The organism is Actinacidiphila cocklensis (assembly GCF_907177275.1).
Classification (GTDB): domain Bacteria; phylum Actinomycetota; class Actinomycetes; order Streptomycetales; family Streptomycetaceae; genus Actinacidiphila; species Actinacidiphila cocklensis.
Genome location: NZ_CAJSLV010000048.1, coordinates 1 through 57,671, shown reverse-complemented (window position 1 = coordinate 57,671; position 57,671 = coordinate 1). Strand labels below are relative to the sequence as shown.

At 72.6% G+C, this 57,671-nt stretch carries 47 protein-coding genes, 3 tRNA genes and 2 pseudogenes; 28 read left to right on the top strand and 24 right to left on the bottom strand.

Features of this window, described 5'->3' with window-relative positions:
• Positions 1–58 precede the first annotated feature (58 nt).
• Positions 59–727: a SanA/YdcF family protein gene (locus tag NFU81_RS11280; RefSeq protein ID WP_251488287.1), complete on the bottom strand. Its 669-nt coding sequence runs from the start codon at positions 725–727 to the stop codon at positions 59–61.
• Positions 728–837: 110 nt separating this feature from the next.
• On the opposite strand from NFU81_RS11280, the gene NFU81_RS11275 reads away from it, so the two are divergent.
• From NFU81_RS11275 to NFU81_RS11235, 9 genes are all read left to right on the top strand, one after another.
• Positions 838–1,284, top strand: coding sequence for a gamma-glutamylcyclotransferase family protein (locus NFU81_RS11275; RefSeq protein ID WP_251488285.1), 447 nt, complete (start codon positions 838–840; stop codon positions 1,282–1,284).
• Between the two features lie 66 nt (positions 1,285–1,350).
• Positions 1,351–2,109, top strand: a complete 759-nt coding sequence (locus tag NFU81_RS11270) for a sirohydrochlorin chelatase (protein ID WP_251488283.1) — start codon at positions 1,351–1,353, stop codon at positions 2,107–2,109.
• A 30-nt stretch (positions 2,110–2,139) separates the two neighbouring features.
• A complete protein-coding gene (locus NFU81_RS11265; RefSeq protein WP_251488281.1) occupies positions 2,140–3,435 on the top strand; it encodes a deoxyguanosinetriphosphate triphosphohydrolase in 1,296 nt (431 codons plus the stop codon).
• A 271-nt stretch (positions 3,436–3,706) separates the two neighbouring features.
• Positions 3,707–4,969 carry an NAD(P)/FAD-dependent oxidoreductase gene (locus NFU81_RS11260; protein ID WP_251488279.1) on the top strand — a complete coding sequence of 421 codons (1,263 nt, stop codon included), beginning with the start codon at positions 3,707–3,709 and terminating at the stop codon, positions 4,967–4,969.
• Positions 4,970–4,988: 19 nt separating this feature from the next.
• Positions 4,989–5,444, top strand: coding sequence for a GNAT family N-acetyltransferase (locus tag NFU81_RS11255; protein WP_251488276.1), 456 nt, complete (start codon positions 4,989–4,991; stop codon positions 5,442–5,444).
• Positions 5,445–5,502: 58 nt separating this feature from the next.
• Positions 5,503–7,428 (top strand): DNA primase, encoded by a 1,926-nt coding sequence (gene dnaG, locus NFU81_RS11250; RefSeq protein WP_251488274.1) that lies wholly within the window; start codon positions 5,503–5,505, stop codon positions 7,426–7,428.
• 523 nt (positions 7,429–7,951) lie between these two features.
• On the top strand, positions 7,952–9,049 hold the full coding sequence (locus NFU81_RS11245; RefSeq protein ID WP_422665175.1) for an RNA polymerase sigma factor: 1,098 nt from the start codon (positions 7,952–7,954) through the stop codon (positions 9,047–9,049).
• Positions 9,050–9,782: 733 nt separating this feature from the next.
• A complete protein-coding gene (locus NFU81_RS11240) occupies positions 9,783–11,669 on the top strand; it encodes a putative Ig domain-containing protein (RefSeq protein WP_251488272.1) in 1,887 nt (628 codons plus the stop codon).
• Positions 11,670–11,762: 93 nt separating this feature from the next.
• Entirely contained in the window at positions 11,763–12,287 is a 525-nt protein-coding gene (locus NFU81_RS11235) for a hypothetical protein (protein WP_251488270.1), read from the top strand.
• 121 nt (positions 12,288–12,408) lie between these two features.
• On the opposite strand, the gene NFU81_RS11230 is transcribed toward NFU81_RS11235, so the two are convergent.
• Positions 12,409–12,828: a GlcG/HbpS family heme-binding protein gene (locus tag NFU81_RS11230; RefSeq protein ID WP_251488269.1), complete on the bottom strand. Its 420-nt coding sequence runs from the start codon at positions 12,826–12,828 to the stop codon at positions 12,409–12,411.
• Between the two features lie 41 nt (positions 12,829–12,869).
• On the bottom strand, positions 12,870–14,069 hold the full coding sequence (locus NFU81_RS11225; protein ID WP_251488267.1) for an MFS transporter: 1,200 nt from the start codon (positions 14,067–14,069) through the stop codon (positions 12,870–12,872).
• 243 nt (positions 14,070–14,312) lie between these two features.
• Between NFU81_RS11225 and NFU81_RS11220 the strand changes: the two genes are divergently transcribed.
• Complete coding sequence (locus NFU81_RS11220; protein ID WP_251488265.1) at positions 14,313–14,780, top strand: MarR family winged helix-turn-helix transcriptional regulator; 468 nt, start codon at positions 14,313–14,315, stop codon at positions 14,778–14,780.
• 92 nt (positions 14,781–14,872) lie between these two features.
• Positions 14,873–15,226 carry a hypothetical protein gene (locus tag NFU81_RS11215; RefSeq protein WP_251488263.1) on the top strand — a complete coding sequence of 118 codons (354 nt, stop codon included), beginning with the start codon at positions 14,873–14,875 and terminating at the stop codon, positions 15,224–15,226.
• On the opposite strand, the gene NFU81_RS11210 is transcribed toward NFU81_RS11215, so the two are convergent.
• The 7 genes and pseudogenes from NFU81_RS11210 to NFU81_RS11180 form a co-directional block, all read right to left on the bottom strand.
• The gene (locus tag NFU81_RS11210; protein WP_251488260.1) at positions 15,223–16,623 is read right to left on the bottom strand and encodes an MFS transporter; all 1,401 of its coding nucleotides are present in this window, start codon (positions 16,621–16,623) and stop codon (positions 15,223–15,225) included. The two genes, NFU81_RS11215 and NFU81_RS11210, sit on opposite strands and share 4 nt — an antisense overlap.
• Positions 16,620–17,180 (bottom strand): cysteine hydrolase family protein, encoded by a 561-nt coding sequence (locus NFU81_RS11205; protein WP_251488257.1) that lies wholly within the window; start codon positions 17,178–17,180, stop codon positions 16,620–16,622. Before NFU81_RS11205 ends, NFU81_RS11210 begins: the two co-directional genes overlap by 4 nt.
• 52 nt (positions 17,181–17,232) lie before the next feature.
• Positions 17,233–17,688 (bottom strand): MarR family winged helix-turn-helix transcriptional regulator, encoded by a 456-nt coding sequence (locus NFU81_RS11200; RefSeq protein WP_251488254.1) that lies wholly within the window; start codon positions 17,686–17,688, stop codon positions 17,233–17,235.
• A 3-nt stretch (positions 17,689–17,691) separates the two neighbouring features.
• Positions 17,692–17,933 (bottom strand): annotated as a pseudogene (locus NFU81_RS11195) (hypothetical protein); the annotation flags it as partial.
• A gap of 60 nt (positions 17,934–17,993) precedes the next feature.
• Positions 17,994–20,183 (bottom strand): protein kinase domain-containing protein, encoded by a 2,190-nt coding sequence (locus NFU81_RS11190; protein ID WP_251488251.1) that lies wholly within the window; start codon positions 20,181–20,183, stop codon positions 17,994–17,996.
• A gap of 58 nt (positions 20,184–20,241) precedes the next feature.
• Positions 20,242–20,460 carry a DUF397 domain-containing protein gene (locus tag NFU81_RS11185; RefSeq protein WP_251488248.1) on the bottom strand — a complete coding sequence of 73 codons (219 nt, stop codon included), beginning with the start codon at positions 20,458–20,460 and terminating at the stop codon, positions 20,242–20,244.
• Complete coding sequence (locus tag NFU81_RS11180; RefSeq protein ID WP_251488246.1) at positions 20,457–21,281, bottom strand: helix-turn-helix domain-containing protein; 825 nt, start codon at positions 21,279–21,281, stop codon at positions 20,457–20,459. Before NFU81_RS11180 ends, NFU81_RS11185 begins: the two co-directional genes overlap by 4 nt.
• Positions 21,282–21,410: 129 nt before the next feature.
• Between NFU81_RS11180 and NFU81_RS11175 the strand changes: the two genes are divergently transcribed.
• The gene (locus NFU81_RS11175; RefSeq protein ID WP_251488244.1) at positions 21,411–21,833 is read left to right on the top strand and encodes an ATP-binding protein; all 423 of its coding nucleotides are present in this window, start codon (positions 21,411–21,413) and stop codon (positions 21,831–21,833) included.
• Positions 21,834–21,844: 11 nt separating this feature from the next.
• On the opposite strand, the gene NFU81_RS11170 is transcribed toward NFU81_RS11175, so the two are convergent.
• Positions 21,845–22,780 carry a DUF3048 domain-containing protein gene (locus tag NFU81_RS11170; protein ID WP_274037248.1) on the bottom strand — a complete coding sequence of 312 codons (936 nt, stop codon included), beginning with the start codon at positions 22,778–22,780 and terminating at the stop codon, positions 21,845–21,847.
• A gap of 181 nt (positions 22,781–22,961) precedes the next feature.
• Here NFU81_RS11170 and NFU81_RS11165 point away from each other — a divergent pair, with 181 nt between their 5' ends.
• Positions 22,962–23,588 carry a 2'-5' RNA ligase family protein gene (locus NFU81_RS11165; RefSeq protein WP_251488240.1) on the top strand — a complete coding sequence of 209 codons (627 nt, stop codon included), beginning with the start codon at positions 22,962–22,964 and terminating at the stop codon, positions 23,586–23,588.
• A 24-nt stretch (positions 23,589–23,612) separates the two neighbouring features.
• Here NFU81_RS11165 and NFU81_RS11160 read toward each other — a convergent pair whose 3' ends face one another.
• The 4 genes from NFU81_RS11160 to NFU81_RS11145 form a co-directional block, all read right to left on the bottom strand.
• Positions 23,613–25,529, bottom strand: a complete 1,917-nt coding sequence (locus tag NFU81_RS11160; protein ID WP_251489026.1) for an ABC transporter ATP-binding protein — start codon at positions 25,527–25,529, stop codon at positions 23,613–23,615.
• A gap of 218 nt (positions 25,530–25,747) precedes the next feature.
• Positions 25,748–27,484 (bottom strand): ABC transporter ATP-binding protein, encoded by a 1,737-nt coding sequence (locus tag NFU81_RS11155; RefSeq protein WP_251488237.1) that lies wholly within the window; start codon positions 27,482–27,484, stop codon positions 25,748–25,750.
• Positions 27,485–27,587: 103 nt separating this feature from the next.
• Positions 27,588–29,102, bottom strand: coding sequence for an FGGY family carbohydrate kinase (locus NFU81_RS11150; protein ID WP_251488236.1), 1,515 nt, complete (start codon positions 29,100–29,102; stop codon positions 27,588–27,590).
• Positions 29,103–29,171: 69 nt separating this feature from the next.
• The gene (locus NFU81_RS11145) at positions 29,172–29,468 is read right to left on the bottom strand and encodes a YtxH domain-containing protein (RefSeq protein ID WP_251488233.1); all 297 of its coding nucleotides are present in this window, start codon (positions 29,466–29,468) and stop codon (positions 29,172–29,174) included.
• A 187-nt stretch (positions 29,469–29,655) separates the two neighbouring features.
• Between NFU81_RS11145 and NFU81_RS11140 the strand changes: the two genes are divergently transcribed.
• From NFU81_RS11140 to NFU81_RS11130, 3 genes are all read left to right on the top strand, one after another.
• Positions 29,656–29,728 (top strand) — tRNA-Asn (locus NFU81_RS11140).
• A 4-nt stretch (positions 29,729–29,732) separates the two neighbouring features.
• Positions 29,733–29,805, top strand: a tRNA-Asn gene (locus NFU81_RS11135).
• Between the two features lie 155 nt (positions 29,806–29,960).
• Positions 29,961–30,037: transfer RNA gene (locus NFU81_RS11130), tRNA-Ile, on the top strand.
• 462 nt (positions 30,038–30,499) lie between these two features.
• Here NFU81_RS11130 and NFU81_RS11125 read toward each other — a convergent pair.
• Positions 30,500–31,045: an NUDIX hydrolase gene (locus tag NFU81_RS11125; RefSeq protein WP_251488229.1), complete on the bottom strand. Its 546-nt coding sequence runs from the start codon at positions 31,043–31,045 to the stop codon at positions 30,500–30,502.
• A gap of 8 nt (positions 31,046–31,053) precedes the next feature.
• Positions 31,054–31,722: pseudogene (locus NFU81_RS11120) on the bottom strand (adenosylhomocysteinase); the annotation flags it as partial.
• A 13-nt stretch (positions 31,723–31,735) separates the two neighbouring features.
• Here NFU81_RS11120 and NFU81_RS11115 point away from each other — a divergent pair.
• From NFU81_RS11115 to NFU81_RS11105, 3 genes are all read left to right on the top strand, one after another.
• On the top strand, positions 31,736–32,215 hold the full coding sequence (locus NFU81_RS11115; protein WP_251488226.1) for a DUF1877 family protein: 480 nt from the start codon (positions 31,736–31,738) through the stop codon (positions 32,213–32,215).
• A 150-nt stretch (positions 32,216–32,365) separates the two neighbouring features.
• Positions 32,366–33,550: a tetratricopeptide repeat protein gene (locus NFU81_RS11110; protein WP_251488224.1), complete on the top strand. Its 1,185-nt coding sequence runs from the start codon at positions 32,366–32,368 to the stop codon at positions 33,548–33,550.
• A gap of 499 nt (positions 33,551–34,049) precedes the next feature.
• Positions 34,050–34,979 carry a ricin-type beta-trefoil lectin domain protein gene (locus tag NFU81_RS11105; RefSeq protein ID WP_251488220.1) on the top strand — a complete coding sequence of 310 codons (930 nt, stop codon included), beginning with the start codon at positions 34,050–34,052 and terminating at the stop codon, positions 34,977–34,979.
• Positions 34,980–35,261: 282 nt separating this feature from the next.
• On the opposite strand, the gene NFU81_RS11100 is transcribed toward NFU81_RS11105, so the two are convergent.
• The 4 genes from NFU81_RS11100 to NFU81_RS11085 all read right to left on the bottom strand — a co-directional run bounded on the left by NFU81_RS11100 (position 35,262) and on the right by NFU81_RS11085 (position 40,867).
• Complete coding sequence (locus tag NFU81_RS11100; RefSeq protein WP_251488218.1) at positions 35,262–37,991, bottom strand: alpha/beta hydrolase family protein; 2,730 nt, start codon at positions 37,989–37,991, stop codon at positions 35,262–35,264.
• Positions 37,992–38,008: 17 nt separating this feature from the next.
• A complete protein-coding gene (locus tag NFU81_RS11095) occupies positions 38,009–38,197 on the bottom strand; it encodes a hypothetical protein (protein WP_251488215.1) in 189 nt (62 codons plus the stop codon).
• Positions 38,194–40,104 carry an amidase gene (locus NFU81_RS11090; protein ID WP_251488212.1) on the bottom strand — a complete coding sequence of 637 codons (1,911 nt, stop codon included), beginning with the start codon at positions 40,102–40,104 and terminating at the stop codon, positions 38,194–38,196. Before NFU81_RS11090 ends, NFU81_RS11095 begins: the two co-directional genes overlap by 4 nt.
• A gap of 475 nt (positions 40,105–40,579) precedes the next feature.
• Positions 40,580–40,867, bottom strand: coding sequence for a trypco2 family protein (locus tag NFU81_RS11085; protein ID WP_251488210.1), 288 nt, complete (start codon positions 40,865–40,867; stop codon positions 40,580–40,582).
• Positions 40,868–40,961: 94 nt separating this feature from the next.
• On the opposite strand from NFU81_RS11085, the gene NFU81_RS11080 reads away from it, so the two are divergent.
• The 4 genes from NFU81_RS11080 (at position 40,962) to NFU81_RS11065 (ending at position 48,935) form a co-directional block, all read left to right on the top strand.
• Positions 40,962–42,782 (top strand): S1 family peptidase, encoded by a 1,821-nt coding sequence (locus NFU81_RS11080; RefSeq protein ID WP_251488207.1) that lies wholly within the window; start codon positions 40,962–40,964, stop codon positions 42,780–42,782.
• Positions 42,779–45,175: a serine/threonine-protein kinase gene (locus NFU81_RS11075; RefSeq protein ID WP_251488204.1), complete on the top strand. Its 2,397-nt coding sequence runs from the start codon at positions 42,779–42,781 to the stop codon at positions 45,173–45,175. Before NFU81_RS11080 ends, NFU81_RS11075 begins: the two co-directional genes overlap by 4 nt.
• A gap of 74 nt (positions 45,176–45,249) precedes the next feature.
• Positions 45,250–46,677, top strand: a complete 1,428-nt coding sequence (locus NFU81_RS11070; protein ID WP_251488200.1) for a VWA domain-containing protein — start codon at positions 45,250–45,252, stop codon at positions 46,675–46,677.
• Positions 46,674–48,935 (top strand): ABC transporter substrate-binding protein, encoded by a 2,262-nt coding sequence (locus NFU81_RS11065; RefSeq protein WP_251488197.1) that lies wholly within the window; start codon positions 46,674–46,676, stop codon positions 48,933–48,935. Before NFU81_RS11070 ends, NFU81_RS11065 begins: the two co-directional genes overlap by 4 nt.
• Before the next feature lie 15 nt (positions 48,936–48,950).
• On the opposite strand, the gene NFU81_RS11060 is transcribed toward NFU81_RS11065, so the two are convergent.
• From NFU81_RS11060 to NFU81_RS11050, 3 genes are all read right to left on the bottom strand, one after another.
• The gene (locus NFU81_RS11060; RefSeq protein WP_251488194.1) at positions 48,951–49,379 is read right to left on the bottom strand and encodes an organic hydroperoxide resistance protein; all 429 of its coding nucleotides are present in this window, start codon (positions 49,377–49,379) and stop codon (positions 48,951–48,953) included.
• A gap of 72 nt (positions 49,380–49,451) precedes the next feature.
• Complete coding sequence (locus NFU81_RS11055; protein ID WP_251488191.1) at positions 49,452–50,489, bottom strand: NADP-dependent oxidoreductase; 1,038 nt, start codon at positions 50,487–50,489, stop codon at positions 49,452–49,454.
• A gap of 90 nt (positions 50,490–50,579) precedes the next feature.
• The gene (locus NFU81_RS11050) at positions 50,580–51,215 is read right to left on the bottom strand and encodes an SCO2400 family protein (RefSeq protein WP_251488188.1); all 636 of its coding nucleotides are present in this window, start codon (positions 51,213–51,215) and stop codon (positions 50,580–50,582) included.
• Between the two features lie 205 nt (positions 51,216–51,420).
• On the opposite strand from NFU81_RS11050, the gene efeU reads away from it, so the two are divergent.
• The 5 genes from efeU to NFU81_RS11025 all read left to right on the top strand — a co-directional run.
• Positions 51,421–52,251: an iron uptake transporter permease EfeU gene (gene efeU, locus NFU81_RS11045; protein ID WP_251488186.1), complete on the top strand. Its 831-nt coding sequence runs from the start codon at positions 51,421–51,423 to the stop codon at positions 52,249–52,251.
• 78 nt (positions 52,252–52,329) lie between these two features.
• Positions 52,330–53,511 (top strand): iron uptake system protein EfeO, encoded by a 1,182-nt coding sequence (gene efeO, locus NFU81_RS11040; protein ID WP_251488181.1) that lies wholly within the window; start codon positions 52,330–52,332, stop codon positions 53,509–53,511.
• A gap of 57 nt (positions 53,512–53,568) precedes the next feature.
• Positions 53,569–54,855: an iron uptake transporter deferrochelatase/peroxidase subunit gene (gene efeB, locus NFU81_RS11035; protein WP_251489024.1), complete on the top strand. Its 1,287-nt coding sequence runs from the start codon at positions 53,569–53,571 to the stop codon at positions 54,853–54,855.
• 167 nt (positions 54,856–55,022) lie between these two features.
• Positions 55,023–55,976: a zinc-binding dehydrogenase gene (locus NFU81_RS11030; protein ID WP_251488178.1), complete on the top strand. Its 954-nt coding sequence runs from the start codon at positions 55,023–55,025 to the stop codon at positions 55,974–55,976.
• Positions 55,977–56,784: 808 nt separating this feature from the next.
• The coding region (locus NFU81_RS11025; protein WP_285833816.1) for a glycoside hydrolase family 3 protein at positions 56,785–57,671 on the top strand (887 nt) is incomplete at its 3' end.

Sequence of the window (57,671 nt, the reverse complement as noted above, 5' to 3'; positions counted from 1 at the left end):
CCGCAAGGGGCACTCACCCCCCCGGGGGTCCCGGGGTATGCGTACCCGGGGAGGGGGCTCAGGGCTGTGCCAGGGCAGCGGGTATGTGGGGGTCCGGGGGTCCCAGGAAGCGGGGCGACGGGTGGACGGCGGCGTCCACCGCCGCCTTCCCGGCGGCAAGGATCTCGCGGGCGCCGCCCGCGAACCACGTCACGTCGTGCGGCTCGTCGACGCCGACGCCGTAAACGTCGAGGCCCGCCGCCTCGCAGAGGGCCACGGCCCGCCGGATGTGAAAGCCCTGGCTGACCAGAACCGCCCGCCGCACCCCGAAAACGCGCTTCGCGCGACTGCACGAGTCCCACGTGTCGAACCCCGCGTCGTCGACGACCACCCGGTCGGACGGCACCCCGTGGGCGACGAGATACGTCCGCATCGCGCCGGGCTCGTCGTACGCCGTGCGGCTGTTGTCCCCGGTGACGAGCAGCACCCGCACCTTCCCGGCCCGGTACAGCTCGGCCGCCGCGTCGAGCCGGTGCGCGAGGTACGGCGACGGGTGGCCGCCGTTGAGGCCCGCGCCGAAGACGACGCCGACGGGCTCGGCCGGTACGTCGGCCAGGTCGCGCACCCGCCCGCCGCCCGCGAGCTGGACCCACACCGCCGGCAGCAGCCCGACCGTGCAGAGCGCCGCGATCACCTGCACGGTGCGCCGCCACCCCGTGCGGGTCCGTGGCAGCCGCAGTCCACGCATGCCGTACCCCCCTCGTCACGGTGTCCGACGCGGCAGGAGCACCCCCGGTTGCGGCCTCGTGCGGCATCCTCTGAGGAACGCGGCCCGCATCGCAGAGCCCGGAGGCCCCCGTGACCGACCGCCGTCTGCCGTTCTTCGTCTACGGCACGCTGCTGCCCGGTGAGCGCAACCACCGGCTGCTGGCCGGGCGTACCCGCTCGTGGACCCCGGCGGTGCTGCCGGGCGCGCTGATCTTCCGCGGCCCGGGGTATCCCTTCGCCGTGGCGGACCCGGCGGGTGCGGGAGTGGTGCACGGCGAGGTAGTGGACATAGCCGAGGCAATGTACGACGCCGTTCTCGCCGACCTGGACCGCCTGGAGGACTACACGCCGGGCGACCCCGCGAACCGCTACGAGCGGGTGAGCCGGGCGGTGCGCGGCGAGCGCGGGCAGACCGAGGCGTGGGTGTACCTGGCAGGCCCCGTCACCACCAGGGACCTGCTGCCGAGCGCCGACCGCATCCCCGGCGGCGACTGGCGCAACCGCGACAAGCTCACCGGCGGCGGCACCGGCCTGTGATGCCCGGGCAAAGATCCGTGACCCTTGCGCAACGGCGACGCAACGCCTTTCGCGCACCATGGACGTATGACATTCATCCGCCCCGCCCTGGTGGCCGTCGCCCACGGCAGCCGTGACCCCCGCGCGCTGCCGGCCGTGCGCGCGCTGCTCGAACGGGTGAGGGCGGCGAGGCCCGGCCTTGACGTAAGGCTCGGCCATGTCGAGCTGAACGAGCCGCTGCTCCCCGACACCCTTGCCGCGCTGCGCGGCGAAGCCGTGCTGGTGCCGCTGCTGCTGGGCCGCGGCCACCACGTCAAGCACGACCTGCCCACGGCCCTGTCCGCGGCGCACTGGCTGCGCGGCACGGTCGCCGCCCCGCTCGGCCCGCACCCGCTGCTCGCGGCGGTCCTGCACGACCGGCTGCTCGCGGCGGGCTGGCCGCCCGGCCCGGGTGCAGCGGCGGGGCGTGCCGTCGTCCTGGCCGCCGCCGGGTCGCGGGACCCGGACTCAGCCGCCGACACCGGGCGCATGGCGGAGATGCTCGCCGCCCGCCTCGGGGTGCCCGTGCTGCCCGCGTACGCCTCCGCCGCCGCACCCACCGTCGGCGACGCGGTCGACGCGCTCGCCGCCCGCGGCATCGATCCGCGGCACATTGCGGTGGCGTCGTACTTCACCGCGCCCGGGCGGTTCGCCACCCAGACGTCCGCGGCGGCGCCCTGGATCGCGGCGGCACCGCTCGGCGCGCACGAGGCGATGGCCCGGCTCGTCCTGCACCGCTACGACGAGGCCGTACGCGCGCTGCGCGCGCCCGCGCGGCTGCCCCTGCTGCTCGCCCGCGCGAGCTGAAACAGCCGCTCGCCCGCTACCGTCGGGCGCATGGACCGCGATGACCTGCGTCTGGGCACTTACGAGCGCTACGGCCCCTACGGGGCGGCCGACACGGACCGTTACGTCCCCGAGCCGGACAAGCGCCCCGGGCGTACCGCCTTCCAGCGCGACCGGGCCAGGGTGCTGCACTCCGCCGCGCTGCGCCGTCTCGCGGGAAAGACGCAGGTCGTCGACCCGGGCGTCAGCGACGCCGCCGTGCCCGACACGAGCCCGCGCACCCGGCTCACGCACTCGCTGGAGTGCGCGCAGGTCGGCCGCGAACTGGGCGCGGCCCTCGGCTGCGACCCCGACCTGGTCGAGACCGCGTGCCTGGCGCACGACCTGGGGCACCCGCCCTTCGGGCACAACGGCGAGATGGTGCTGGCCGAGATCGCCGCGGACTGCGGGGGCTTCGAGGGCAACGCGCAGAGCCTGCGGCTGCTCACCAGGATCGAACCCAAGCGGTTCGCGTCCGCGGACGTGAGCGTGGGGCTGAACCTCACCCGGGCGGCGCTCGACGCCGCCACCAAATACCCGTGGCCGCGGGGCGGCAACCCGGGTGCGCCCGGGAGCCCCAAATTCGGGGTCTACGAGGACGACCTCCCCGTCTTCGGCTGGGTGCGGCAGGACGCGCCGGACGGCAGGCAGTGCTTCGAGGCGCAGGTCATGGACTGGTCCGACGACGTCGCGTACTCCGTGCACGACGTCGAGGACGGCCTGCAGGCCGGGCACATCGACCCCCGCGCACTGACCTCGGGTCCCGAGCGGGGGGAGGTCTTCGCGTGCGCCGCGGCCCGTTACGCGCCCTCCGACGCCTCGCCCGAGGAACTGGCCGCCGCCCTCGACCGGCTGCTCGCCCAGCCGTGGTGGCCGGGCCACTACGACGGCACCGCCCTCGACCAGGCCCGCCTCAAGGACGCGGCCTCGCAGCTCATCGGGCGCTTCTGCCTCGCCGCCGAGGGCGCGACGCGCGAGCGGTACGGCACGGCCCGGCTGACGCGGTACGGGGCCGAGCTCGTCGTGCCGCGCGAGCAGCGGCTGGAGTGCGCCGTCCTGAAGGCCGTGGCCGACTGCTACGTCATGCAGCGGGCCGCGCAGGCGCGCAGGCGTGCCGAGCAGCGCGTCGTCATCGCCGAGCTTGCAGCCGCGCTGCTGGCCCGAGCGCCCATAGGGCTCGACCCGCAGTTCGCGGCGATCTTCGCTGCCGCTCCGGACGACGCGGCTCGGCGGCGTGCCGTCGTCGACCAGATCGCGTCCCTCACGGACGCGGCCGCGACGGCGTTGCACGCACGCCTTACGCGGTGACCGCTGTCCCCCCGCCCAGCCCCTCCCGGCCGTCTCCGGGACCTTCCCCCGGTGGCGGGTTGCGCGCGCAGTTCCTCGCGCCCCTAAGGTCATGCCCCTTGCGGCGGGCTGGCATCTTTCGCGCGGCCAGCCCCCAGCGGGGCGCGGTCCCGGGGGACGGATGAGGGCAGGACGGGGGGTGCCCCGGGAAGACATGGCGTGGCGCTCTTCCCGAGGGGCGCGGCGTGAGGGACGCTCACGGGTAAGGAAAGACAGGCAGGGGAGGCGCACAGTGGTGGACGCACACCAGACCTTCGTGATCGTCGGAGCAGGGCTCGCCGGGGCGAAAGCCGCGGAGACGCTGCGCTCCGAGGGATTCACCGGCCGGGTGATACTGATCGGGGACGAGCGCGACCACCCGTACGAACGGCCACCCCTGTCCAAGGGGTATCTGACGGGCAGCGCGGAGCGCGACTCCGCCTTCGTGCAGCAACCCGGCTGGTACGCGGAACACGACGTCGAACTGCACCTGGGCCAGCCCGTGGTGCATCTGGACAAGAAGACCCGCACCATCACCCTCGGCGACGGTTCGACGCTCATCTACGACAAGCTGCTGCTCGCGACCGGCTCGGAGCCGCGGCGGCTGGACATCCCGGGTACGGACCTGGCCGGCGTGCACCACCTGCGCCGGCTCGCGCACGCGGACCGGCTCAAGCACGTACTGACCAGCCTCGGCCGGGAGAACGGCCACCTGGTGATCGCCGGGGCCGGCTGGATCGGCCTGGAGGTGGCAGCCGCGGCCCGCGGCTACGGCGCCGAGGTGACCGTGGTGGAGCCCGGCCCGACCCCGCTGCACGGGGTGCTCGGCCCGGAGCTGGGAGCGGTCTTCACCGACCTGCACGTCGAGCACGGCGTCCGCTTCCACTTCGGCGCGCGGCTGACCGAGATCACCGGGCAGGACGGCATGGTCCTGGCCGCCCTCACCGACGACGGCCAGGAGCACCCGGCGCACGACGTGCTCGCCGCGATCGGCGCGGCCCCGCGCACCGCGCTGGCGGAGGTCGCGGGCCTGGCGCTGGTCCCGCGGGAGGAGGGCGGCGGCATCGCGGTGGACGCCTCCCTGCGCACCTCGGACCCGGACATCTTCGCGGCGGGCGACGTCGCGAACGCCGAGCACCCGCTGCTGGGAGGCCGGCTGCGGACCGAGCACTGGGCGAACGCCCTGAACGGCGGCCCCGCGGCCGCGAAGGCCATGCTCGGCCGCGAGGTGTCCTACGACCGCGTGCCGTACTTCTTCTCCGACCAGTACGACCTGGGCATGGAGTACTCGGGCCACGCGGTCCCCGGCTCGTACGACCAGGTGGTGTGCCGCGGCGATCTCGGAAAGCGGGAGTTCATCGCCTTCTGGCTGCGCGACCGCCGGGTGCTGGCGGGCATGAACGTCAACGTCTGGGACGTGACCGAGCAGATCCAGCAGCTGATCCGCTCCGGCCGACAGGTGGACCCCGAGGCGCTGTCGGACCCGTCGGTCCCGCTAACCTCGTTCCTGGACTGACCAGGAAGGACGCCCCGCCATGCCCGTTTCGCGCACCGCCGTCGTACCCGTCGAGGAGATATTCGCCCTGCGGTGGGCGGTGCTGCGGACCGGGCTGCCGCGGGAGACCGCGATCTACCCGGAGGACGCGCTGCCCGGCACCTTCCACGTCGCCGCCTACGACGAGGCCGGCGCCGTCCAGGGCTGCGCCACCTTCTTCCCCGACGCCCTTCCGGGCGAGGCGGCCACAGCGTACCGCTTCCGCGGTATGGGCAGCGCGCCCGAGGTGCGCGGCCAGGGCTTCGGCGGCGCCGCGCTCACCGCGGGCCTGCGCGAGAGCGCGGCCCGCGGCGCGGCCGTGGTGTGGTGCAACGGCCGGATCGCGGCCACCGGCTTCTACCACCACCTGGGCTTCACGGCCGTCGGCGAGGAGTTCACGATCGAGCCGAGCGGCCCGCACTACGTCTTCGTGACGAAGGACCTCGACCGGCCGTGACCGCGCGGCCGTGACCGCGGCGGCGGAAGCTGTCCGAGCCGAGCCGTAGACTTCACGCGTGGCGGGCAGGATCAGGGACGACGACGTGAAGGCGGTACGGGACGCCGTCCCGATCGACGCCGTCGTCTCCGAGTACCTCCAGTTGAAGAACGCCGGCGGCGGCAATCTGAAGGGCCTGTGCCCCTTCCACGACGAGAAGTCGCCGTCCTTCCAGGTCAGCCCGTCCAAGGGCCTCTTCCACTGCTTCGGCTGCGGCGAGGGCGGTGACACCCTGGCCTTCGTGATGAAGGTCGACCACCTGTCCTTCACCGAGGCCGTCGAGCGGCTGGCCGGGCAGGCCGGCATCACCCTGCGGTACGAGGAGGGCGGGCACGTGCCCGGCCGCCAGCAGGGCGAGCGCATCAGGCTGGTCGAGGCGCACCGGGCGGCCGCCGCCTTCTACGTCGAGCAACTGGGCGGAGCCGAGGCCGAGATCGGCCGGCAGTTCCTGGCCGCGCGGGGCTTCGACCAGGCCGCGGCCGAGCACTTCGGGGTCGGGTACGCCCCCGCCGGGTGGGACCACCTGGTGCGGTTCCTGCGCGGGAAGGGCTTCTCCGACAAGGAGCTGATCACCGCGGGGCTGGCCCTGGAGAGCCGCCGCGGCGGTGCGATCGACCGTTTCCGCGGCCGGCTGATCTGGCCGATCAGGGACATCACCGGCGAGGTGATCGGCTTCGGCGCGCGCAAGCTGCGCGAGGACGACCAGGGGCCGAAGTACCTGAACACCTCGGAGACCCCGCTCTACCGCAAGTCCCAGGTGCTCTATGGCATCGACCTGGCCAAGAAGGAGATCGCCAGGACCGGGCGGGCGGTCGTGGTGGAGGGCTACACCGACGTGATGGCCTGCCACCTGGCCGGGGTCACCACCGCCATCGCCACCTGCGGTACGTCCTTCGGCGGCGACCACATCAAGATCCTGCGCCGCCTGCTGATGGACAACGCCACCTCGGAGGTCGTCTTCACCTTCGACGGCGACGAGGCCGGGCAGAAGGCGGCGCTGCGGGCGTTCGAGGACGACCAGAAGTTCGCCGCCGAGACGTCCATCGCGGTCACCCCCGGCGGTATGGACCCCTGTGAACTGCGGCTCGCCGAGGGCGACGCGGCGGTGCAGCGGCTGATCGACGGGCGCACCCCGCTGTTCGCGTTCGCGCTGCGCTCGATCGTGTCGCGCTACAACCTGGACACCGACGAGGGCCGGGTCGCGGCGGTCGACGCGGCCGTCCCCGTGGTCGCGGCGATCAAGAACCAGGCGCTGCGCGACCGTTACGCGATCCGGCTGGTCGGCATGGCGGGCATCGGCACGCAGGCCGAGGAGGTCTCGATGATCCGCCGGGTGCGGGCGATGTCCCGCGCCCGCGCGGCCGGCGGCGGCGCCACGACGGGCCGCCCGGAGTACGCCCGCCGACCCGAGCGCGGGCCGGCCGCCACCGCACCGTCCCCGCAGAACGTGCCGCGCGGGCCGCGCCTGGACCTGCGCAGCCCCGCGCACCGGGTGGAGCGCGAGCTGCTGAAGCTGGCCCTGCAGTATCCGGCGCTGGTCTCCCCGGCTTTCGACGCCTACGGCGAGGACGAGTTCACCGGCCCGCCCTACGTCCAGGTGCGCCGGGTGATCGCCGAGGTCGGCGGGGTGGAGCAGGCGGACGCGGAATTCCTGATCCGGGTGCGCGAGGCCGCGCCCGACGACACCGTACGGATGATGGTGACCGAGCTGGCGGTGGAGCCGGTCATGCACAAGTCCCCGGAGTTCTACGCGGGCGAGGTGCTGGTGCGGGTGCGCCTGCTGGCCGTCGAGCGCCGCGTCGCCCAGGTCCACGCGACCCAGGCCCGCCTCACGGCCCAGGGCGTCCGCCCGGACGCCCCCGAGGTCACCGCGGCCCTCGGCGAGTTGTGGGCGCTCCAGCAGTACGGGCAGCGACTGCGGGAGCAGGGCGCGGCGGCGCTGTAGGCCGCCCGGACTCGGGGGAGTTCCCCGTTCGCCGGCTCCCGCTCCGCCGCGGGTGCCAGACTGAAGCCGGCCACCTCCCTGCCGGAGGGGGTCTGCCGGCCGTCCGGCCTCCGGGACGGCGAGTACCGCGGGAAGGGTGCGACCCTCATACAGCAGAGCAGGCAGAAGGCCCGGGTACTGGCCCGGGTCTCCCTGGCGCTCCTGGTCCCTGTCGCCGTCTTCGCCGGCTTCAGCGGCCACGTGTGGGTGACGGCCGGTCTCGCAGTCGCCGCCCTGGGAACGGCTCCGCGCGCCTTCTAGGCGATGCGCTCCATTGAGGCCACGCGCGGCATGCTCAGGGGTGAGCGTGGCGGAACGAACGCGAAGCGTGACGGAAAACGAAAAAGCGGGCGCACGACCCTCGTGGCATCGGCCCTGCGTGGGCCACACTGGGTGACGGCCCAGAGCCCGCCTCGGCTCCCTCCCGAGCCTTCTCCGAGCCCTCTCAGAGCCCAATGTCGCGCTCACCGCGGAGGTCGCTTCCGTGCAGACGCAAACCAGAACAGCTCATGCCAGGGTGCCGGAGCAGCGCGCAGAGCCGGAACCGCCGCTCGACGAGACGCCGAACTTCGAACCGACCGACGACGCCGCGGCGGAACCCGTGGCCGACCCCGTGGCCGAGGTGGTGGCCGAACCGGCGGTCCCGCGCCGCCCGCGGGCCGACCCGAGCGGGCCGTCCGCGGACCTCTTCCGGCAGTATCTGCGCGAGATCGGCCGCATCCCGCTGCTCACCGCCGAGCAGGAGGTCCAGCTGGCCCGGCAGGTCGAGGCGGGGCTTTTCGCCGAGGAGAAGCTGACCGCCTTCCCCGACCTGGACTCGCAGCTCGCGGTGGACCTGGATTGCATCGTGGTGCAGGGCCGGGTGGCCAAGCGCCGCCTGATCGAGGCGAACCTGCGCCTGGTGGTGTCGGTGGCGAAACGTTACGTCGGGCGCGGCCTGACCATGCTCGACCTCGTCCAGGAGGGCAATCTCGGGCTGATCAGGGCTGTCGAGAAGTTCGACTACGCCCGCGGCTACAAGTTCTCCACGTATGCCACGTGGTGGATCCGCCAGGCCATGTCCCGCGCGCTCGCCGACCAGGCCCGGACGATACGCGTCCCGGTCCACGTCGTGGAGCTGATCAACCGGGTCATCCGCGTCCAGCGCCGGCTGCTCCAGGAACGCGGCCAGGAACCCACCCCCGAGGACGTCGCCGTCCAGCTCGACATCACGCCCGAGCGGGTCTGCGAAGTCCTCCGCCTCGCCCAGGAACCGGTGTCGCTGCACGCGCCGGTCGGCGAGGAGGACGACGTGGCCCTCGCCGACCTCATCGAGGACGGCGACGCCGCCTCCCCGGTGGAGTCCGCCGCCTTCCTGCTGCTGCGCGAACACCTCGAAGCGGTCCTGTCGACCCTCGGCGAACGCGAACGCAGGGTCGTCCAGCTCCGCTACGGCCTCGCGGACGGCCGCCCCCGCACCCTGGAGGAGATCGGCCGCCTCTTCGGCGTCACCCGCGAACGCATCCGCCAGATCGAGTCCAAGACCCTGAACAAGCTCCGCGACCACACCTTCGCGGACCAGCTGCGCGGCTACCTGGACTAGGCAGTTTCGTTCGGATCAGCCGGTCGTCGGGTCCGGGCGCGCCATCCGTTGACGCCGTGCCGTCGACGGATGGGCAAGCAGGGGGCGCCGTCCCGCGCGGGACAGGCCGTGCACCCGAGCGCTGCCGGACCGGACCGCCGCTGTCGGTCGTCGAGCGCGCCGCCGGCCGGACCCGCGCCGAACCCGCCGCGCCCGGTAGCCGGGCGACGGCCTGACTCCGATCCGCGCGCCGGTCCAGGCGTGAGTAAAGAATTGGCCGTGAACTGTCAAGTTTTCCCCACGCCGACCGACGTATCTCTGTAGACGAAGTGGCTGCGTAACCCCCGAATCGGGACCCAGCGGAGGCGTACCGGCTGGTGAGGGCGCCGTTTTCGACTATTGACCGGGTCACGCCAATCTGCTTCTCTGTCGCACGGCGCACCCCCACCACCCACCTGTCGGATCCTCGGCACGCACCATCGCAGTCGGTTCTGTGTCCATCGAGAGCTCCGCCAGGGGCCTTGGTGGATTGCTCGGTCATGTCCCCCGCTCGGCCGGCTCGTCCCTGCGGCCTGGCATGTCCGCATCATCTCCGCGCGACCCGAAACCGGCCCGGCCCGGAGTCGTTTGTTCACCCGGCAATTCAGCCCCGACCGTCGTCGGGGCTGTCCCGGTGCGCCCTCCTCCGTCCCTGCGTGCAGATCAGTGCTGCCCACCGGCAGCCGGAATCTGCGAAGAGAGGTTCCTCCAACCCATGGTCAAGACCTTTCACCGCGGAGCGGCACGAGCGGCCTTCACAGGCCTCGCGTCGCTCGCCCTCGTCACCGGCGCAGCATTCGCCGCCGCACCCCTGGCGGCAGCCGCGCCGACACCTGCACCCGGCCAGTCGGTCGCCAACCCCTACAGCCCCGCGCACGACCACGCCTACCGGCACGGGGTCGTGCCGACCCTCCAGCAGAACGCCAAGATGAAGTCGTGGGCCGCCGCTCAGGCGTCGCCTGCGGCGACCGGGCCGGAGACGCTGTCCTACGGCGGCGGCATCGACGGCATCGGAGTCCAGAGCGGCCACTCGAAGGTCTACCTGGTCTTCTACGGCACCCAGTGGGGCACGCAGAGCACCAACAGCAGCGGCGACCTGACGTTCTCCGGCGACGCGAAGGGCGCCGCCCCGGTGGCCCAGGAGATGTTCAAGGGCATCGGAACCGGCAGCGAGCTGTGGTCGGCCGACCTCACGCAGTGGTGTGACGGCCCGAACGTCTCGGCCGGTGCGACCAGTTGCCCCTCGAACGCCAGCTTCGTGCCGTACCAGAGCGGTGGCGTGCTCAGCGGCGTCTGGTACGACAACGCCGCCGCCTCGCCCAGCGCGGCCACCGGCCACCAGTTGGGCGTGGAGGCCGTGAAGGCGGCCAGCCACTTCGGCAACACCACCGCCGCGGCCAACCGGGACGCCTACTACGTGATCCTCTCCCCGCACGGCACCAACCCCGACAGCTACCAGGGCCAGTACTGCGCCTGGCACGACTACAACGGTGACACCACGCTGACCGGCGGCGCCGTGTCATCGACCGTCGGCGATGTCGCCTTCAGCAACCAGCCCTACAACATGGACTCCGGCGCGGGCTGCGGCGTCGGCTTCGTCAACTCCCCCGGAGCTCTCGACGGGTGGACGATGACGCTCGGCCACGAGTGGCACGAGATGATGTCGGACCAGAACCCGGCCGGCGGCTGGACCAACCACACCGGCAGCTCCTACGACGGCCAGGAGAACTCCGACGAGTGCGCCTGGCTCAACCCCGGCACGACCGGCGGCGCAGCCAACATCACGATGGGTACCGGCACCTTCGCCGAGCAGGCCAGCTGGTCCAACGACACCAACTCCTGCGCCATCTCGCACCCGATCGTCGGCGGCGGCAACACCGTCACCGTGACCAGCCCCGGCAACCAGAGCTCGACCGTCGGCACCGCGGTCTCGCTCCAGATCTCGGCCAGCGACTCGGCCTCGGGACAGACCCTGACCTACAGCGCGACCGGCCTTCCCGCCGGGCTGGGCATCTCCTCCAGCGGCCTGATCACCGGCACACCCACCACGAGCGGCACCTCCACCTCCACCGTCACCGCCAAGGACACCACAGGCGCCTCCGGCAGCACCTCCTTCACCTGGACCGTCAGCACCACCGGCGGCGGCTGCGCCAGCCCCGGCCAGAAGATCGGCAACCCCGGCTTCGAGACCGGCACGGCCGCCCCCTGGACCGCCAGCTCCGGCGTGATCGACAACAGCTCCGGTGAGGCCGCACACACCGGCAGCTGGAAAGCGTGGATGAACGGCTACGGCACCACCCACACCGACACCGTCTCCCAGTCCGTCACCATCCCGGCCGGATGCGCGGCGACCTTCTCCTTCTACCTGCACATCGACACGGCCGAGTCCGGCAGCACGGCCTACGACAAGCTGACCGTCCAGGTCGGCAGCACGACACTGGCCACCTACTCCAACGCGAACGCAGCCACCGGCTACACCCTGAAGTCCTTCTCCCTGTCCAGCTACGCCGGGCAGACGGTGACGCTGAAGTTCACAGGCACCGAGGACTCCACGCTCCAGACCAGCTTCGTGATCGACGACACGGCACTGAACGCCTCCTGACAGCACAGCGGTCCGCGGTGGTGGGGCTTGAGGCCCGCCCCACCACCGCGGTACCCGGGACCACGAAGACGTCACAGCTCAGGAGGCAGGCCGATGTCCAGCCGAACGACCCGCAAGGTGGCCGTGCCCGCCGGGCGCAGGCTGCCCGCCTCACTGCCGGCTCTGGTCCTCGCCGCCGTACTGGGAGCGACCGGCGCCTGCTCCTCCGCGTCGGGCCCGCCTCCGCGGTCCACCGCCGGCTCGCCGCCATCGCACACCACGACACCCGCCGCCACGGCGTCCCCCGCGACGCTCACCCTCGACGAGCACGCCCTGCGGACCAGCGTGCACGTGACCAACGGCACGGCCGTCGTCGTCCTCCTGCACAGCACCTACTGGTCGACGCCCACGAGTTCCGACCCCGACGTGCTCGTGCCCGGCGGCGGCGGAAGCTCTCCCACAGGCTCGTGCCCGCCCGGCGGCGGCTGCGGCGTGAGCTCGGCCCGCTTCGCCGCAGCACACCCCGGCACCGCCCGCATCACCGCCCACCGCTCCTCCTGCGGCGAGGCGATGCGCTGCCCGCCGGGGCAGAGCGCCTACGAGGTCACGGTGACAGTGAGCGGCGGGCCGTCCGGGTGACGGCGTTGCCCGGCTGCGGAATGCCTCACTGCCGGCCGGCCGGGCAGGGATCCCCCGTTCCCGGACGCCGGCCGCGGTCGGCGAGGACCTCCTGCGCGCTACGGGCCGTCAGCCGAGGCCGTCAGCCGAGTTCCGTGAGCGCGGCGGTGGCGAAGGAGTGGTCCTGCGCGGGGGCGCCGCCGCCGACGCCCAGCGCTCCGACCAGGCGCCCGTCACGGCGGACGGGGACACCCCCGGCGATGAACAGCAGCGGCCGGTCGAGCGCGGTGGGCAGGGTGTGGAAGGCCGCGCCGGGCTGGACGGCCTCGACGAGATCGGCCGTCGGCGCGTCGAGCTGGAGGGCGGTGTAGGCCTTTCGGGTGCTGGTCTCACCGGAGATCAGGACGGCGCGGTCGTCGCGGCGGAAGGCCAGCAGGTGGCCGCCGGCGTCGAGGACGGTGATGCTGACCGGGACGTCGGCGGCCTCGGCGGCGCGGTGGGCGGCAGCGAGCAGGAACTCGGCGTCGGCGGTGGTGAGGGGGGCAACGGCGGTGCTGGTCATGGTGTTTCTCCTGGGGTGAACTGTGAACGGTGGCAGTCGGGTCAGTGGTGGACGGGTGTGCGGGCGGCCGCGTCCGGCGTGACGGACCCGCGCCCGCGGTCGCGGCGCTCCAGCGCGGCGGACCAGAAGGCCAGCAGCAGGGCGGCGGTCGCCAGGAGGGCGCCGACCCAGTTGGGAGCGGTGTAGCCGAGGCCGGCGGAGATGACGAGGCCGCCGAGCCAGGCGGCGAGCGCGTTCCCCAGGTTGAAGGCCCCGATGTTGACCGCGGAGGCCAGGGTGGGCGCGCCGTGGGCATGGTCCAGGACGCGCTTCTGCAGCGGCGGCACGGTCGCGAATCCGAGGCCGCCGACCAGGACGACGGTGACCGCGGCGAGGATCTCGTTGTGCGCGGTCACGGTGAACAGGGCCAGCACCGCGGCGAGGCCGGCCAGGGTGGCGTAGAGCATGGGCATCAGCGCGCGGTCGGCGTAGCGCCCGCCGAGCAGGTTGCCGAGGAACATGCCGATGCCGAAGAGGACCAGCAGCCAGGTGACAGCCCCGTCGGAGTAGCCGGCCACGTGCGTCATCATCGGCGCGATGTAGGTGATCGCGGCGAAGACGCCGCCGAAGCCGAGCACCGTCATCGCCATGGCCAGCAGCACCTGCGGGTTGCGGAAGGCGGTCAACTCCCGTCGCAGATGCGCGCCTTCGGGCCGCGGCAGGTCGGGTACGAGCTTCGCGACGCCCAGCAGTCCGACGACACCGAGCGCGGCGACGACGGCGAAGGTGACGCGCCAGCCGACCGCCTGGCCGACCAGGGTGCCCAGCGGTACGCCGACGATGTTGGCGACGGTGAGCCCGGTGAACATGGTGGCGATGGCCCCCGCCTTCTTCTGCGGGGCGACCAGGTCGGCGGCGACGACGGAACCGATGCCGAAGAAGGCGCCGTGGGCCAGCGAGGCCACGATGCGCCCGGCGAGCATCACCCCGAAGGTCGGCGCGGTCGCGGATATCAGGTTGCCGGCCACGAAAAGGCCCATGAGCAGCATGAGGATGCGCTTGCGGCTCATCTTTGTGCCGAGCGCGGTCATCAGCGGTGCACCCACGACCACGCCCAGGGCGTAGCCGGTGACCAGCAGGCCCGCGGAGGGGATGGAGACCCCGTAGTCGGCCGCGATCTCGGGCAGCAGGCCCACGATCACGAACTCCGTGGTCCCGATGCCGAAGGCCCCGATGGCCAGGGCGAGAAGCGCGAGAGGCATGGGCTCGACCCTCCAAGGTTGCTTGAGTGAGCTTCTAGTGAGCTTTCACAATAGTTGCAGACGCGCTATATGTGCAACCGCAGCTAATTTTCACGCTGCGGGGTCGGACGGGCGCGTCGCGTCATATCCGTCCCGACGTGGACGACCGACGAGTTGCTTGCGTCTGCCCTCTACGCGCGCTGGCCGGTATTCCTGTCGACGTCGTACCCTTTCCTCAGGCCGCGAGCCGGAAGGAGGCCCCTCATGACCGCTGTGGACCCGGCGCTCACCGCCCTCGCCAACGGGTGGGCGGCCCTTTCCCTCCTGCACGGCAGGATCGAGGCGCACATCGAGCGGGCACTGCAGTCCGGGCACGACCTGAGCGTGCGGGAGTACTCGCTGCTGGACGTGCTCAGCCGCCAGCACGACGGCGAGGGCGGGCATCTGCAGATGAAGCAGGTCGCCGACGCGGTCGTCCTCAGCCAGAGCGCCACCACCCGCCTGGTCACCCGCCTGGAGGACCGCGGGCTGCTGTCCCGCTACCTGTGCCCGACCGACCGGCGCGGCATCTACACCGACGTCAGTGAGGCGGGGCTGAACCTCCTGGAGGAGGCCCGGCCCACCAACGACACCGCGCTGCGGGAAGCCCTCGACGAGGCAAGCAGGAACCCCGAGCTGGCGTCCCTGGTGAAGGCCGTCGAGCTGGTGGACGCCCCCGCCCCGACCCGCTGACCCGCCCTCCCGCGGCAACCCCCACCGCGCCGCCCGCGTCCTGAAGGGCAGGCGCTCTCCCATCCGGGGGGCCGACCGAAGGGAACGCCGCCATGAGCAGCGTCCGGATCCAGAGCCTCGACGGCGGCACCCTGATCCCCGCCGAGCGCGTCACCGCCCTCGACGTGGTCGGCGGCACCCTGGTGGCCCAGGTCCCCTCCATGGGCGGCCCGTTCGTCCTGGCCGAGGGCACCCCGCACGAACTGTCCGACGCCGCCCACGCGTTGATGCCGGGCATCACCGCCCTCGGCGAGGGCGACCACGTCGTGCGGGCCACCCGCTCGTCCACCGGCATCGGGTGGGACGCGACCACCCACGACGAGACCGGCGAGGAGTCCGGCGGCGCGGGCTGGGCGGCGGCCTCGCAGGCCCAGCCCGACCTCAAGTCCCGCTACGACAGGCGCTAGCGGTCCGCGCGGGCCGGGATGTGCTTGTCCAGGACCGTCAGCAGGAGCAGAAGCGCGCCGATCGCGGCGATCACGTACGACACCGCGTGGAAGCCCGCGTCGGTGGCCGCGTGGCCGAAAGCGATGGCGATCAGGCTGGAGGAGAAGATCGCGCCGAAGTAGGCGAAGGTGCGGTAGAGGCCGGAGGCCACGGCGATCTCGGCGGCGGGGGAGTGGACGTAGAGCGTGGCCTGGTTGGCGTAGCCGCTGAAGCCGTTGGCGAAGCCGAAGAGCACCGACATGCCGAGCAGGACCAGCACCGGTGAGGTGTGGGTGATCAGCAGCATCACCGCGCCGGTCAGGACCAGCGAGACGCCGGTCAGGATCAGCGGCCAGCGCACCCAGCCGCGCCCCGACACCAGCCGCGCGACCACGACGCTCACGCCCGACAGCGGCAGCAGGATCAGGCCGACCTGCGAGGCGCTGTAGTGCGCGCTCTCCTCCATCCACTGGCTGGTGCCGTACAGCGCGGTGTACGTGCCCAGCGAGACGAGCGCCTGCCGGACGTACGTCCGCAGCAGCCGCTGGTTGCGCCCGAGCATCCGCACGTCGACCAGCGGGCTCGGCGTCCGCCGCTCCCACACCACCAGGGCCGCCCCGAGGACGAAGGTCACCGGCACCAGCCACCACGTGGGGGAGGTCAGGTCGGACAGGAAGAGCAGCAGGCTGACGATCGTGCCCGCGAACAGCGCGATGCCGGGCACGTCGACCGTCGTGAACAGCGAGCCGCGCGAGCCCTTCGCAGCCGGCCGGTCCGGCGCCACGCCGATCAGCGTGAAGACCAGGGTGACCAGCGCGAGCGGCACGTTGACCAGGAAGATCGCCCGCCACCCCCACGCCCCGGCGAGCAGCCCGCCGAGCGGCAGTCCGACGACGATCGTGACCTGCGAGGCGATCGAGAAGTTGCCCAGCACCCGGCTGGGCACACCGGTGCCCACCTCGTCGGCCCGCTTCCTGACCAGCGCCATCGCCGTCGGATACGCGGCCGACGTGCCGATGCCGATCAGCGCGCGCGACACCAGCAGGAAGCCGAACGCCGGGGCCGCGGCCCCGATGACACCCGCGACCAGCAGTATCGCCACGCCGGACAGGAACACCCGGCGGGCGCCGAAGACGGCGGCCAGCTTGCCCATCGTGGGCTGCGCCACCGCGCTGCACAGATACAGCACGGAGATCAGCGAGGCCGTGGTCCCGGGACCCTTGTGGAAGTCGAGCCCGATCCCGACCAGGCCGGTCGCGATCATCGAGCTGTTGATCGGGTTGAGCGTCGAGCCGAGCAGCAGCGGGCTCACGAAGCGCGGCCCGAAGGGCTTCCCGCCGGCGGGGGCGGGCGTCTGCTCCGTGGTGGTCGCGCTCACGACCGGGCGGCGAGGGCGTCCAGGACGTCCCGGGTCGTACCGGTCTCCGCGATCCGCGGGAAGAGCCGCACGACGCTGTGCTCGTGCTGCCCCATGTCCCGGTCGGTCATCGCGTCGACAGGCAGCGTGACGTGGAAGCCCTGCTCGTGCGCGTCTCTGGCGGTCGACTCGACGCCGCCGCCGGTGGCGATCCCGGTGACGACCACCTGCGTCACCCCGAGGCCGCGCAGCCGCTCGGCGAGCCCGGTCCCGGTGAACGCGCTGCGGGCGTACTTGGTGACGAGCAGGTCGCCGGCCTGCTGCTCCAGCTCGGGGATCAGCTCGGTCCACCCCTCGGGGAAGTCGAGCGTCCGCACCCCGCCGTCGGTCCGCCCGCCCGGCGCCCCCGCGACGTTCACGAGCACGACCGGCAGCCCGCGCTCGCGGAACGCCCGCAGCAGGTCCGTCGTCCGGGCGACGACGTCCTCCGCTGGGTGCGCGAGGGGCAGGCCGATGACGCCCTTCTGGAGGTCGATGACGATCAGGGCGGAGGTCGGGTCAAGGGTGGTGACGGGCATGGTGAACCCTTCGGTGGATCGGAAAGCGTGTGAATGAGGCGGCCAGGCCCGGTCAGGGCGACTGCGCCAGCCGCCGCAGCAGGTCTGCGGTCGAGGCGAGCTGCTCGATCTCGGCGGGGGAGAGCATCGTGTCCAGCGCCCGCGTCAGCCAGTCCTCCTTGGCGAGCCGCCCGGTCCTGAACTCCTCGCGAGCGGCCTCGGTGATGCTCAGCAGCGTCTTGCGCCCGTCCTTGGGATCGGGCGCCCCGCTGACCAGCCCGGCCGCGTCCAGCGCCTGCACGATCTTCGCCATCGACTGCGGCCGTACGCCTTCGGCGCGAGCCAACGCGGTCGCGGTCGCGGCCCCGTCCCGCTCCAGCCGCAGCAACACGGACGACTGCGACCGCGTGAGGTCCATCCCGTCCGCCTGCTCCCGCAACCGCCGCACCAGCTGCGCCAGCGCGACCCGCAGCTCACCGGCGAGCGCCGCGGTGTCCGCGTGCGGGGGTGCGGCCTGCTGTCCGTTCATGCTTCAACGGTAACGCTTATGCAGCCAACTGTACAGCTGGCTGTCTATTTCCAGCTGTCCCGCCGCGGTGCGGATGTCCCGCTGCCTTACTTCCTTGAGGGGGGCGGCCACCGTGGCGACGTCGTTGTCCACGTGCAGGACGATGAGGTCGTGATGGACGGCGGTGGCGCACAGAAGCAGGTCGAGCGGCCCCGCGGACCTGTGCTGCCCGCGCTGGTGAGCCGGTACTCCGCGGTGTCCGTCTCCATGGTGGCTATGTCTGCGATCGGCCTACGCGACCAACATGGGCCGCAAGGCGGGCGCTGTCACGCGAACTTCGCGAGGTCCACGGCGTAGAGGCGGGGGCCGCCGCGGTCCGCGTCGGGATGGTTGGAGTCGTAGGGGAGGTCGAAGCAGCGCGCGTACACCGTGTCGCCGTACGCCTGGGCGTAGTCCAGCTCCTTGTCAGGCAGCCGGCGGACCGGGCCGAGTGCGCCGGTCTTCGGGTCGACCCGGGCCATCCCGGTGCCTGCGCCGACCCCGAGCAGCACCGGCTGATCGGGATCCAATGTCGAAAAAAGCCACGAACCCGATTGGCGCCACACCTCCGCGCCGCTGAGCAGGTTGATGCCGACCGTGGCGGCAGTCGTTCCGCCGCCGATGAGTTTGTTCATGAGCACGGTGTCCTGCACGACGGAGGGGATGCGCGCATCCACCACGGTCCACAGAGCTGAGCCGTCGACGGCCGACCAGGCGCTTACCGAGGTGTCCAGGTCGCTGATCAGCACCTCGTGCTCGGGGACGACCTTGGACACCCTGATGTTCTTGTAGGTCTGGATCACCGTGCCGCTGGTGGCACTGACCACGGTCGTTCCGTCAACGGCGAAGAAGAGCCGGTCGCCCACCGCGCCGATGAAGGACGCGATGGTGTCCGGGGCGGTCCAGGGCCGGGGCCAGTGCGGCAATCCGGTGAAGGTGCTGATCATGACGAAGCTCGTGTCACTGGACTCGACGCGGGCCAGCAGCAGTCCGCCCACCTGCCACAGGTCGTCGACGTTCGCCACGCTGTTGTCCAGCTGGTAGTGCCAGCGTTCATGTCCGGTGGCGTGGTCCACCGCGTACACATGCGAGCCGATGCCCACATAGACGGCCTCCGGGGCCACGACCAGTGACACCCCGGCTGTCGTGTCGTGGGCGCCGAGCGGGGCGAACTCCCAGCGGCGTTTTCCCGTGGCGGGGTCGAGGCAGTGCAGCGCCACATCGTCCACCGTGACGTACACCGCGCTCGAGGACTTCGAATACTCGTCGCCGGTGTTGTCGGGCCCGCGCCAGCGCTCGCCGCCGGTCTTCGTGTCGTACGCCACGAAATGGTCGTCGCCGTCCCGGGTGAGCACGACGGGACCCGCGGCGGCGAAGGGTTCCATGGGCGTGGTCTTTTTCCAGCGGTACTCCAGGGTGCCCGTGCCGGAGGTGCCGTCCGTGCCGCCCTTGCTGTTCCCGCCCGGGTCGCCCCCGCCGTCGAGGACCTGCGGTACGAACACCGCCGCCGTCGACGAGACCGCGACCACCCCGAACACGCCGAACAGGACGGTACGCCGCCGCACCGGTCGCCGGTCGGGCTCGGGGGCCGTCAGGGTTGCCGGGGGCACCGGGGGCGGTGTCGGACGGCCCGCCGTCTCCCGCTCGCCCAGCTCACGGGCGATGGCGCCGAGCCGGGCGGCGGTGACGGCGGCCGAGGCGGGTCGGTCACGCGGGTCCTTGGCCAGCAGCTCAACCACGAGGTCGTCCAGTGCGGCAGGCAGCCCCGGCCGCCGCACCGAAGGCCGCTCGGGCACCTCCATGGCGTGGGCCACGATCTGGCTCAGCGCCTCGCGACCCCCGAACGGCGGTTCCCCCGTGAGTAGTTGGTAGAGAAGGCAGCCGAGCGCGTACAGGTCTGAGGCCGGTCCGACCTCCTCGCCGCGGGCCTGCTCGGGCGACATCCAGGGTGCGCTGCCGATGACGCCCCCGGTTCGGCTGAGCCGATCGAGGCCGAGGTCGGGGTGGAACCAGGCGATGCCGAAGTCGAGTACGCGGACGGTGCCGTCCGGGCCGAGCACCGCGTTCGCCGGTTTGATGTCGCGGTGCACCACGCCTAACGAGTGCGCAGCCTCCAGAGCCGCGCACACCTGGCCCGCCCAGTCGGCCGCCCGCGCGGGCGAGGGCACACCGTCGACGGACAGCACCCGGTCGAGGGGCTGCCCCGCCGCGAGGGCCATCACGATGAAGAGGGTGTCGCCGTCCCGGCCGAAGTCGTGCACGGTGACCACATGCGGGTTGTCGGTGAGCCCAGCGGCCGCCCTGGCCTCGCGTTCCAGCCGTGCGGCCGCCTCATCGGTGACGCCGGGTCCCGCAACGGTCTTCACCGCCACCTCGCGATGCAGCACCAGGTCCTCCGCACGCCACACCACGCCCATGCCGCCCGCCCCGAGGCGTTCTACCAGCCGGTAGCGCCCGGACAGCACGCGTTCCGCCACGGTTCCTCCCCCTGTACGGCACCTATGCCTGGCCCAAGAGTATGGGCCGGGACCGCTCTCAGGCGGTGAGGGAGCCCGACTTCACGGCGGTGAGGAAGGAGGTCCAGGCGGTGGGGGAGAAGGACAGGGACGGGCCGTGGGGGTCCTTGCTGTCGCGGACCGGGACCTCGCCCGTTGCCGGGATGTGGGAGGGCGCCCACTCGACGCAGTCGCCGCCGTTTCCCTGGCTGTAGGAGGACTTGAGCCAGTGGCCTGCGGGGATGCTGCGGTGCGTCATGCGTAGTGGCCCTTCAGGACGGAGTCGATCAACTCGGCCGTCGCATTGGGCGGTTCAGCGTTGGCCGTGAGCAGATCATAGGCGTCCTGAGCCGCTGCGACGTCGTCTGGATCGGCGAGGTTGTAGCCCCGTGGGAATCCGTCGACGTGCACGATGTCGGCGCCCTCGTTGAACGACACCAGGTTCCACGGGCTCGCGGCTCCGTAGATGTCGCTATTCCCACGCAGGATCTGTACCCGGTGGTGCGGAGTCTCGGCCAACTTCCGTAGATGGATCAGCTGTTCGCGCATCACCTCCGGGTCGCCGACCGTGTTCGTCAGAACGTTCTCTCGCATCACGATCCAGAGCCGGACCGGGTCGTGCTCGCGGGTCAGGACGTGCTGACGCTCCATGCGGGCCGTCACCAGATCCTCCAGGTTCGCGGGTCGACCACTGCGCAGGAGTGCCCTCGCGTACTCGGGAGTCTGGGCGAGGCCCGGGATGAGGATCGGCTGGGAGGTCCGCACCACCGTCGCCTTCCACTCAAGCTCCGCGTAAGGCCGGAACCAGGGCGGGAAGGCGTACCGCAGCGCCAGTGGCCAGAACCGTTCGAAACGGCCGTTGGCGTACGGGAAAGTGGCGTCGCAGGCGCGTGCGAAGTCCAGCGTAGGAACACGGTCGCCGGTCTCGATCTTCGCGACCAGCGAGTAGCTGCAGCAGGCGATCTTGCCCAACTCGGCGCGCGTCATGCCGAGTCGCTCGCGTTCGAGTCTGACCTCGGAACCGAAATAGCGCAGGGGAGAGGCGGTGGGGTCGGTGCTGATCTCGGTGTCGACGCTCATGGGCGTGCCCTCCCGGGGCCGATGGACGGGGGGTGCCGTCCAGGCTGACGCTCTATCACTTTCTGTGGCTGGTCGACAGCCTAGGAGTAGCCAGGGAGGCATGGGACAAGAACGGCGAAAGGTCCATTGATGGGAACCGACATCGGCACGGCGGGCGACGCACAGGTCGTCCGCCGCTGGCCCAACTCCGCGCGGTCGGTGCCGCGCGCCAGGCGCGAGCTGCTGGACACGCTGGCGGAGTGGAAACTCACCGACCTTGAGGACACCGCCGTCCTCGTCCTGTCGGAGCTGGTCACCAATGCCGTGACGCACGCGGGCAGTCCGCGGGGCCGGGAGATCGAGACGCGCTTCTGCCGGCTCTCCGACGGCCGGTTGCGGATCGAGGTGCACGACGCGGGAGACCACCGGCCGGTGCTGCGGCGGGCGGCCGACACGGACGAGGGCGGCCGCGGCCTGCTGCTGGTCGACGCGGTCACCGCCCACCAGTGGGGCGTGAGCAGCCGCGGCGGGGTGGGGAAGCTGGTGTGGGCGGTGTGCGCGCCGCCGTCGTAGCGGTAGCGCGGTCAGGGCTCCAGGACGATCCAGGTGTGCCCGGGCTGCAGCGGCAGCGTACGGCCGTCGACGGTGTACGCCGTGCCGTCCGTCTCCGACGGCCGGTCCCATGTGGCCGCGTACGAGCGGCCGTTGCGCAGGATCTGCGCCGAACCGTGGCCGACGGTCTGGGAGAAGGGGACGAAGCCGGTGCGGCTGTGGAAGTCGGACTGCTTGACCGCGACGTGCTGGATGATGACGTTGTCGGCCTTCCAGGGGGACTGCTTCCCGTCCATGGAGACGCGGTAGTCGGAGCCGTTCCAGGCGAAGGAGAAGCGGGCGGCGGGCATCTTCGCCGAGGCGGTGTTCACCGCGGTGCCGCCGGCCGGGACGGCGGTGGCGAAGCGCAGGCCGATGTCCTTGGCGGTGCCGCCCTTCTCCGCGGCGGCCTCCGGGTGCAGGTACTCGTTGTGCGGGGCGGGCCGGTCGTGGTTGCGGAAGAAGTCCTTCGTGCCGGTCACCGCCACCAGGGTGTCGCTCTTCTTCAGCACCGGCAGCAGCTCGCTCTGGGCGCCGGAGAAGGCGAGCGCGGGCTTGTCGTACTCGGCGAGCAGCTGGATGTCGGTCTGCCGGGCGCTGCGGACCGGGCCGACGGCCGAGGGCAGGTGCTCGCTGTCGTAGACGGCCATCAGCCGGGACAGGCCGCCCTCGACCTCGATGGCGTAGACGATGTCCGCATCGTTCAGCCCGGTCTGCGGCCGGGCGGCGGGCACGTTGTCGATCTTCACGGCCAGCACATGGCCCGCGGCCCCCGGCTCCCCGGTCAGGAACGACCGCGCGGCCCCGCTCGTCGTCCCCGTGGGCTCCGGCCCCCCGCCGCCACCCCCACCCGTACACCCCGCAACGAGCGCGAGCGCAACCCCGGCCGCCCCCACGGCCCCGGCCCCCCACACTCGCCCTCTACGCATAACCGCTCCCGCCGTCCAGCCACCTTCCCCCCATAGTGCGCCCGACCGCCGCGCCGGGCCTCCCGAGCGCCGCCTCCGGCCACACTCCACGACATCGCCTACCACGAGATCCGGACCACCCACCGCTGAACTTCGGCCAGTCCCGCCGACAGCCCCTCGTGACGCAGACAGGAGTTCGCCCATGACCAGGTGGCTTGGCGTAGCACTGCTACCGCGCTCGGACCACCAGCGGTCCGCCATCCGGGTGCAGCGGGAGGTGGCCGGTGACGACGGACTGCAGCCCATGCTGACCAGCAGAGGAAACCTGCCGCACGCCACCGTTTATCAGGGGCCGTTCCTCGATTCCGTGGTGCCGGGTCGCGAACTGGACCGGATCAGGACCGCGTTGACCCTCCCTCGGGAGATCCGCCTGACGTTCACCGGCATCGTCCACCAGCCCGTGGGTTGGGTGTTCCTGTCGCTGGAGCGTCCTCCCCTGCTGGAGAAACTGCAGGAGGTCGTCCTTGCTGCGCTGGCACCCCACCTGGACCGCAGGGCGTTCGGCGAGTCGGAGGACACATCCGGGTACGCCGACGGCGAGCGCGCCAGTCATGCCCGGTACGGCTACCGGTACACCGGAGAGGCGTATGCGCCGCACATCACCCTGGGTCGTACCGGGGAGGACGCCGCGCGATCACTCGTCAGAGCTGCGGACGCGCGGGCGTCCGTACCCGGCAGTTGGGTCTTCGACCGGCTGAGCTTCTACGTGATGGGCGAGCACGGCGCGCATGCGCAGACCCTGGCAGAGGAGGCTCTGCGCCGAGCATGACGGACCCGCCGGTGCGCGGAGCGGTCAGTCCACCTCCGCCACCGCCTGGGCGAACTGGGCCGCGTACAGGCGGGCGTAGGCGCCGTCCGCGGCCAGGAGTTCGTCGTGGGTGCCCTGTTCGACGATCGCGCCGGACTCCATCACCAGGATCACGTCGGCGTCGCGGATCGTGGACAGGCGGTGGGCGATCACGAAGCTCGTCCGGCCGTGGCTGAGCTGGGCCATCGCGCGCTGGATGAGGACCTCGGTGCGGGTGTCGACCGAGCTGGTCGCCTCGTCCAGGACGAGGATCACCGGGTCGGACAGGAAGGCCCGCGCGATGGTGATCAGCTGCTTCTCGCCCGCGCTGACGCCCGCGCCGTCGTCGTCGATGACGGTGTCGTAGCCGTCGGGGAGGGTGCGGATGAAGCGGTCGGCGTGCGCCGCCCTGGCCGCCGCCTCGATGTCCTCGCGGGTGGCGTCCTCGGTGCCGTAGCCGATGTTCTCGGCGATCGTGCCGCCGAAGAGCCAGGTGTCCTGGAGCACCATGCCGATCGAGGAGCGCAGCTCCTCCCGGGACATCGCCGAGACGTCCGTGCCGTCCAGGGTGATCCGGCCGCCGGAGACCTCGTAGAAGCGCATCAGCAGGTTGACCAGGGTGGTCTTCCCCGCGCCCGTCGGGCCGACGATGGCGACCGTGTGCCCGGGCTGCACCGCCAGCGACAGGCTGTCGATCAGCGGCTTGTCGGGGTCGTAGCGGAAGGACACGTCCTCCAGCGCGACCCGCCCGGTCAGCTCGGCCGGCCTGGCCGGGGCCTTCGGGTCCTGCGACTGCTCCTCGGCGTCGAGCAGCTCGAAGACCCGCTCGGCCGAGGCGACACCGGACTGGATCAGGTTCGCCATGCTCGCGACCTGCGTCAGCGGCTGGCTGAACTGCCGCGAGTACTGCACGAAGGCCTGCACGTCACCGATGGACAGCGCGCCGGACGCGACCCGCAGACCGCCGACGACGGCGATCAGGACGTACTGCAGGTTGCCGATGAACATCATCATCGGCTGGATCGTGCCGGAGATGAACTGCGCCTTGAAGCCGGTGTCGTAGAGCTCCTCGTTCTCCTGCCGGAAGGTTTCCGCCGACTCCTCGGCGCGGCCGAAGACCTTCACCAGGGAGTGGCCGGTGTACATCTCCTCGATGTGCGCGTTCAGCGTGCCGGTGGTCTTCCACTGCTGCACGAACAGCGGCTGGGCACGCTTGCCGACCCGGGTGGCCACCAGCAGCGTCACCGGCACGGTGACCAGCGCGACCAGCGCCAGCAGCCAGGAGATCCAGAACATCATCGCCAGCACACCGACGATGGTCAGCAGCGAGTTGATCAGCTGGCCCATGGTCTGCTGCATGGTCTGGCCGATGTTGTCGATGTCGTTGGTCGCGCGGCTGAGCACCTCGCCGCGCGGCTGCTGGTCGAAGTACGACAGCGGCAGCCGGGACAGCTTCGCCTCGATGTCGCGGCGCAGCCGGAACACCGTGCGGTTGATGACCGTGGTCGCGATCCGCATCTGGACCAGGCTGAACAGCGACGCCGCCAGGTACACGCCGAGCGCGATCAGCAGCACGCCGCCGATCGCACCGAAGTCCATGCCCCTGCCCGGGGTGAAGTCGATGCCCGACAGCATGTCGGCGACCCCGCCCTTGCCGTGCTCGCGCAGCGAGTCGAGCGCCTGGTCCTTGGTGGTGCCGGCCAGCTGGCGGCCGATGACGCCGGCGAAGATCAGGTCGGTGGCGTGGCCCAGGATGCGCGGGCCGGTGACGGCGAGCGCGACGCTCACCGTGCCGAAGGCGAAGACGACCCACAGGAGCAGGCGGTCGGGGCGCATCAGGCCGAGCAGGCGCTTGAGCGAGCCCTTGAAGTCCATCGAGCGCTCGATCGGGCCGCCGCTCATGAAGCGGGCGGGGCCGCCCATGGGGGACGGGCCGCGCCGCGGTACGGCCATCGGCTTGCCGCCAGGGCCGCCAGGGCCGCCAGGGCCGCCGGAGCCGTCGGGACCGCCAGAGCCGCCGGAGCCGTCGGGACCGCCAGAGCCGGAGCCGCCGGCGCCGTCGGGGCCGCCGCCCTCCGCGGGGGCGCCCTTGCTCAGCGGGTCGTCGCCGGCGCTGCCACCGCCCTTGCCCTCCTGGCCGCTCATGCCGCCGCCTCCTGCTCGGTCAGCTGGGACAACACGATCTCCCGGTAGGTCTCGTTCTCGGCCATCAGCTCGGCATGCGTACCGGTGCCGACGACGCGGCCCTCGTCCAGTACGAGGATCCGGTCGGCGTCACGGATCGTGGACACCCGCTGGGCCACGATCACCACCGTCGCCTCCGCGGTCTCCGCCGCCAGCGCGCCGCGCAGCGCCGCGTCGGTGGCGTAGTCGAGCGCGGAGAAGGAGTCGTCGAAGAGGTAGATCTCCGGGCGCCGCACCAGCGCCCGCGCGATGGCCAGCCGCTGCCGCTGCCCGCCGGAGACGTTGCTGCCGCCCTGCGCGATCGGCGCGTCGAGGCCGCCCTCCAGCTTCGTCACGAAGTCCCTGGCCTGCGCCACCTCCAGCGCGTGCCACAGCTCCTCGTCGGTCGCGTCGGGCTTGCCGTAGCGCAGGTTCGAGGCCACCGTCCCGGAGAAGAGGTACGGCTTCTGCGGCACCAGGCCGACCGTCCTGGCCAGGAGTGCCGGGTCCAGCTCCGCCACGTCCTCGCCGTCCACCAGCACCCGGCCGCCGGTCGCGTCGTACAGCCGCGGGATCAGGCCGAGCAGCGTGGACTTGCCGCTGCCGGTCGAGCCGATCACCGCGGTCGTCTCGCCGGGCCTGGCGATCAGGTCGACGCCCCGCAGTACCGCGGCCTCGGCGCCCGGGTAGGCGAAGTCGACGTTGAACAGCTCCAGCTCGCCGTGCCGCCGCAGCGTGGTGATCGGCGCCTTCGGCGGGACGACGCTGGAGGCGGTGCCGAGCACCTCCTCGATGCGCTCGGCGCACACCTCGGCGCGCGGCACCATCATGAACATGAAGGTGGCCATCATGACCGACATCAGGATCTGCATGAGGTAGCTGAGGAACGCGGTCAGCGCGCCGATCTGCATCCCGCCGCTGTCGATGCGGTGCGCGCCGAACCACAGCACCGCCACGCTGGAGATGTTCACGATCGCCATCACGGCCGGGAACATCAGCGCCAGCAGCCGCCCGGTGGCCAGCGACACCTGGGTGACCTCGTCGTTGGCCTTGCCGAAGCGCCGCTGCTCGTAGTCGTCCTTGACGAAGGCCCTGATCACCCGGATACCGGTGATCTGCTCGCGCAGCACCCGGTTGACCGTGTCGACCCGCTTCTGCATGGTGCGGAACAGCGGGCGCAGCCTGCGGATGATCAGGCTGACCGCGACGCCCAGCACCGGCACCACGGCCAGCAGCAGCGACGACAGCGGCACGTCCTGGCCGAGCGCCATCACGATGCCGCCGACGCACATGATCGGCGCCGAGACCATCATCGTGAAGGTCATCAGCACCAGCATCTGCACCTGCTGGACGTCGTTGGTGGTGCGGGTGATCAGCGAGGGGGCGCCGAACTGCCCCACCTCGCGGGCCGAGAAGCTCTGCACCCGGTCGAAGACGGCCCGTCTGATGTCCCGGCCGACCGCCATCGAGGTCCGCGCGCCGTAGTAGACGGCACCGATCGCGCACACCACCTGCACGACGGTGACGCCGATCATGGTCGCGCCCATCCCCAGGATGTAACCGGAGTCACCCTTGACCACACCGTTGTCGATGATGTCGGCGTTCAGGGTGGGCAGGAAGAGCGCGGCGATCGTCTGGACGAACTGCAGCGCGACAAGCACGCCGATGGGTCGCTTGTACGGTCCCAGGTGGGACCGCAGGAGTCGGATCAGCACACTTCTACCTCGGGTCGGTCGGCTCGGCTGGGACGGCCCGGTCCGGCTGGTGCCCCCGACCGGCGCGCAACACTATCCTCAGGCATCCCCCGGCTGCACATGATTAAAGCGAGGCAAAAGCTCCCGGGTGGGTCTGTTCGCGCACAGCGATGTACTGCTGGCGCACCGCCGAGCCGACCGCCGCGCCGCCGCCTCCGCTGCTCCTGCCCTCGGGGCTGCCGTGCCCGCCGTGGCCGGTGCCCTCGGCCGGTTCGCCGTCGGCCGGGTCGAGCAGGACAGCGCCGGGCATCGGCCAGTGCGGGGGCTCGCTCTGCGACTGCGAACCGAGCACCGCGCCCAGCGACCAGGCAGCCTGCCGGGCCGCGCCGATCGCCGCGTACTCCGCTGCCGGCGGCACCACGACCAGGGTGCCGAACAGCGCGGGCGCCAGCGCCTGCACCGCGGGCAGTTCGGCCGCCGCGCCCAGCAGGAAGACCCGGCGGACCTCCACGCCCTTGTTGCGCAGCACGTCCAGCGCGTCGGCAAGCCCGCACAGCATGCCCTCGAAGGCCGCCCGCGCCAGGTGCTCGCGCTTCATCGACTCGCGCCGCAGCCCGGTCAGGGTGCCCGCGGTGTGCGGCAGGTCGGGGGTCCGCTCGCCCTCCAAGTAGGGCAGCAGCACCAGCCCGTACGCCCCCGGCGTCGACTGGAGCGCCAGCTCCGACAGGCCCGCCAGGTCGGTGCCCAGCAGTTCCGCGGTGCCGCGCAGGGTCCGTACGGCGTTGCGCACCTGGACCACCGGGAGGTGGCGGCCGGTCGCGTCGGCGAAGGCGGTGACCGTACCCGTCGGGTCCTTCAGGGCCTCGTGGTGCACCGCGAAGACGGTGCCGGCCGCGCCCAGCGAGACCACCGCGTCGCCCGGGCCGAGCCCGAGGCCGAGGGCCGCGGCCATGTTGTCGCCGGTGCCGGCCGAGATCAGCAGGCCCTCGGGCGTCTGGCCCGCGGGCTCCGCGGGCGCCAGCACGTCGGGCAGCGCCACCTGGTGGCCGAGCGCCAGCTCGACCAGGTCCTTGCGGTACTCGCCGGTCGCCGCCGACCAGTAGCCGGTGCCGGACGCGTCGCCGCGGTCGGTGGTGCGGCGGGCGGGCTGGCCGAGCAGCTGCCACACCAGCCAGTCGTGCGGCAGCATGACCTCCGCGATGCGCTTGGCCGCCGCCGGTTCGTTCTGGGCCAGCCAGCGCAGCTTCGCCACCGGGTACGCCGCCTGCGGCTGCGCGCCCACCGCGTCGGCCCAGCCCGCGGCCCCGCCCAGTTCCTGCATCAGGTCCGCGGCCTGCACCTGCGCCCGCTTGTCCCCGCGCAGCAGCGCGGGGCGCACGGTCACGCCGCCCGCGTCCAGCGCGAGCAGCCCGTGCTGCTGCCCGGAGATCCCGATCGCCTGCACGCCTTCGAGCACCCCGCCCTTGGCGGCCTCGCCCAGCGACAGCAGCCACGCCTGCGGGTCGATCTCGGTCGGCTTCTCGCCGTCCGGCACCTCGTGGGGTGCGTACCCCTGCCGCAGGACCTCACCGGTGTCGGAATCGCATACGACGACGGTGGTACCCGCGGTGGAGCTGTCTATACCGGCCACTTTGCCCATAGGGGCGATGATGCCGTACCGGGCACCCGTCGCGCCTCACGGTTCGGCGTCCTCCGGTCTCCCAGGGGCTCAGGTGTTCGAGGTGCCCCAGTCGTCGTCGGGGCCGCTGCCGTTGCGCAGCGAGCGCACCTTGTCGGCCAGCGCGTCCGGCAACCGTGGCCCGACCTTCGCCGTCACGGTGTCCGCGGCCTTCCCCGCCACCGTCCTGCTCTGCTGCGCGGCGGACTCGGCGGCGTTGCGTACGGCGGGGTTCTTGGCGAAGCGCTGCGCGGCCGCCGCCAGCTGGTCGTACCGCTCCCGCCCCGCGCGTGCGCCGATCACGAAGCCGAACGCGGCTCCCATGATGAACGTCAGCTTGTAGCGCATGGCTCCACCTTTCCTCACCGGTCTCGTCGCACCGCGCCTGTGCTCGGCGCCTACCCTGCGCATCCGGATCACAACCCCGGGGCTAACGGTTGGCGGAGCACCCCCTCACTTGCGCTAATGTATGTGTCGCACCGACCGAGCGCCTTCCGGGACCACCCGGGCAGGTGCATTCGGTGCACGAGTGCGATCCCCTGTAGCTCAATTGGCAGAGCAGCCGGCTGTTAACCGGCAGGTTACTGGTTCGAGTCCAGTCGGGGGAGCTGGTCCCCTGTAGCTCAATTGGCAGAGCAGCCGGCTGTTAACCGGCAGGTTACTGGTTCGAGTCCAGTCGGGGGAGCGCAGGATCAGGACCCTTCGGGGTCCTTTTTCGTGCCCGGGGGAACCAGCCGCCAGGGCCTGCGAGTCCACCGGATGACGGGTCTGTGACCCACGAGGGCGACAGATCGTATGAGCGGCTATGCTGCGGCAGACGGCGCGCACGCCACGCCGTACGGGGCGGTAGCTCAGCCGGTTAGAGCAGCGGACTCATAATCCGCCGGTCGTGGGTTCGAGTCCCACCCGCCCCACCACGGCCCGATCGGGGTCAGCTCCGTGACCGGTGCCGGAGCGCCCGGGGCGCCGGCGCCACCGATGGCCACACCTCCGAGTGATCGTTGGCCGGCCCCCTGCCGGCCCGGGAGGTCGGCGATCTTGTTCCCAAGGGCCGAGCTACCAACGATCCCTGGAGTAGGCCCTCCTGGGCGCCGACAGGGCCGCTCTCAGTGGCTGCTCCGGCGCGTCGCACAGGGCCCTACCAGCGGGAAGCTGTCCCGGAGTGCGTGCGGCCACCTCATGGGTGAGGAGAGGGGCGACGCGCCCCTCGTACTGCCCCCTCGTACCGGAAGGACTCACCGAAGCGATGTACACGACGGTCTGCCGCTGCGGCGGCGCCATCTCCCGTGAGATCGCGAGGGCTGGTCAGCGCCCGCCGGGGTGCCTGCCGCCTACACGGGGGCGACAGGCGACCGGGGTCGTAGCAGCCGGCTGAAGGGTCAGGGCGTAAGGGCGAGCAGGCGGCTGCGCAGGGGCTCGGCGGTGATCATGTCGGGGAACGTCCACGAGTAGTCGGTGACCTCCTCGGCCTGCAGGCCGGTCACGTCGGCTGTGGTGCGGAACAGGAACCGGAAGTCGAAGTGCTGATGGTCCGGCTCACCCTTGGCGGGGTTGGCCGGGATGGGGTGCACGTCGATGTGGAGCGGCACTGTGCCGTCCGGCACGACCTGAGCGGGGTCGATGCCCGTCTCCTCCGCCAGCTCCCGCAGGGCGGCGCCCCTGAGGGTCTCGTCGGGGTCTTCGAGGTGCCCGCCCGGGAACAGCCACTTCCTCAGCGCCAGGTGCTCGATCAGGAGCACTCGCCCGTCGGGGCGGAGCAGCAGCGCTCCGGCGGTGACGTGGCCCCGGTACTCCCCGCGCCCGACGATGTGGCCGCCGGCCTCGTCGAGCACCTCGGACAGGACGGACAGGGAGTCCTTGTCCAGGGGGCGCTGGTCGAGGTAGGCGGTGAGGGTGTCGCGGACATGCTGCTCGGTGATCGGCATGGGTCTCCTTACCGGTTGAAGTAGTTCAGCCACGTGTCGGCGATGACGCGTCGGTCCGCGGCCGTCGCTTCGTGCATGCCGCTGGCGAGGTCGCCTCGGGCGAGCATGCGGATTCCCGCGAGTATCTCGGCCTGCACGAGGAAGATGAACGGCCCGACGCTGGCGCCGTGCAGGAAGTTGACGGCGTTGCCGCCGTTGAGCAGGTAGAAGTAGTGGCCGGTGGTCTGGTACCGGGTGACGTGGTCGCCGTCGCGGGCGCACTTGTAGACCTCGGGCAAGCCGGCCAGGTCGAGTTCGTCCTCGCTGCTGGTGACCGTGGCGACGTAGGCCCCGTTGCGGAGGGAGGAGAAGTCCTCGCCGCGCAGGGATATCGAGCCGGTGGCGCACAGCACGAGGCCGGCGTTGCGGAGGGCGGAGTCGCGGTCGCGGGCGACGGTGAATCCTTGGCTGAGGGCTTGGGCGTGGCGGATCGGGTCGATGTCGTACACGGTGACCGGGACGCCCTTGGCGTGGAGCAGGCGGGCGATGCTGGAGCCGAGTTTGCCGAAGCCGAGGACGAGGGTGGGGCGGCCGTGGAGGATGTCGCCGCGGCCGCGCATGAGCGCTTCGGTGGAGAAGACGACGGACTGGCCGACGAGGAAGTCCTCGGGGTCCTTGAGCGGGGAGCGGGCCACGGACTGAGGAGTGGTGATGCAATCGCTGGATATGCGCAGGGTTCCGGCAGACGAATTGGAACGTGGGATCGCCGTCCTGGAGGACGGATTTTCGGCAACCCTGCAGAACGAGGTGTTTCGCCGTGAGCGTGCAGCCGGCACCCTCTGCAGTCTCGGCGAGGACTGGACCCGGATGAACGTACTGCTCACCGGTGAGGACTTCCCCGACGGGCTCGCCTCGCTTCCGGTCCTCGGCGGCGTGCACGTGGCAAGCTTCAACAGCCAGGTCGACATCATGACCTGGCTGGACGCCGACCGTGTTCGCGAGGCCCACGCATATCTGGACGGCATCGACTTTGACGATTGTTTCGAGCGGCGGCGTAAGCAGTTGGTGTACTTCCCCGACGACGTCTCGTACCTCTCGACGGAGCTGCGCCGCCTCCTGGGCGACATGCAGCGCTTTTACGCCCTCGCCGCGGCCGCAGGCGAGGCGGTGGTCAAGCGGGTGTACGAGTGATCGTCCGACAGGCCGGATGACTGCGGACGAGCGTCTCCACATGCGACCGCCTTGTCCCGGGGGGCCTTGTGGTGGGGGAGTGTGCGTGGGGTTGTTGCGGAGTCGATAGCCTCGCGTGATGCCCGGCCGGTTTGCGAAGGGGGAGCAGGGATGGGAGTGCTCGCGGGCGTCAGGCTGCGTGCCCGGCGCGGCCGGATCGACATCGGTGCCGGGGTGGCACGTAGTGAGCGCTTGATCGCGCAAGGCCGCCCCGAAGAAGGTGAAAGCGCCTTGCGGGAACTGCTCACTGCATGCGAGACCAAGCTGCGCCCTGACGATCGTCGATGGGTGTCGGTCCGTCTGGCGTTGGGCACGGCTCAGCTCGCGCTGAACCGCCCCCAGGAGGCGCTGCCGATCGTGACGACGGCTCTGGCGGAGGCCGAGCGCCATCGTGGGACCCAATTCGCCGTGATCCCGCCGCTGCGGAGCCTGGTCGTCTTGGTGTCGGTCCTCGCCGGGCGGCATGCTGAGGCGGCCGATGCGGCGAAGCGTATGGAGCAGGCCTATGGCGGCGGCCGCGATCTCGAAGTGCTGCTGCCCCGCTACCACTTGCGGGGCAGGTGGTTGCAGAACCTGGTGCTGTACTGCACCGGCCGGTTCCGCGAAGGGCTCGACGCGGGCAGTGCGCTGCTCCCGGACATGATCGCCGCGCTGGGGGCCGACCACACGGATGTCTCGCAGCACCGGCTGTTGCGGAGCGCCCATCTGGCCGCGCTCGGACGAGCCGGCGAGGCCCTGGCCGAGTGCGAGACGGTGATCGCCACCGAGGCGAGGCTGGCCGCAGCCGGCCGGCCCGACCCCGGGGACCGATACGACGCCTACGAGCAGTTGGCCTGCTGCCTGCTGGAGGCCGGCCGGCCGCAGGAGGCGGAAGAAGCCGTACGGCGAGTGCTGGCCGAAGCCGAGGACCTCAAAGGCCCCTACAGCCACCACGCCGGGGTGCTGCGGCGGGCACTGGCCGCCGCGCTGATCGCTCAGGGACGCTACGAAGCCGCCCTGCCCCTGCTCGACGGGCCTGCGGTCTGGGGATGCTACGACGCGGGCCGGCACCAGATGCTCCTGTCCGAGGCGTTGCACGGTCTCGGCCGGACCGGGCGGGCCGAGGCCGCCGCGAACGAGGCCCTTCAGGCCGCCACCGTCCTGTTCGCCCCAGGCCACCCCCGTGTCCTTCAGATCCGTACCCTGCTGGCCCGTATCCGCGCCTCCCCCGCAGAGATGCGTACCGTGGCCGCCGACTGGGCATCACACCTCGGCCCCGACCACCCCGGCACCCGCGCAGCCCGCGAGGCCTGCTGACGACCCGATCATCCGGCGGGGTGCCGACGGCCTGGAGGCACCCTGCCGCTCCGGCGAGCGGCCAGCCGGTGACCTCCTCCGCCAGCAGGCCGGTCAGGGTGTCGTGGTCGCCGTCACGGGCGTACTTGCAGTCCTCGGACAGTCCCGCGAGGTCACGTTCGTCCGCCCTGCGGGCGCCGTGGCCGGCGGGGGCCGCCCAGCCGCCCCGGGCACGCCCGGCCGGGAAGGCCGGCGCTTTGTCCCTACCATTGACGTGCTCATGGCTATAACGGCGACAACCTGCCGACGCTCCAGGCGCTCGGCATCAGCCACGAGCCGAGCCCGTGGATGGGCGACCGCGACCTGTTCCAGGTGATGCCGTCCGCCGCCGGGGGCGCCCCCGACCTGAACCGCGGCAACCGCGGACGGCGGCTCGCTCGGCGCGCACTTCATCTCCAACAGCTGGGGCACCGGAGACAGCGCCGGCAACGCCGATTCCTCCTACAACCACGCCGGTGTGGTGGAGGTCGCCAGTTCCGGAGACGACGGCTACGGGACGAGCTTCCCGGCCACTTCCCGGTACGTGATCGCGGCCGGCGGCACCTCGTTGAGGAAGAGCTCCGGTACCGGGCGGGGCTGGTCGGAGGCGGCGTGGTCAGGCGCCGGTTCGGGCTGCTCGTCGTACGAGGCCAAGCCGTCCTGGCAGCACGACACCGGCTGCTCCGGGCGGAGTGTCTCCGACGTCTCGGCGGTCGCCGACCCCGGCACCGGCGTCGCGGTCTACGACACCTACGGGCAGGGCGGCTGGTTCGTGGTCGGCGGTACCAGCGCCTCGTCCCCGCTGATCGCCGCTGTCTACGCCCTGGCCGGAGCTCCCGCCGATCCGGCGGCCTCGGTCGTGTACGCCCATGCCGGAAGCCTCAACGACATCACGTCGGGCTCCAACGGTTCGTGCAGCGCGTCTTACCTGTGCAACGCGGGAGCGGGCTACGACGGCCCGACCGGCCTGGGAACACCCAACGGTCTCGGAGCTTTCAGCGGAGCCGGCGGCGGCGGCGGCTCTTCCGGCAGGACCGGCCCGGTGACGTCCGGGGTGGCGGGCAAGTGCCTGGACGACTTCGCGGGCGCCTCGGCGAACGGCACCAAGGCTGATCTGTGGGACTGCAACGGCACCCCTGCCCAGCAGTGGACCAGCAATGGCAGCACGTTGACCGTCAACGGCAAGTGCCTGGACATCACCGGTGCCGCCACGGCGAACGGCTCTCTGGTGGAGCTGTGGGACTGCAACGGCGGCGGCAACCAGGTCTGGCAGCCGGGAGCGAACGGCAGCCTGGTCAACCCGGCCTCCGGCAGGTGCCTGGATGACCCCGGCTTCAGCACCACCAACGGCACGCAGCTCGACATCTGGGACTGCGACGGCGGTGCCAACCAGCACTGGAACCTGCCCTAGCGGCGCGCAGCCCCTTCCGGGAGAGCGGATTCCGGCCCCCGAGATCCGGCCGACATGAGTTCCGGTAGGTAACAGCGCCACGAGAGCCCCGGTCGTTCCCGACCGGGGCTCTCCGCCGTGCGGGGAGCGTCCCGGCTACTGGCCGGCGTCGGCCTCCCGCTGGGCTGTAGCGCGTTGTTGACGGCCGGGCCTTGTCCGCCGGTGAGCGGGTGACCGCTGGTACCGACGCATGGTTGCGGCGCCCCGCCCCCGCCGTGGGGGCGGGGGCGGGGCGCCGGGGGGTCAGTGGTGGCCGTGTTGGTAGGGGGCGCAGACGTCGCCCTGTGGGGGGACGGGCGGGGCGGGGGCGGCCGTGCCGGTCACGCCGTCGTCCTCGCGGACGGTGATGGTTCCGAAGTCGTGGTCGCCGAGGACGGCGCCGCTGGAGTTCGAAACCGCGATCTTGAACGACGTGGTCGGCGTCGCGCCCGGGAGGGAGTCGCCGGTCATCGGGACCTGGACCGCCCGGCAGGTCGTGCCGGGCGGGAAGGTGACCTGGCTCATGGCGGGGGCGAGCGCGCCGGTCGCGCTGCCGAGCACCGTGAACCAGGCGCTGACCGGGGTGGCGCTCGGGCGCGAGAGGTAGACCGCGACCTGGTCGGTGGCCGGACCCGAGCCCTCCTCCACCGCGGTGGACGCCACGTTCACCGTCGACCGCTGCCGGGAGTGCGGTGTGCCCAGCGCCTTGGTGTCGAAGCCCAGGTCGGACAGGTACGCCCCGCCCGAGGTGCTGCCGTCGGCGCCGACCGCGGGCGCGAAGCCGACCGAGGCGACGCGGCGCAGGTCGAGCCCCGCCTTCCGCAGCGCGGAGGTCGGTACGTGGACCTGCTGGAGCACGATCTTGCCCAGCGTGGTCGAGGTGCTCGCCGGCATCCGGTCCACGCCCCACCTGTTGAGGGCGGAGACCGGGGAGCTCCACCGGTGCCCGGAGGCGTCGGTGACCGAGAGCGTGAGGTCGGTGCCGGTGGTGACGCTCTCGTCGGGTGACATGCCGACGGTCATCTCGTCGTAGCGCGACACGTCCCGCCTGCCGGGCGGTACGGCGACGCTCACGCCGCCCTGCGTGCCGGTCCAGGTCAGGTGGGTCATCGGGTTGAGCGGCACGTTCGGGGCGTAGTTCGCGGGCGTCCAGTACGGCACCTGCTGCTTGGCCAGGGTGCTGCCGGGGTTGGTGCAGGCGGGCAGCGCCTCGGGCACCGTGCGCCCGTACATGTTGGCGCAGACGCTGGCGGCCACGTCGCCGGTCGCGGTCACCAGCGGCGAGGCGGCCTGGAAGGTGGCGATGTCGCTGCGCGAGGACTGCGGCTGCTGGGCGACGGTGCGGACGTCGGCGTAGCCGGACACCGACGGCGGCTCCTGGCCCGAGCCGTCGAACATGCCCTGGAAGCGGGCCTGCCGGCCGAGGCTCGCCTCGAAGAAGCCGGCGATGTACGCCGATCCGACCTGGTACTGCTGGGCCGCGGTCAGACGGATGTTCTGGCCGGAGGCCAGCGCGGTGGCGCTGGTGCCGCAGACCGGGTCGTCGGCCTTCGACCAGTCGTCGGAGGCCGCCGGATAGGGCGGTGTCCAGGAGGAGTTGTAGAAGTCGTGGTCGGTGCCCATCACCCAGATGTCCGAGCGCTGCACGTCGTCGGCGAAGGTGCCGTCGCGCGAGTCGGCGTAGAAGTGCTGGCCCTGCTGGTCGGAGACGTCGCCGTCGCAGTACGGCAGCAGCGTCGTGGTGACGACGTCGGGCAGCGTGGCGCGGGTGAAGTCGATGGGCGCGAGCGCGAAGACCGACTTGATGCTCCACGGGTGCGGCAGCGCCTCGTTGAGGGTGGCCGCGGTGACGACGCCCTCGCCGCCGCGCGAGTGGCCCATCAGGCCGATGCTGCCGAAGTCCATGGTGCCGGCGAGGCCGCCGGCGGTGAGGGTGCCGCCCGGGTACGTGGTCCGGCCCGCGGCCAGCGCCTGGTCGAGGGTGACGTCCCGGTCGGTCGCGGCGTCGTGGTAGCCGACCGTACGGCCGCTGTCGGCGGCCTTGAGCATCGTGAGGGTGTCCAGCACCAACTGGCCGCGGGTGGCGGCCCCGTCGTCGGGCGAGAGCTGGTTGTCGTTGGCGTTGACCGCGTTCGCCGAGATCGACACGACGGTGTAGCCGTCGGCAGCCAGGGCCTCGCCGGCACCGTCGTAGCCTGCGTAGCTGAGGATGGGCGTGGTGCCGGCCGGGCAGGGCCAGCCGCTCGCGCCCTTGAGGGTCGTGGTGTTGTAGCAGGCGCTGTGCCGGCCGTGCAGGAAGATCACCAGCGGGTGCGGGCGGTGGTCGGCCGGGAGGTAGATCCGGCCCTCCAACTCGCCGCGTATGCCGCCGATGTCGGCCAGCGGGATCGACTGGGCGCCGAAGTCGTAGTCGGCGACGGTGTACTTGCCGGTGCCGACGGTGGTCGGGTCGGCGGTGGTGCTGCCGCTGCCGCCGGGCGCGACCGGTGCGGGGCGGCCGTGCGCGCGGGCGGTGTCGAGGGTCTTGCGCCAGGACCTGAGCTGGTCGGCGGCGGAGGTCAGCGAGGTGGGTCCATCCGCGGTGCTCCGGCCGCCGGTCGACCACTGCCAGGCGATGGACGACGCGTCGGCGACCGCGGGGTCGGTGGTCGTGGCGGTCAGCGTACGGCCGTCCGCCGACTCCGCCGCGGGGCCGAGATCGGCGCCGTCCGCGAGGAGTTCGGGCACGTCGTCCCTGACCGGCAGTGCGGTGTCCAGCCGCAGCGAGACGGTGTACCCGGCGGCGGCACGTGCCACCGTCCAGCCGTCCCCTTCGGCGACCACGGCCGGAGCGGGCGATCCCGGGGCCGCCGCGGCGGCCGGCAGGGCGGCGGCCGTCGACCCGCCGATCACCAGGAGTCCCGCGGTCAGCGCGGTGAGCGGGCGGCGCAGCGGCCGCCCGGATATGCGTCGGTTCGCGCGTGCGGTGCCGTTCCCGAGTGCGGTGCGGTTCACGTGTGCGGTGCCTCGTCTCACTGGTGCGGTGCCCCGTCCTGCCGCGCTGCGGCCTGGTCGGGGTCGTCGCCTGCGTAGGGGTAGAAGGCGGTTCCGAGCTTGGGGAGCCAGCCCACGGTGGCGACCGGCGAGGTGCCGTCCCCGGGGTGCTGCGGGAGCAGCCCCGCGTTGATCACCGGCTCCCAGCCGACGGTCAGGAAGCTCATCGCAGCGCCTCCTCGGCGACCAGCGGGTCGTTGGACAGCTCGGGCGGCGTGGCCGGCTCGGCGGAACGCAGCATCCGCGGCGCGACCTTGGCGGCGGTGGTGTCCGGGTCGGGCGGCGCCGCGTTGTGGTACTGCGGGAAGTGCTCCTGGTAGTCGATGGCGGCCTGCACGATCTGCGGCTCGCTGAACCGCGGCCCCCAGAACTGCGCGGCGATCGGCAGGCCGACCGTGCTGTCGTAGCCGACGGGGAAGGAGACCATCGGCCAGGCCAGGGCGTTGGGCAGCTGGTAGTAGGCCCGGTAGACCGGGAAGCCGCCGCCGGTGCGCAGGCCGATCTGCGCGCCGAGCGAGAAGACCAGCATGAAGTCGACGCCCGCGGCGTCCAGCGCTGCCTGGTAGTTGGCCTGGAGGGTGCGGCGGCGGTGCTCGCCCTCGACGCGGACGGCGGCCGGGACCTGGCCGGCGAACCTGCTGGCCGACTCGAAGGAGGCCGCCGTCTCGCCCGGGGCCTTGCGGCCGTACTGCGCGAGCAGCGCGGCGGCCTGGTCGGCGGGGCGGGTGGCGGCGAAGTCCTTGACCGCGTCCCAGTAGCGGATCTCGTACCGGTTGGGGCTGAGCACCGCGGAGGACGGCGAGACCGGCGAACCGTCGACGGTGGCGAGCACGTCGGTGCTGGAGAAGTACGGGTCGTTGGCGGGCACGGTGACGTCGAGGCCGGGGAATTCCTTCACCGTGGCGCCCAGCGAGGTGAGTTGGTCCTTCAGGCGGGTGAAGGCGGCCAGGTGGTCGGCGTCGTAGGTGTCCTGCGGCGAGGTGCCGGTCTGGATGCCGCGGCTGGTGCGCATCCAGTCGGTCTGCGGTATCCCGATGGTGGTGCCGGCCAGCGGGCTGCGGCCCTTGCGGGCGGTGAGCGGCATGGCGGGGAAGGGGTCGGGGGCGGACAGCGTCAGCGGGTCGTTCGCCGGGTCGGGGCCGAGGATCACCGAGAGGATCAGCGAGGCGTCGCGTACCGAGCGGGCGATCGGGCCGAGCACGTCGTAGCCGGGGGAGAGCGGCATCAGCCCGGCGACCGAGGTGGTGCCCAGCGACGGCTTGATGCCGCTGGCGCCGTTCGCGGCCGAGGGCATCATGATGGAGCCGCCGGTCTCCTCGCCGATCGCGGCCGCCGCGAGCCGCGCGACCGGTGCGACGCCCGAGCCCTGGCTCGAACCGCCGGGCACGTACGCCTTGTTCCACGCGTTGCCGGCGAAGGTGCCGGTGATCGAGCCGGAGAAGGCCGAGGCGACGGTGTGGCCGAGGATCACCGCGCCCGCCTCGCGCAGCCGGTGCACGGCGGTGGCGTCCCGCAGCGCCGCGTTGCCGTCGAAGGCGTGGCTGCCGTCCTTGGCCTCAAGTCCCTTGACGGCGACGGAGTCCTTGACGCCGAAGGGGATGCCGAGCAGCGGCGGAAGGTCCTCGTGCGTGTGCCTGGCCCTGGCGAACCGGGCGTCCGCGGCGGCCGCCTGGGCCAGCGCGCCCTCCCGGTCGATCCGCACGAACGCGTTGTAGAGGCCGTTGTCGCCGTAGGTCTCGAAGGGGCCGTTGAACCGGTCGATACGGTCCAGGTACGCCGTGGTGACCTGGACCGCCGTGACGACGCGGGCGCGCATCAGCGCGGCCAGTTCCACCACTTCGTAGTCGACGAGGCGGGACCGCTTCTTGATGGCGGAGACGGCGGGCAGCGCGCCGAGCAGCCGCGCCGCCGCCGAAGGCACCGAGTCCGAGCCCGGGTCGGCGGCGGCGGGCGTCGCGACGGCCGCCGAGACCGCCGCGGCGCCCGTCACGGCGGCGGCGCCGCCCAGCACGGCCCGGCGGCTGAAGCCGGTGGCGGGGGTGGCTCCTGGGGATGTGACACGTTCTTCCGGCATAAACGGCTTTCCTGTCCTCTGCATGGTGAAGGAAAAGGATGAGCGCGTGGGGGGGAATGGCGCCTCTTGCAGGGATTTTAGGCCCTGGATAATGCGCCGGGAAGGCCGTTGAAGCGATATCAGTTCATCCTGAATCTAGTTCAGCTGTTTGTTTCGTGAGGTCGCTCGCGAGGTGAATTCCGGATCACGCGGAAAGGGGCCGGAACCCGGCGCAAACGGCCATGGGTGCCCAGGGGGGAGCCCGCTGACCTGGTCTCGAAGAGGTGTTTGAAACAAAAACTAAATGTGTTGCGGGCGGGTGACCTGGCGGGCGGCCGACACCACACCCGCCTCATGGGGCAGGCGGGTTGCCCTGTGTATCCCCGGCCGCAGGGCTTATGCCGTCTGCCGGTCCGGAATCCGCGTTTCGACCCTCACGTGAGGGAGCGTGTTATGGGCGGCGGAAGTCGCCTGCCGCAGCCGAGGGGCCAGGGGGTCAGCGGCCGACGCTGAGGCGGCCGGACTCCATGTGCGGCTGCAGGTCGACCTGGATGCGGTGGGTGGTGCCGCGGTCGGTGGAGCCGCCGACGTTCGCGGTCACCACGCCGATGCGCAGCCCGCCGCCCGCGGTGCCCTCGCGGCGTACCTCGACGGTGAACTCGACGCTCACCTTGTCGACGGTGAAGCCGATCGCCTTGCCCTCGGACGCCGCCCGCGCCTGCTCCAGCTCGGCGCGGATCTGCTCGATGACCTCGGCCAGGCCGACGAAGGACGACGATTCCACGGCGGTTGCCCCCACAGGTGATCGAGCGGACCAAAGGCACAAGTGTAGGCACTTTCACGCGACATGACGTGCCGTCAGGCGTAAGGTGCACGGCATGGAGGCCGACGGGGGAATCGGTACCGGGCCCCTGGCGACGCCGTCCTGGGCGGTGCGGATCCGGCGGGCCAACGGGACGATCGCGGGCAGCGGGATTCTGCTGAGCCCTGACCGGGTGCTGACCTGCGCCCATGTGGTGGGCCGCGAGGAGAAGGTCACCGCCGAGTTCGTCGGCGCGGCCGGGAGCGCGACCGGCTACCAGGTGCCGGAGGTGGCCGCCAGGGTCGTGGGGGACGCCTACCGTCCCGAGCAGCGGGACCGCAACGGCGACCCCGTCGGCGACGTCGCGCTGCTCGAACTGGACCGCCCGCGGCCCGCGTCCGAGGCGACGTCGCTCTACCGGGTGTCCGCCCCCGGCCGCCAGGTGCGGATGTACGGCTTCCCCGAGCACTACAACGGCGGCCTGTGGCTGCCCGCCACGATCCTCGGCGGCTGCGGCCGGGACGGCCAGGTGCTGTTGCAGCCGACCAGCCCGGGGCAGATCGCCCGGCGCGGGTTCAGCGGCGGCGGGGTGGTGGACCTGGCCACCGACAAGGTCATCGGCATGGTGCTGGCCAGGTCGCCGGAGGAGGGCGGCGGCTTCACCTTCATGAGCCCCGCCGAGACCGTGGTGCAGCACCTGCCCGAGGTCGGCGCGTGGACGGTCGGCATGACCGCGGTCGACGAGGAGCTGCGCTCGGCCGCGTCCGGCGACGACGAGGCGCTGCTCGACCAGCCCTTCGCCGAGCGGCTGGCCCTCTGGCTGCGCGGCGGCGACACGGCCCGCCAGGTCAAGATCAGCCTCGTACCGGACGGCGACCGGGTGCGCGCGGCCACCCTGCGCCGCGCGATCACCCTGGCCGACCGGGAGTTGCGCAGCCGCTTCTCCACCGGGCGCCCCTCGCTGGACGCGCCCGGCACCGTGCCGGCGGCCGGCGGCCTCGACCTCGCGGTCATCGCGACCGGCCGCAGCACCGACGAGATCGCCGAGCGGATCGCCGGCCGGATGGGACTGCTCCAGCACCTCGAACTGCCCGCCGCCGAGCGCATCGCGACGGCCACGGTGACCATCACGCTGGTCGTGGACGGGGTGGACGCGGCCGCGGACCCGCCGTCGCTGATCGGCCTGCTGGGGCTGCTGGTCGCCCGGGGCAGCCGGGTGCTGCTGGTCTTCCGCAGCGCGGGCGGGTACGCGGCCCGCGCCCGGGAGGAGCTGCTGCTGCGGCCCGCGCTGGAGGGCCGGGCGCGGCTCGGCGACCGGCTCGCGCGGATCATCGAAGGCCCTGGCCGCGAGCTGGACCGCCTGATGGCCCGGGTGCGCGGGGACGACGAGCTGACCGACAGGGCGGTCGACGCGCTGATCCACGTGATCACCGCGCGCGCCGAACTGGCCGCGGGCCAGGGTGCCTTCGCCGTACCGCCGGAGGACGGCCCCGACCTGGCGCGCTACGCGCGGGTGGCGTCCCGCGCCGAGCACCATCTGGCGCACGCCCTCACGTCCTTGAACGAACTGCTGCTCCGGCGCGACGAGTTGCGGGGCGAGCTGGCGTCGTACCGCCGGCTGTACGAGGAGAGCGCCGCCCGCGGCGAGGACCTGGAGGCCGACGAGCTGTACCTCACCGCCCACCGGCTGCTGCGCGAGCGCCCCTGCGATGTGGCGGCGGCGGAGGCCGCGGTCCGTACCTTCCGCGACCTCGTGGACCGCCCGGGCACCCGCCCGCCCGCCGCCGGACCGGCCCCCGGTGTACAGCCGCCGGCCCCCGCCGTACAGCCGCCCGCCCCCGCCGCGGAGCCCGCCCCCGGCGCCCCGCACCGCGACGATGGAGGTACGCCGACGTGACCGCGCCCGGCTCACCGTGCCCGCACGTGCCCTGCAAGGGCACCATCCGGGCCTCCGGTTACTGCGGCACCTGCCACCGCCACCCCTCGACGGCACCCGGCGCCGACACCGCCCCCGCACGCGGGACCACGGGGCAGGCGACCGTACCGGGACCGCGGCCCGCGCCGTCCGACACGGACGCGCCCGCCGCGCCGCGCCCGGCCGGGTCCGCAGGCGGCCTGGACCGGGACGGCCTGGTCCAGCTGCCCGGCTTCCCGCGCCCCGCGGACGAGGACGTCGTCCGCGCCACCGTCCGCCGCCCCGAGGGCGGCCGGCGCTGCGGCGTGCCGGACTGCGCCGGCACCATCGGGGTGTCCTACGACGGCGGGCCGGCCCCCGACGAGGGCTTCTGCCCGCTGTGCGGCACCCGCTACTCCTTCCGCCCGCAGCTCGGCCCCGGTGACGTGGTCGCCGGGCAGTACCGCGTGATCGGGTACCTCTCGCCCGGCGGCACCGGCTGGGTCTACCTCGCCGAGGACCTCGACCTGCCGGGCCAGCGGGTGGTGCTCAAGACGCAGATCAACACCCAGGACGCGGCGGCCCGCCGCAAGGCCGTCGAGGAGCGGCGCTCCCTGACCACGCTGCACCACCGCGACATCGTCGGGATCATCGCGTCCAAGCAGCACCGGCGCGCGGGCGAGGCGGAGCCCACCGACTACATCGTCATGGAGTACGTCGCCGGCCGGCCGCTGGACCAGCTGCTGAAGGCGTCCGACGAGGAACTGTCCCGGATGTTCGGCGGGCCCTTCGCGTTCGACCACGTCGTCACCTACGGCTGCAAGATCCTCGGCGCCCTGGAGTACCTGCACGACCAGGACCTGCTGTACTGCGACATGAAGCCCGAGAACGTCATCCACTACGAGCGGCAGATCAAGATCATCGACCTCGGTGCGGTCCGCCGCATCGACGACCGCACCAGCGCCCTGGTCTACACCCCGGGCTTCGCCCCGCAGAAGCGCGAGCGCGACGCGCGCGGCTTCCGGGTCGACACCGACCTGTTCACCGTCGGCCGCACGCTGGCCGCGCTCGCGACCCGCGCCAAGGTCCCCGCCGGGCTCGCCGCCCGCTCCTTCGACCGGCTGATCGGCCGCGCCACCCATGCCGACCCCGCCGCTCGCTTCACCTCCGCCGCGCAGATGTCCCGGCAGCTGTGGGAGGTGCTGCGCGAACACCGCGCCCTGGAAGGCTGCGAGCCCTTCCCCGAGCGCTCCACCCGCTTCGAGCCGACCGCGGTCGCGTTCGGCGCCGCCCTCGGCACGGTCCCCGCGCTCACCCACTGGACGCAGCGGCCCGAGGGCGTCGCGCCGCCCGACCTGGCCACGCGGGCGCCCGCACCGCACGAGACCGCCCGCGCGCTGCCGGGACCGATCGCCGACCCGGGCGACCCGGCGGCGGTGCTGCTCGGCGGCCTGGCGGGCGACGCGCCCGAACGCACGGCCGAGCGGGCCCGCGAGGACCCAGCGCTGCAGACCGTCGAGGTCGCGCTGTGGCTGTGCCGGTCGTATCTGCTGTCCGGCGAGCCCGGCCCGGCGGGCGGGAAGGCCCTTGCGGCGGCGGAGCACTGGCTCGACGAGGCCGTACGGCTGATGGGGCGCGACGTCGCCGGCTACGACTGGCGGCCGCCGTGGCACCGCGGGCTGCTGCACCTGATGCGCGGGCAGGTCAGGGACGCGCAGGGCGAGTTCGCCGCCGTCTACGCGACAGTGCCGGGCGAGTGGGCGCCGAAGCTGGCGCTCGGCTACTGCGCCGAGTACCTGCGCGCCGGCATCGACCCGGAGAACGCGGCGACCGAGGCCGAGGCCTACTACCGGGCCGTCTGGCAGCGCGACAAGGCGCACACCAGCGCGGCCTTCGGACTGGCCAGGCTGCGGCTGCTGCACGGCGACCGGGCCGCCGCGGTACGGGTGCTGGACCAGGTGCCCACGACCTCCCGCAACTACAACCTCGCCCGGATCGCCGCGCTGCGCATCCTCACCGGCCGGGTCGGCGGCACCGCGCCCTCGTCCGCCGACCTCACGAAGGCCGTGGTGCGGCTCGCGGAACAGCCGCAGGACGACGCCAGGGACCGGCTGGTCGCCGAGATCCGGGAGAACGTCCTGGCCGGCCACCCGGCACCGCCCCGGCCCGCCTCCTGGCGTGCCCGGCTGGTCCTCGCGCTGACCCTGTCCGGCCCCGACACGCAGGACTTCACCCCGCTGCCCCCCGGGGAGCTGTTCCAGGGCGCCGGCAGCCGCAGGGCGCTGGCCCAGCTGCTCTACGGGTCGCTGCGCACCCTCGTCGGCCAGGCGCCGGCCGCCGACCGCCCCGAACTGCTCGACCGCGCCTACGCCGTCCGCCCGCAGAGCCGGTTCTGACCGGCCCCCGACCTCCCAACGCCCCCCGCAACCCCACGGCAGCAGCAGCTCATCGGTGAGGAGTCACGACCACAGTGGACACCACGATCGGCCTCGCGGTCAGCCAGCAGAAGTACCTCCCCGCCGTTGCGGGCGAGAAGGACCTGCACGCCATCGTGACCGTCGAGGTCAGCGGTGCCGACGGCGCGATGCCCGGACCCGCGCTCGCCGAGGTCCTGGTGGTCGACTGCTCCACCTCGATGAACGACCCGGAGGAGAAGTTCCGGGAGGCCAGGAACGCCGCGATCGCCGCGATCCGGCTGCTCCCGGACGGCACGCCCTTCGCCGTCGTCGCCGGCAACCACCTCGCGGCCACCGCCTACCCGCCGCAGACCGGCGAGGCGCCCACGGAGATGGCGGTGGCCTCCGCGGCCACCAAGGACGCGGCGGAGATGGCGGTGCACAGGATGGTCGTGGGCGGCGGCACCTGCGTGGGCAACTGGCTGCACCGGGCGGGCGAACTGCTCGCCGGGCAGTCCGCCCCGATCAAGCACGTGCTGATGCTCACCGACGGGCGCAACAAGCACGACCACTTCCGGCCGCTGGCCGGCGTCCTGGAGGCGGCCGCGGGGAGGTTCGTCTGCGACGCCTGGGGCATCGGCGAGGGCTGGGACGCCCACGTGCTGCTCCAGGTGGCCGGCGCCCTGCACGGCTCCGCGGACGCCGTCCGTGCGGAGTCCGAACTCGTCGGTGCGTACACGCAGCTGATGCTCGGCCTGCTCGCCAAGTCGGTGCCGGAACTGACCCTCACCGTGGAGGCGTTCGCCGGCAGCCGGCTGCGCTACGTCCGGCAGACCTTCCCCAACGAGGCGCTGCTGACCGCGGAGGCCGGCGAGCCGGGGGCGTACGTCACCCGGGCCTGGGGCAACGAGGCCCGCCGGTTCCACGTCTGTGTCGCCGCCGATCCCGAAGGGCAGCTGCACGGGGAGGAGCTGATGGTCGCCGAGGTCGGGGTCCGGCTCCCGGCGCAGGCCGGTCTGCGGCCGCCCGCGCCCCAGCCGCTGGTGGTCAACTGGACCGACGACCCGGCGCTGTCCGGTATGACCGACGAGCAGGTGCTGCACTTCCAGCACTGGGAGGAACTGGGCGAGGCTGCCGCGGCCGCCGCGGACGCCTACCACCGCGACGACCTCGACCGTGCCGAGCAGCTGCTCGGTACGGCCGTCGCCCTCGCGGCGCGGTCCGGTGCCCAGCGCCAACTCGCCGATCTGCGGCGGCTGGTGGAGATCCACGACGCCGCCGCGGGCATCGTGTCGCTGCGCCGGAAGATCGACCCGGTGGACTTCCAGCACCTGATCACCGCGAGCACCCACAGCACCTACGGCCCCGAGCCCGGAGGCGTGGGGCCTGATCCCGGCCTGCAGCCGGGCGCGGCTTTGATCGACTGCCCGGGGTGCGGCCGGCGCATCCCGTCCAGGTCCCGCTTCTGCACCCACTGCGGCCACGTACTGGGGGCGTCATGAGCGACCGCGCGGCCCCGATACCGCAGACCCGGACCGCCGCGGCGACAGCGGCGGTGCCCGCGGGGGCCACCGCGCCGGGCACCAGCCGCACCCTGCGCGAACTGACCCGCCGCACACTGCTGCTGCTCGTCCTGGTGGTCCTGGCCACCGGGACGCTCTTCCAGGCCTACCGAGGGGTGCACTCCGACGCGGTGCCGCTGAAGTCGGCCGGGGCCCCCGGCGTGCTGGCCGTCGACACCGCCAAGGACGCGCTGATCGAGGCCCAGAAGGACATCGATCTCAACGACGGCAGCACGGGCGACTTCCACACCCGCCTGTCGGTGGCCAACCTGAGCCTCGCCCGGGCCGCCGGTGGAGCCGACGTGGCCGGGCGGCAGACGATCCAGACCGTGACCGGCCTGATCGCCACGTACTCCGGGTGGATCGAGGACGCCGAGGCCCAACCCGCCATGAGCCCGCTGCGGCAGGCCTATCTGTCCTACGCCGTCAGCACGCTCGGCATCGAGGTCACCGGTCCCGCGGCGGACGCCACCGTCATGGGCAGGCTGGCCGCGCTGCACGCCGAGCAGGAGCAATCGGTGCGCCGGCAGACCGACTTCGGGCCGCTGCTGTGGCTGGAGTGGAGCGTCGCGCTCGCCCTGGCCCTGGCACTCCTGCTGCTGCTCGCCGAGGCGCACCGTTTCTCCGGGGCGCGCTTCCGGCGGCAGCTCAATGTCCCGCTGCTCGCCGCCTGCGTCCTGCTGGTCGCCGGGGTCGCCGTGCTGGTCGCCTTCACCGCGCTGACGCATGCCGCGATGGCCGACGCCCGTACGGCGCTCGCCCGTCCCCTGGCCGGCAACGCCATCCCGCGCGCCGGGGCGCAGGTCTCGGGCAGGCTCGCCGACACCGGTTTCCGTGCCGCGGTGACCGGCTGGATCCCGGTCGGCGGCCTGCTGCTGGCGCTGCTGGTCCTGCTGGGGCTCCAGCCGCGGACCAACGAGTACCGGGTCGGGGCCGTCACGCTGAAATGGCCGCGGCTGCGCACGGTCGGGATCGTCGCGACGTGCCTGGTGGTGCTCGCAGGCGGCGGCGCCATCGTCTTCCGGGCCACCGGCTGGCAGGGCTCGGTCACCCTGCTCGCCAACTGGACCGGTACGGAGCAGGAGCGGTTCCAGCAGCAGGTGATCGACAAGTTCGAGGACGAATACCGTATCCACGTCGTCTACCAGGGCAGCTCCGCCGAGAGCCAGGTGCTGGCCGCCGACGTCGAGTCCGGCACGCCGCCGGACGTGGCGATACTGCCAGGACCCGGCGAACTGGCCGGCTACGCGGCGGAGGGCCTGCTCACCCCGCTCGACGACCTGGTCGCCGAGGGCGACTTCGCCTCGACGTGGGTCACCCCGGTCAAGGGCACCGACGGCAAGGAGCACACGTACTGGCTGCCGATGAAGACCGACCTGAAGAGCATGGTGTGGCACCCGAAGGACCTGGACGCCGCAGGGGTCGCGCAGGCCGCGCGGACGCCCGCGTCCTGGTGCCTGGGCATGGGCAGCGACGCGACCTCCGGCTGGCCGGGCTCGGACTGGATCGAGGACATCCTGCTCCAGCAGACCGACAAGGCCACCTACGACAGCTGGGTCAGCGGCGGGTTGTCGTGGCAGCACGACCCCAGGGTCCGCCGCGCCTGGACCACCTGGGGCGACATGGTGGGCGCGGGCAGACCGGATCTGACGCCCGCCCGCCTCACCACGCCTTTCGGGCACGCCGCCGACGGAGTGGCGATGAAGCCGCCGACCTGCCGCCTGGAGCACCAGTCGTCCATCGCCCAGGGCAGCGACGGCTGGAAGGCGGCCGGGGCCGCGTACGTCCACTCCGCCGACGTCATCCCCGGCGCGGTGGCCCGCAACAGCTGGGAGGTCTCGGGCGACCTCGCCGCGGTCCTGCACAGCACCCCGCAGTCCGCCAAGCTGATCGCCTACCTCGCCTCCGACGAGGCCCAACGCGCCTGGGCCGGAACCCGGTCCGGCTTCTCCGTCAAGGGCTCCGTGCTGGACGGCTATCCGGACACCGGCATGACCGGCACCCTCCGCGACCCCACGGCGCTCCGCTGCTACGACGCCTCCGACGCGATGCCGGCCGAGGTCCGCGACGCCTTCGCGCTCGCCGTGCTGCGCTTCCTCGCCGACCCCGAGAGCCTGGACGACCAGCTCGCGATCCTCGACAAGATCAAGGAGCGTACCGGCAGGAGCCCGCTCACCTCGGTGTGCTCCTCGCACTGAGCCGCACCGGCCGGCTCAGACCACCGACAGCGTCACCTCCACGTTGCCGCGGGTCGCGTTGGAGTACGGGCAGACCTCGTGGGCCTGCTCGACCAGCGTGGCCGCGGTGTCCGCCGGAAGGTCCGGGATCGCGATGTCCAGCTCGACGGTGAGCCCGAAGCCGCCGGACTCGGTCTTGCCGAGGCCGACCTTGGCGGTCACCCGCGAGCCGGACACGTCCACCTTGGCCCGCCGGGCGACCACCGAGAGCGCGCTCTGGAAACAGGCGCTGTAGCCGGCCGCGAAGAGCTGCTCGGGGTTGGTCCCGGCGCCGGTGCCGCCCAGCTCGATGGGCGGGTTGACGATGACGTCGAGCTTGCCGTCGTCGGTGGCGACCCGCCCGTCGCGGCCGTTCTCCGCGGTGGCGACGGCGGTGTACAGCACGTCCACGTACTGGATGGTCATGAGGGCTCCTCATCAATGGGGGTCAGCGAAGTCAGCGGGGTGTGCCGGGGCCTGAGCCCCGGCACGGGTGCGTCACTCCGGGAGGGCGACGACCGCCTTGCCGGAGTTCTCGCCGCGCAGCATCCCCAGGAACGCGGCCACGGCCTGATCGATTCCGGTGGTGACGGTCTCGCGGTAGCGCAGCTGCCCGTCCCGCAGCCAGCCGCCGACCTCGCGGACGAAGTCGTCCTGGAGGTCGTGGTGGTCGCCGACCATGAAGCCGCGCAGCGTGAGCCGCCGGCCGACCAGCAGACCGAGGTTGCGCGGTCCCGGCGGGGGCTCGGTGCTGTTGTAGGCCGCGATGGACCCGCACAGCGCGGCCCGGCCGTTCAACCGCAGCGCGGAGATCGCCGCCTCCAGGTGGTCGCCGCCGACGTTGTCGAAGTAGACGTCGATGCCGTCGGGCGCCGCGGCCGCCAACTGCTGGGCCACCGGCTCCTTCTTGTAGTTGAAGGCGGCGTCGAAGCCGTACTCCTCCACCAGTTGCGCGCACTTCTCGTCGGAGCCCGCGCTGCCGATGACCCGGGCGGCGCCCTTGAGCTTGGCGATCTGCCCGACCTGGCTGCCGACCGCGCCGGCCGCGCCCGAGACGAACACCGTCTCGCCCGGGGCCATCTCGGCGATACGCAGCAGGCCCACATAGGCGGTCATGCCGGTCATGCCGAGCACCCCGAGGTACGCCGACAGCGGTGCCGCCGCCGGGTCGACGACCGCGGCCTTCGCCGCGTCGACGAGGGCGTACTCGCGCCAGCCGAGCCCGTGCAGGACGTGCGTGCCGACCGGGACGCCGTCGGCCTGCGAGGCCACCACCCGGCCGACCGCACCGCCGTCCATCGGCCGGTCCAGGCCGAAGGGCGGCATGTACGACTTCACGTCGTTCATCCGGCCGCGCATGTAGGGGTCGACGGACAGGAAGAGGTTGCGCACCAGGATCTGGCCGGGCCCCGGCTCCGGGACGGGAGTCTCGACCAGGGCGAAGTCCGCCGGTGTCGGCCAGCCGTGCGGCCGGGCCGCCAGCTGCCATTCGCGCCCGGTGGACGTACTCGTCGGCGTGCTCGTGGAATTAACCATGGGCCTGAATATTTCATGCCGCCCTGGGGCTCGCCGAGCGGCGCCCCGTCCTGGCGGGGTGCCGGGCGAAGCTCCCGGGCGCCCGCGGTCCTACTGGCACCACCACAGCACCTGCTTGCAGGTGGGCGAGGGCGACGGGTGCGAGGAGTGGGTCGGGTTCGGCGACGTCGGGGGCGGCGCGCCGGTCGCGCTGGGCGGGGCGCCGGGGGTGGTGGCGGGCGGGCCCGCGGTGGTGGCCGGGGCGGTCGGCGTCGCACTGGTGGTGCTCGGGGTGTCGGTCGGGCTCTGCGAGTGCCGCGGGCCGCCGGGGGAGCCGCCCTTGTGCGGTGCGGTGGACCCGGCCGCGTCCGGCGAGGCGGTTCCGGTCGGCCGGTGGTGGGTGACGTTCACGACGGGCGCCGTCGGCGTCGTGTCGCCGGAGCCGCCGCCGGACAGCGCGGCCATCGACAGCATCCCCAGCGCGCCGAGGACGGCGACCAGGCCGACCCCGTAGACGGCGGCCCGCTGCTGCCTGCTGCGGGACTTCCTGCGCTGCCGGCCGCGCGCGGCCGCGCGGCCGCCGCCCGGGAACGGCGGTCCGCCCGGCTCGCCGTCGTCGTCGACGATGAGCGGCAGTTGTGCGGTCTCGCCGATCTGCGGCAGTTTCAGCTGGTCAGCGGGCGTGCCGCACCCGGGGCACGAGTAGGCGCCGTTGAGGTGCCGGCGGCACGCGTAGCAGTAGTCCATGGCGGAATGGACCCTATGGGACTCCTGTGGCGTCCCGAAACCCCGGCCATCCGCTTGTCCCGGCTTTGCCGGGAAATTCCCGCGCACCCCAAATCGGTGCAGGTGGGGGCTCTTGACGGCACCCCGATGCAGACCCTCTAATAAGGTTGCCCTAACCTAAATAAGGACTGCCTTACCTTCCGTCCCCCGCTCCCGAAGGACCCTCATGCTCCCCACGTTCGTCATCGGACTCCGCGAAGGACTGGAGGCGGCGCTCATCGTGGGCATCATCGCCTCCTTCCTGGCCCAGCAAGGGCGCCGGGACGCGTTGAAGAAGGTGTGGCTCGGGGTCGCCATCGCGGTGGCGATCTGCGTCGCGGTCGGGGTCGGGCTGCAGATCTACTCCAGCGACCTGCCGCAGAAGCAGCAGGAGCAGCTGGAGACGGTCATCGGCGCCATCGCCGTGGTCATGGTCAGCTACATGGTGCTGTGGATGAAGCGCCACTCGCGCGACCTGCGCAAGGACCTGGAGGGCGCGGCCGGCCGCGCACTGACCGAGGGCTCGGCCTCCGCGCTGGTGCTGATGGCCTTCCTCGCGGTGCTGCGCGAGGGCTTCGAGACCTCGGTCTTCCTGCTGGCGACCTTCAACGAGAGCGACAACCCCGCCTACGGCGGCACCGGCGCCGCGCTCGGCGTCGTGCTCGCCGCCGTCATCGGCTACGGCATCTACCGCGGCGGCGTCCGCATCAACCTCTCGCGCTTCTTCCGCGTCACCGGCCTGGTGCTGATCCTGGTCGCCGCCGGGCTGGTGGCCACCGCGCTGATGACCGCAGTCGAGGGCGGCTGGCTGGAGCAGGGCACCCGCGCGTTCGACCTGTCATGGCTGGTGCGCCCCGGCACCCCCACCTCCTCCGTGGCCACCGGCGTCCTGGGCATCCAGCCGTACCCCGACTGGACGATGGTCACCGGCTGGCTGGTCTACGCGATCCCGATGGCCGCCGTCGTGCTGTGGCCGGCCCGCGCCCGCAAGGCCCCCGCCCCGCAACCCGCCGCCTGACCGCCCCCCCCCGTGACGACCGACCGACCGGCGCCGTACCCGTCCCCGTACGTACGCAACCCCCAACAGGAGCTGACCGTGACCCCCCGAGCCACCCACCGCCGAGCCCTGGCCTGCGCGGCCACCGTGATCTCCGCAGGCCTGCTGCTGGCGGCCTGCGGTGGCGACAAGGACGACTCGAAGGGCTCCGGGTCCGCTGACGGCAAGAACGCCTCCGCCAAGTCCGCCACCGTCGCCATCGCCATCAGCGACAAGGACTGCGCGCCCGACCCGGCGACCGTGACCGCGGGCACCGTGAAGTTCGACATCAGCAACAAGGGCTCCGCGAAGGTCACCGAGGCCGAACTCCTCGACGGCGGCAAGATCCTGGGCGAGAAGGAGAACCTGACGCCCGGTCTGTCCGGCGACTTCACCCTCAACCTGGACGCCGGCAAGTACCAGATCTACTGCCCCGGCGCGAAGACCGAGAAGACCGACTTCACCGTGACCGGCGCCGCGAAGAAGACCTGGAAGGACGACCCGGCGCTGGTCGCCGCCACCCAGCAGTACGCGACCTGGGTCACCGGCGAGGTCAAGGAACTCGTCACCGGCACCGACGCGTTCACCGCCGCGGTCAAGGCGGGCAAGACCGACGAGGCCAAGACGCTCTACGGCAAGGCCCGTATCCACTACGAGCGCATCGAGCCGACCGCGGAGATCTGGGGCGACATCGACGGCCGCATCGACGGCCGCATCGACGACGCCCCCACCGCCGCCGACTTCACCGGCTTCCACCGCATCGAGCAGGCGCTGTGGGAGAAGAACTCCACCGCGGGACTCGGCGCGCTCGCCGACCAGTTGAGCGCCGACGTGCACGACCTCTACACCAAGGTGCAGACCGTCGAGTACCAGCCCGCCGCGATCGCCAACGGCGCCACGGACCTGGTCAACGAGATCCAGTCCTCCAAGATCACTGGCGAGGAGGAGCGCTACTCGCACATCGACCTGCTCGACTTCGACGGCAACCTGGCCGGTGCGAACGAGGCGGTCACCGTGCTGCTGCCGGTGCTCAAGGCGAAGGACCCGACGCTCGCCGCGACCGTCACCCAGCGCTACCAGGCCACCGCCACCGCCCTCAAGGCCTACGCGGCCACGCCCGGTTACGAGAACAGCGGCTACGTCGACTACCGCAAGGTCACCGACGCGCAGCGCCGTGTCCTGGCCCAGGCCGTCGACGCGTACGCCGAGTCGGTGTCCAAGATCGCCGGAAAGATCGCCTGAGCCGTGACCTCCTCCTCCTCCCACGACCCGGCCGCCGGCGCCGACGGCACCCCCGACATCACCCCCGACCCCGCCGGGCACCCCGCTCCCGCCCCGGTCAGCCGGCGGCGGCTGCTCGGCGCGGTCGGGGCCGGGGCGGCGGTCGCCGGCGCCGCGCTCGGCGCGGGCGGCACCGCGCTGGCCACCCGCGACAGCGGGTCGGGCAGCGCCGCCCCCGGCGGCGAAGCGGCCGCCGCCACGGTCGACTTCCGCGGCGCCCACCAGGCCGGCATCGCCACCCCTTCCCAGGACCGGCTGTGCTTCGCGACCTTCGACGTGGCGCAGAACGCGACCCGCGCCGACCTCGCCGCGCTGCTCACCGCCTGGACCGCCGCGGCCGAGGCGATGACCCTGGGCCGCCAGGTGCCCGGCGACGAGGGCGACCTCAACACCCCGCCGGACGACACCGGCGAGGCGGTCGGCCTGACCCCCGGCCGGCTCACCATCACCATCGGCTACGGCCCCGGGCTCTTCGACGACCGCTTCGGCCTCGCCGCCCGCCGCCCCAGCGGGCTCAGGCCGCTGCCGGCGCTGCCCGGCGAGAACCTGGACCCCGCGGTCACCGGCGGCGACCTGTGCGTCCAGGCCTGCGCCGACGACCCGCAGGTCGCCTTCCACGCGGTACGCAACCTGCGCAGGCTCGGCTTCGGCACCGTCCTCCCGCGCTGGATGGAACTGGGCTTCGGGCGGACGTCGTCCACCTCCCCCCAGCAGGCCACCCCGCGCAACCTGATGGGCTTCAAGGACGGCACCCGCAACATCGACGCCCGCGACGAGAACGTCATGGGCCGCCACGTCTGGATCGGCGAGGAGGAGCCGCAGCGCTGGGTGCGCGGCGGCTCGTACCTGGTCAGCCGCAAGATCAAGATGCGCATGGAGCAGTGGGACCGCGACCGGCTCGGCGACCAGCAGGACGTCTTCGGCCGCTACAAGGGCAGCGGAGCCCCGCTGACCGGCCACCGCGAGTTCGACACCCCCGACTTCGCGGCCAAGTCCGGCGGCGCGTACGTCATCCCGGACGACGCGCACATCAGGCTCGCGGCGCCCGAGAACAACAAGGGCCTGCGCATCCTGCGCCGCGGCTACTCCTACACCGACGGCATCGACAAGACCACCGGCGACCTGCTGGGCGGGCTGTTCTTCATCGCGTTCATGAACAGCCCCGACCGGTTCGTCACCCTCCAGCGGGTGCTCGGCGCGCACGACGCGCTCAACGAGTACATCCAGCACATCGGCAGCGGCGTCTTCGCCGTGCCGCCGGGGCTGGCCGCCGGGCAGGACTGGGGGCGCCAGCTCTTCGGCTAGGGCGTGAGCCCGCGCGTTCGCGCGTTCGCGCGTTCGCGCGCTCGCGCGAGACAGATCCCGCGGACTGTCCCGTTCGCGACAGAACCCGGCAAATGATCCTTGTCGGGCGCTCCGGCGCCCGGCGAGGATCACTTGCGTTCGGGGGTCTCACGGCGAAGGGACAGGTCATGCGGGTCATCAGGGTCAGCGAGTTCGGGCCACCCGAGGTGCTCAGGGTCGCGGAGGCACCGGAGCCGCAGGCCGCGCAGGGCGAGGTCGTGGTCGCCGTCGAGGCCGCCGGGGTGATCTACGGCGACGTCATCGTCCGCTCCGGCGGCTACCCCTTCCCGCTGCCGTACGTGCCCGGGCTGGAGGTCGGCGGGCGGGTCGTCGCGCTCGGCCCCGGCGCGGACGAGGCGCTGCTCGGCCGGCTGGTCGTCGCCACCACCCCCCGCTCCAGCGGCGGTTACGCCGAACTCGCCCGCGTGGCGGTCGCCGACCTCCACCTCGTGCCCGACGGGCTCGCGCTGCACCAGGCCGTAGCCGTCTTCCAGGCCGGCGGCCTGGCGGCCGGGCTGCTCTCCGCGATGCGTGTCAGGCCGCGGGACACCGTCCTGGTCACCGCGGCCGCCGGGCGCGTCGGCTCGCTCCTCGTCCAGCTCGCCAAGGCGGCCGGGGCGACCGTCGTCGGGGCCGCCGGTGGCCCCGCCAAGACCGCGGCGGCCACCGCCTTCGGGGCGGACGCCGTCGTGGACTACACCGAGCCCGGCTGGGCCGAGCGGGTCGGCGGCGCGGACGTCGTCCTCGACGCGGTCGGCGGCGACATCGGCGGCCAGGCGCTCGCCGCGGTGCGCGGCGGGGGCGGGCGGTTCGGCTTCTACGGCTTCACGTCCGGCACGTGGACCCACTTCGACCCGGTCACGGTGGCCTCCCGCGGCCTCACAGTCGTCGGCGCGGCGGGCATCGCCTTCGCGCAGCCCCCGGCGGTCCAACGCGCGGCCACAGCCTCGGTGTTGTCGGCTGCCGCTGCGGGCGCCCTCACGGCCCGCATCGACACGGTGCGCCCGCTCGGCGAGGCCCCGGCCCTCCACGAGCGGCTCGCCGCCCGGGCGACCATCGGGGCGACCCTTCTCACCCCATGAGGGTGCGCTCCTTTCTTTCGGGGGTTCCCTGCCCCTTGCGGTGCGCTGCCCGCCCGCGGCTGCACCGTGGGCTTGTCGCGCGGTTCGCCGTGCCCCTGAAAAACGCTCACCCTCCGCGCAGAGGGGCACCCCATAGGGGCGCGGGGAACTGCGCGCGTATCCACGACGTACCGGGGGGTGCGAGCCGGCCGCAAGGGGCAATCACCCGGGGGCGCGGGGAACTGCGCGCTCGGCCGGGATGGCGGGAAAGGCGAGCGCCCACCGCAGGGGGCAGGACCTGAAGGGGCGCGGAGAACTGCGCGCTCAGCCCCCGCGAGGGGAAAGGCGATCGCCCACCGTAGGGGGCAGGACCTGAAGGGGCGCGGGGAACTGCGCGCGTAACTACGACGTACCGGGGGGTGCGAGCCGGCCGCAAGGGGCAATCACCCGGGGGCGCGGGGAACTGCGCGCGTAACCACGACGCACCGGAGGGTGCGAGCCGGCCGCAAGGGGCAATCACCCGGGGGCGCGGGGAACTGCGCGCTCAGCCGGGATGGCGGGAAAGGCGATCGCCCACCGTAGGGGGCAGGACCTGAAGGGGCGCTGGGGGTACCCCCAGGCGAAGCGCTGGGGCCGCGCAACCGCGAGGCGCAGGAGGATGCGGGCGCACTGCAAGGGACAGGACATCAGGGGCTCGGGGAACTGCGAGACGAGCCACCCACCGCGCCGCGGGGAGGCAGCGCACCGCAAGGGGCAGGGGAGGCGGCACCCCCCTCCAGGCCCGACGCAGACGATTGTGCTGAGCCCCCGGAGGGTTGAGCATGGGGCGATGACGGTCGATACGGGTGACGCCGAGCGCGAGCGAGCCGTGGAGGCCGCGCTGCGGCAACTCGGCCTGGAGGACAGGGCTCGGCTGCTGGCCGGGCAGGACATGTGGTCGCTGCCCGCGCTCCCGGCGATCGGGCTGGACTCGCTGGTGATGTCGGACGGCCCGATCGGCGTACGCGGCCGGCGCTGGTCCGCCGAGGACCCGTCCGTGGCCCTGCCCAGCCCCACCGCGCTGGCGGCCGCCTGGGACCCGGAACTGGCCCGCAGGGCGGGCAGGCTGCTGGCCCAGGAGGCCCACCGCAAGGGCGTGCACGTCCTGCTCGCGCCGACGGTGAACCTGCACCGCAGCCCGCTGGGCGGGCGGCACTTCGAGGCGTACAGCGAGGACCCGCTGCTCACCGGGGCGATCGGCACCGGGTACGTGCGCGGGGTGCAGGACGGCGGCGTGGGCGTCACCGTCAAGCACTTCGTCGGCAACGAGGCCGAGACCGACCGTTTCACCGTCGACAACCGCATCGGGCCGCGGGCGTTGCGCGAGCTGTACCTCGCGCCCTTCGAGGCGATCGTCGAGGGTGCCCGCCCGTGGGGCGTCATGGCCGCGTACAACGCGGTGAACGGCGTGACCATGACCGAGCACGCCGAGCTGGTCAACGGCGTGCTGCGCGGCGAGTGGGGCTTCGACGGGGTCGTCGTCTCCGACTGGCTGGCCGCCCGCTCCACCGCGGGCGCGATCCGCGGCGGCCTCGACCTGGCGATGCCGGGGCCGTACACGGTCTACGGCGAGGTGCTGGCCGCCGCGGTCAGGGCCGGCGAGGTGCGGGCGGAGCTGGTGGAGGCCGCGGCCCGCCGGGTGCTGCGGCTGGCCGCCCGCGCCGGGCTGCTCGCGGG

Coding starts and splice junctions, on each gene's coding strand:
- NFU81_RS11090 (WP_251488212.1), bottom strand. CDS start 40,104: ATGCCGGAAGAACGTGTCACATCCCCAGGAGCCACCCCCGCCACCGGC.
- NFU81_RS11095 (WP_251488215.1), bottom strand. CDS start 38,197: ATGAGCTTCCTGACCGTCGGCTGGGAGCCGGTGATCAACGCGGGGCTG.
- NFU81_RS11255 (WP_251488276.1), top strand. CDS start 4,989: ATGCCCGTTTCGCGCACCGCCGTCGTACCCGTCGAGGAGATATTCGCC.
- NFU81_RS11265 (WP_251488281.1), top strand. CDS start 2,140: ATGGACCGCGATGACCTGCGTCTGGGCACTTACGAGCGCTACGGCCCC.
- NFU81_RS11230 (WP_251488269.1), bottom strand. CDS start 12,828: ATGACCAGCACCGCCGTTGCCCCCCTCACCACCGCCGACGCCGAGTTC.
- NFU81_RS11170 (WP_274037248.1), bottom strand. CDS start 22,780: ATGCGTAGAGGGCGAGTGTGGGGGGCCGGGGCCGTGGGGGCGGCCGGG.
- NFU81_RS11235 (WP_251488270.1), top strand. CDS start 11,763: ATGTCCAGCCGAACGACCCGCAAGGTGGCCGTGCCCGCCGGGCGCAGG.
- NFU81_RS11150 (WP_251488236.1), bottom strand. CDS start 29,102: ATGGGCAAAGTGGCCGGTATAGACAGCTCCACCGCGGGTACCACCGTC.
- NFU81_RS11220 (WP_251488265.1), top strand. CDS start 14,313: ATGACCGCTGTGGACCCGGCGCTCACCGCCCTCGCCAACGGGTGGGCG.
- NFU81_RS11240 (WP_251488272.1), top strand. CDS start 9,783: ATGGTCAAGACCTTTCACCGCGGAGCGGCACGAGCGGCCTTCACAGGC.
- NFU81_RS11215 (WP_251488263.1), top strand. CDS start 14,873: ATGAGCAGCGTCCGGATCCAGAGCCTCGACGGCGGCACCCTGATCCCC.
- NFU81_RS11225 (WP_251488267.1), bottom strand. CDS start 14,069: ATGCCTCTCGCGCTTCTCGCCCTGGCCATCGGGGCCTTCGGCATCGGG.
- NFU81_RS11065 (WP_251488197.1), top strand. CDS start 46,674: ATGAGCGACCGCGCGGCCCCGATACCGCAGACCCGGACCGCCGCGGCG.
- efeU (WP_251488186.1), top strand. CDS start 51,421: ATGCTCCCCACGTTCGTCATCGGACTCCGCGAAGGACTGGAGGCGGCG.
- NFU81_RS11175 (WP_251488244.1), top strand. CDS start 21,411: ATGGGAACCGACATCGGCACGGCGGGCGACGCACAGGTCGTCCGCCGC.
- NFU81_RS11125 (WP_251488229.1), bottom strand. CDS start 31,045: ATGCCGATCACCGAGCAGCATGTCCGCGACACCCTCACCGCCTACCTC.
- NFU81_RS11030 (WP_251488178.1), top strand. CDS start 55,023: ATGCGGGTCATCAGGGTCAGCGAGTTCGGGCCACCCGAGGTGCTCAGG.
- NFU81_RS11115 (WP_251488226.1), top strand. CDS start 31,736: ATGCAATCGCTGGATATGCGCAGGGTTCCGGCAGACGAATTGGAACGT.
- NFU81_RS11110 (WP_251488224.1), top strand. CDS start 32,366: ATGGGAGTGCTCGCGGGCGTCAGGCTGCGTGCCCGGCGCGGCCGGATC.
- NFU81_RS11080 (WP_251488207.1), top strand. CDS start 40,962: ATGGAGGCCGACGGGGGAATCGGTACCGGGCCCCTGGCGACGCCGTCC.
- NFU81_RS11160 (WP_251489026.1), bottom strand. CDS start 25,529: ATGGGCGGCCCCGCCCGCTTCATGAGCGGCGGCCCGATCGAGCGCTCG.
- NFU81_RS11060 (WP_251488194.1), bottom strand. CDS start 49,379: ATGACCATCCAGTACGTGGACGTGCTGTACACCGCCGTCGCCACCGCG.
- NFU81_RS11205 (WP_251488257.1), bottom strand. CDS start 17,180: ATGCCCGTCACCACCCTTGACCCGACCTCCGCCCTGATCGTCATCGAC.
- NFU81_RS11185 (WP_251488248.1), bottom strand. CDS start 20,460: ATGACGCACCGCAGCATCCCCGCAGGCCACTGGCTCAAGTCCTCCTAC.
- NFU81_RS11280 (WP_251488287.1), bottom strand. CDS start 727: ATGCGTGGACTGCGGCTGCCACGGACCCGCACGGGGTGGCGGCGCACC.
- NFU81_RS11270 (WP_251488283.1), top strand. CDS start 1,351: ATGACATTCATCCGCCCCGCCCTGGTGGCCGTCGCCCACGGCAGCCGT.
- NFU81_RS11180 (WP_251488246.1), bottom strand. CDS start 21,281: ATGAGCGTCGACACCGAGATCAGCACCGACCCCACCGCCTCTCCCCTG.
- NFU81_RS11165 (WP_251488240.1), top strand. CDS start 22,962: ATGACCAGGTGGCTTGGCGTAGCACTGCTACCGCGCTCGGACCACCAG.
- NFU81_RS11050 (WP_251488188.1), bottom strand. CDS start 51,215: ATGGACTACTGCTACGCGTGCCGCCGGCACCTCAACGGCGCCTACTCG.
- NFU81_RS11055 (WP_251488191.1), bottom strand. CDS start 50,489: ATGGTTAATTCCACGAGCACGCCGACGAGTACGTCCACCGGGCGCGAA.
- NFU81_RS11200 (WP_251488254.1), bottom strand. CDS start 17,688: ATGAACGGACAGCAGGCCGCACCCCCGCACGCGGACACCGCGGCGCTC.
- NFU81_RS11145 (WP_251488233.1), bottom strand. CDS start 29,468: ATGCGCTACAAGCTGACGTTCATCATGGGAGCCGCGTTCGGCTTCGTG.